We start from the raw sequence: 55350 nt of genomic DNA on the forward strand, positions 1-55350 counted from the left end.
GGGGTGAAGCCCCGCGAGGGGTGCAGGGGACGTAGTCCCCGCCGGGGTCTGGGGCGGAGCCCCAGGGGGTGGGGTACCTTCCAGCGCACCGAGTCGGGTGGGTGGGTGGGCAAGGACGGGGGCCGGGGCGGAGCCCCGGGGCGGTCGCTCTCGGCCCACCGAGTCGGGTGGGTGGGTGGGCAAGGCAGCTCACGACGCGAACAACCGCACAGCCCAAGCGGCATGCGCCTCCGCCCCGATCTCCAACAACGGCGCAGCCCCCGCAGGCAACGCATCGACCCCGCCCTCGACCACTCCCCGCCCCGCCTCAACAGCCGCGTCCACCACCCGATCCACCTCCGGCGCCAGCCGAGCCAACACCCCCGTGGCATCGAACGGATCCAGACTCAGCAACCGCACGGCAGCCGTGGCCGCCCCGCTCACACTCTCGTACGCCGCGCAGTACGCCGCGTCGTCCGCCCCGAGCCCGGCCGCCCGCGCCACGACACCGAGCACCACCGGCTGATGCGCCCCCTTGGGAAACTCCCGCGCGAGCGCATCGAGCTCGCCGGACGGCCACGTCGCCCGCCCCGCCCGCGTCAACTGCCGCCCGAGCCGTCGCGCGGCGACCCGCAGCGCGACCGAGGGCGTCCGCGCATCGGCCGCCGCGTCCAACTCCCCGGGATCCACACCGAGCACGGCCGCCGCGGCCAGCGCACCGGCCACCAGCCCCACCGTGTGCAACCGCCCCCGGCAGAATTCCTCCAGGCTCGCCGCCCCGGTGATCCGCCCGGCCTTGACGGCCGCCTCCGCCCCGCCGGAGTGCGCATGCCCCCCGGCGGGAAACCGGCCGTCGGCCAGTACGAGTAGCGCTGCCCTGGACATCAGAACAGGAAGTAGCGCTGGGCCATGGGCAGTTCCGCGGCCGGAGTCGCCTCGACCAGCTCCCCGTCGATGTGCACGGCGAAGCTGTCGGGATCGACCCGCACCCGGGGCCGCGCGTCGTTCTCCCTCATGTCCGCCTTGGTCACCCCACGCGTGGAGTCGATGGCGACGAACCGCTTCCCCAGCTGCAACCGCTCCGGCAGCCCGTCCTCGACGGCGAGCGGCGCCACGAAGTTGACCGAGTTGGTGGCCGGCGCCCGCCCGATCGCCCCGTACATCGGACGCGGAAGGATCGGCTGCGGTGTCGGGATCGAGGCGTTCGCGTCGCCCATCTGCGCGTACGCGATCTGCCCGCCCTTGATGACGAGATGCGGCTTGACCCCGAAGAACGCGGGCTCCCACAGCACCAGATCGGCAAGTTTGCCGGTCTCCACCGAGCCGACCTCCCGGGCCAGGCCCTGCGCGAGTGCCGGGTTGATCGTGTACTTGGCGACGTACCGCCGTACCCGCCGGTTGTCCGCCCGCCCGTCACCGGGCAGCGCACCCCGCCGCCGCTTCATCACATGGGCCGTCTGCCAGGTCCGGATGATGACCTCGCCGACCCGCCCCATCGCCTGCGAGTCCGACGAGATGATCGAAATCGCGCCGAGGTCGTGGAGGATGTCCTCCGCGCCGATCGTCGACGGCCGGATCCGGGACTCCGCGAACGCCAGGTCCTCCGGCACCGCCGGGTTCAGGTGGTGGCACACCATCAGCATGTCGAGGTGTTCCTCGGCGGTGTTGACGGTGAACGGCCGCGTCGGGTTGGTCGAGCTCGGCAGCACGTGCGGCTCGGACACCACGGTCATGATGTCCGGCGCATGCCCGCCGCCCGCACCCTCGGTGTGGTACGCGTGGATACCGCGCCCGCCGATCGCGGCGAGCGTGTCACCCACGAACCCGGCCTCGTTCAGCGTGTCCGTATGGATCGCGACCTGGATCCCGGTCCGTTCGGCGACGGTGAGGGCGGCGTCGATGACGGCGGGCGTCGACCCCCAGTCCTCGTGCAGCTTGAGACCGAGCGCTCCCCCACGGATCTGCGACAGCATCGCCTCGTGCGAGACGGTGTTGCCCTTGCCGAGCAGACCGATGTTGAGCGGGTAGGCCTCCATCGACTCCAGCATCCGGGCCAGGTGCCAGGGCCCGGGGGTCACCGTCGTCGCCTTCGAACCCTCGGCCGGCCCGGTGCCGCCGCCGACCAGGGTGGTGATTCCCGCGGAGAGCGCCTCGTCGGCGATCTGCGGGCAGATGAAGTGGACGTGCGCGTCGATCGCACCCGCCGTCAGGATGCGGCCGTTGCCGGCGATCACCTCGGTCTCCGGGCCGATGACCAGATCGCGGTGCACCCCGTCCATCGTGTCCGGGTTGCCCGCCTTGCCGATCCCGGTGATACGGCCGTCGCGGATGCCGACGTCGGCCTTGACGATCCCCCAGTGGTCGACGACGACGGCACCGGTGATGACGGTGTCGGGGGTGCCCTCCGCACGGGTGGCACGCGACTGACCCATGGATTCGCGGATGACCTTGCCGCCGCCGAAGACCGCCTCGTCACCGGCGAGTCCGGGCCCGCCGCAGCGGTCCTCCTCGATCTCGATCAGCAGGTCGGTGTCGGCGAGCCGGATCCGGTCACCGGTGGTCGGCCCGAACAGGTCCGCATAGGCGGCGCGGGAGATCTCAGGCATCGAGGGCACCTCCGGTCTCCCCGCGCAGTCCGGGCACGACCCGGGCGCCGGCGAGCGGAACGAGTTCGACGTCGACGGGGATCCCGGGCTCGAAGCGCACGGCGGTGCCGGCGGCGACGTTCAGCCGCTTGCCGCGCGCCGCCCCGCGGTCGAACTCCAGGCCCGGGTTGGCCTCGGCGAAGTGGTAGTGGGAGCCGACCTGGACGGGCCGGTCGGCGGTGTTGAGGACGGTGAGGCGTGTGACCTCGCGGCCCTCGTTGCAGACGATCGGGTCCTCGGCGAAGAGGATCTCTCCGGGAATCGCTCCGGGAATCACGGCGGCCTCCCCCGTCAGACGATCGGGTCGTGGACGGTGACGAGTTTGGTGCCGTCCGGGAAGGTCGCCTCCACCTGGACGTCGTGGATCATCTCGGGCACACCCTCCATGACGTCGTCCCGGGTGAGCAGCTTGCGCCCCGAGGCCATCAGTTCGGCGACGGTGCGGCCGTCACGCGCGCCTTCGAGGATGTGCGACGTGATGAGCGCGATCGTCTCGGGGTGGTTGAGCCTCAGCCCACGGGCCCGGCGCTTCTCGGCGACGTCGGCCGCCACATGGATCAGCAGCCTCTCTTGCTCGTGCGGGGTCAGTTGCACGTCCCACCTCACAGTCCTCGCTCCGGACCGTGCGGGGTCCGGTTGCCGCGGCCACGGGGCAAAGGGCCTGGTGGCGTGGAGGGGCAGGCTAGTTGGACCGGATTTCGGGCACGTTAAACACACTGTGATCGTCACCCGGCCGAACGCGGGTCCCGCATGCTCATCAGCGCCCGCAGTCCTTCCGCCAGGGTCCCGGGCGGCAGGTCGCCGATGACGGCGAGCTGTGCGGCGTATCCCTGCGCGAGCGCGATCATCACCCGGGCCATGGCGTCGGCGTCGGCGTCCGCCGAAATCAGGCCGGCGCACTTGTAGCTCTCCACGACCCTCGCCCAGGCGGCGCGGACCTGGTCGTAGCCGGCCTGGACGATCTGCGCGAGCTCCGCGTTGCGCAGGATCTCGCCCCACACCTGGATCATCAGCCGCGGGAAGACCCACTCCCCGCTCTCCAGCAACCCCGGCCTGACCTCGCGCAGTTGCCGCAGGGCCCGGGGGACCAGCACGTCGGGCAGCGGCGGCGGGGTCTCCACGGCCGCCCCCTCGTAGGTCTCGCGCAGCACGTCGAGAACCTCTCCGACGATCGCGCCGATCAGCTCGTCCTTACTGCTGAAGTAGCGGTAGACGGCACCGGCGGAGAGATCGGTCTCCTTCAGTACGTCCTGCATGGACGTGGCGTGGAAACCGTTGCGGGCGAAGCAGAGGGCGGCGCCGTCGAGGATCTGACGGCGGCGGGCGTCCAGGTGCGCCTGAGATACGCGGGCCATGGTCCACAACTTAAAACGAACGTTCCTTCTTGACAAGCCACACCACCCGGTGGATGGTGAGGGCACCGTAGAACGAACAATCATTCTTTTTGGCGGGGGCGCGACAGGACCACCCCCGACCCGGCATCCGCACCATCCCTCCCCCCGACCCGAGGAGAAGCCATGTCCACCGCCTCCGCGACCCCCACCAGGGCACCCGCCCGGCGCCTGATCGCGGTGATCGTCCTCGTTCCCGCCCTGGCCGCGCTCGCCCTGTGGGCCTTCGCCTGGCCCGCCGCCAGGACCGCCCCGCGCGACCTGCCGCTCGGCGTGGCCGGCCCGGCGGCCGCGACGGCCCAGGTGGAGCAGCAACTGGCGGCGCACGACGGTGCGTTCGAGGTCCATCGCTACGCCGACGAGGCGGCCGCGCGCGGCGCGATCGAGGACCGGACCGTATACGGCGCGGTGGTCGTGACCGACCGGGGCCCCGAGCTCCTCACCGCCTCCGCCGCGAGCCCGGTCGTCGCCCAGTTCCTCCAGCAGGCGGTCGCCGGGCAGGCCTCGGCCACCGGTACGCCGATGAAGACCGTCGACGTCGTCGCCGCCTCCCCGAAGGACCCGCGCGGCGCGGCCCTGACCGCGAGTGTGCTGCCGCTGGCGCTGGCCGGCATAGCGGCGGGCGCGGTGGTGACCCTGCTCGGGCTGCGCGGCGTCCGCGCGGTGACCGCGCTGGTGGGGGCCGCCGCCCTGGTGGGCGTGGCCGCCGCCAGCATCGCGGACAGCTGGCTCGGGGTGATCACGGGCGACTGGTGGGCGGAGGCGGCGACGTTCGGGCTGTCGACGCTGGCCGTGAGCGGTGCCGTCGCCGGACTGGCCGCGCTCGTCGGCACCGCCGGGACCGGGATCGCCGCCGGCGTGGTGATGCTGTTCGGCAACCCGTTCTCCGGCGCCTCCTCGGCCCCGCAGATGCTTCCCGAGCCGGTCGGGACGATCGGTCAGTGGCTGCCGCCGGGCGCCGGGACGACGCTGCTGCGCTCGGTGTCGTACTTCGACGGCGCGGCGGCGACCGTCCCCGCCCTCACCCTGGGCTGGTGGGCGGCGCTGGGCCTGGGCGCGGTGCTGCTGGGCAGCGCGCTCAAGTCACGTGCCCGCAGCGGCGAACCGGTGCCCGAGCGTGAGCTCGCGCCCATCGGCTGACCGGCGCTCGCACAAGCGACCGTGCATCCCCGCCGTAGCGGACGGGGGTGCACGGTCATTTCGGTCGGCTCATCGCGGCCTTCGCCCCCTCCGTCACACCGACGACGGCCCGACACGGACCGACGACGGAGCGACGACGGACCGACGACGGACGAACCGGCCCCGATCACCGCACGGCCAGGGCCCGTCCAGCCGATCCCGGCGAAGACGGACCGGAGGTCCTATGCGCCGCCGGCCCCCCGGTGCTCCGCCGCGATGCCGAATCGCCGGCGGTCGTGGGCCGCGGGCGCGGGCGCGGACTCGTGGACGCCGGCGACCGAGGTGATCACCTGGTCCTCCGCGGACTCCTGGAGCTCCTCCAGCCGTTCGAGGTCGGCGGCGGAGACGAGGGCGACGAGAGGCTTTCCGTGCCGCGTCACGACGACGCGCTCACCGCCGTACACCACCCGGTTGATCAGGTCGGCGAGCTCAGCCCTGGCTTGCGTCACCGGAATCTCGTAGGCCATACCCCCAGCTTAAGGGGACCCCTCCGGCGGTCCGCAGGTTCTGCGTCGCGGTCGGACCCTTGCACCCGCACTCTGTACGTCCTGTACATTTTCTACAGAGAGCTCTGCCGGAGTCGGCTCTGCCGCGAGGAGGGGTACGCCATGTCCCGACCGTCCGCCCGTTATGTCCTGCCCGAGTTCACCGAGCGCACCAGCACGGGTCACCGCACGCTGGATCCGTACTCCAAGCTGCTTGAGGAGCGCATCATCTTCCTGGGCACGCCGATCGACGACACATCGGCGAACGACGTGATGGCGCAGTTCATGCACCTCGAACACCACAACCCGGACCGGGACATCTCGCTGTACGTGAACTCGCCCGGCGGCTCGTTCAGCGCGATGGCGGCGATCTACGACACGATGCGGTACGTCGGCTGCGACGTGGAGACGATCTGTCTGGGGCAGGCCGGCTCGTCCGCCGCGGTGCTGCTCGCCGCCGGCACACCGGGCAAGCGGTTCGCGCTGCCCGGCGCGCGTGTGCTGATCCGGCAGCCCTCGCTGCCCGAGCCCGTGCAGGGCCAACCGAGTGACCTCGTCATCCAGGCCGAGGAGTTGACCCGGACCCGGGACCTGCTCGAAGGAATGCTCGTTCGGCACACGGGACGCGGCCCCGAGCAGGTCCACGAGGACCTGGAGCGGGACCTGATCCTCGACGCGCCGGGCGCACTGGAATACGGGCTGGTGGACGGCATCATCCCCAGCCGCAAGGCCTCCCGCACCGCTCGGGACGCGGGGTGAGCCGGCGGATGCTGCCTCCGGAGTTGCCACCGCTGCCCGCCCTGACGCGGGCCGAGGGTGAGTTGATCGACCGTTACCTCGATGTGGTCGACCTGCTGGGCCGCATCAATCCGGCCCAACACTCGGACACCTACCGCGGACTGCGGGCCGCCCAGGCGCTGGTCCGTGCGGCGGCGGAGTTGCGCGACGCGCTGACCCTCATGCACCAGCGCGGCGAGGCGGAGTTGCACGCGGCCACGCTGGCGCGCGCACTGCGGGTGCTGGACGGCGAGCGCCGGACCGCGAGGGTCACCGTCCCACCCCCCGCCGTCGATTGACGCACTGCCGTCCGCGACGGAGTTGAAACGACCCAAAAGGCGTACCGCTGTTCGGAGTAGTCGCGGGTCCCTTTCCGAGGCCGTGGAGGTTGCGCAACACGCTTGCCCGGAGGGGACGGTGAGGTGCTTCCGCGCTGGTCCGGGGGTACCTGACCCCCTCGACCATGACTCGAACACAGCGATGTCCACCCGAACGGGTGAGTGGTGAGTAACACCACAAATCCCCGATTCCATTGGGATTTTCGGACACCTGTGAGTGAAGATCCCTGTCTGACGACAAGCCCCCGCCACAGCGGCGGGGCGGTCCGGGCGGACGCCGAGTCCTGCCGCCGCCCGGATGACCGGTCGACAGGAGTGGATCGGCAGGAGTGGAGGACCCAAGCAAGACGGGTCGCCGGAACGGATGTTCGTTCGTCTGTTTGTTCGTTCTGAGCAGCCCTTGGGGTGAAGCCGCGGCAACGCGGCCGGGCAACTTCGCCAGCCCGAATCCGACAGGTCATCCTTCACAGGCGGCTGACGAAGGGTTGCGCATGACTGCGCTCAATCGTGTCCCGTCGCTCATGGCCCGGGCCGGTACGGCCTCGGCCCTCACCATCGCCGCCGTGGGCGGCTCGATCGTGGTTCCGGGTGTCGCCGCCGACGCATCGGCCGCGACGATGGCGACGAAGGCACTCCAGGTCGCGGCTTCCAAGAAGGGGGCCCCCTACAAGTGGGGCGCCACCGGGCCGCGGAGGTTCGACTGCTCCGGGCTGACGCTGTACTCGTACAAGAAGGCGGGCAAGACCCTGCCTCGTACGGCCGCCCAGCAGTACAACAAGACCCACCACATCTCGGCCAAGAACCGCAAGGCCGGTGACCTCGTCTTCTTCCACTCGGGCTCCAGCGTGTACCACGTGGGGATCTACGCCGGGAAGGGGAAGATCTGGCACGCCCCGAAGACCGGGGACGTGGTGAAGCTGCAGAAGATCTGGACGAGGAGCGTCTGGTACGGTCGGGTCAGCTGACCCGCCCGAGGGGGTGGCGGGCCTTGTCGCACCGTCACCCCCTCGGGTCCGCTCCGGCCTGACCCGGTGTCACGCCAGGAGCGGTTCGAGGAGCAGGGCGGTACCGAGAACCGTCAGCGCCGCACCGGTCGCCGACCGGAGGGCCATGGCGGCCCGCGGCCGGCGCAGCCATCGGCCGAGCCGGTCCACCAGCAGGGCCACCGTGGGGAACCACACCAGGGTCAGCCCGATCACGATCAGCGCGAGCAGCAGGGTCCTGGGCAGCGCTGCGCTGCCCGCCGGTACGAACTGGGGCAGGAGGCTGAGAAAGGTCAGCGAGGCCTTGGGGTTGAGGGCGTTGGTCATGAACCCCTGACGCAGCGGGTGTGCGGCCGAGGGCGTGCCGCTGTCCGTGTCGCCGCCTTGCGGCTGCCGCAGCGACGACAGCGTCCGTCCGCCCAGATACAGCACATACGCGCCGCCGAGCAGTTGCAGGGCGCGGAACAGCGGGGGCACGGCGACCAGGACCGTGGCGACGCCCGCGGCCACCAGAACCGTGTGGACGAGCAGTCCGCCCGCGATGCCGAGGGCACAGGCGATGCCCGCCCGGCGGGAGACCAGTGCGTTGCGTACGACGACGGTGAAGTCGGCGCCGGGCATGGCGACCATGCCGGCGGCGATCCCGGTGAAGGCGATGAGCTGTCCGTCCATGGCCGCCAGCCTGCCGTGGAGGAGGCGGGGTCCATCACGCGTGCCGCCGAGCGGCTCGGCTACACGCCTCCCGCGCTCTCCCAGCAGTTGGCCAAGCTGGAGCGGGAGGCGGGGTCGGCGCTGCTGGTCAGGCACCACCGCGGGGCGCGGCTGACGGACGCGGGCGAGCTGCTGGTGGCCCGGGCCCGCCGGGTGCTGGACGAGTTGGAGCGGGCCCGGCACGAACTGGCCCTGCTGGCCGGTCTGTCGGGCGGCGCACTCCGGCTCGGTACGTTTCCGACGGCCGGGATCCATCTGCTGCCGCCTGTGCTGAGCGCGTTCCGCCGGGCGCATCCGGATGTGGAGCTGTCGGTGGCGGACTACGATCCGCCGGCCGGCGTGGCCGCGGTGGCGGCCGGGGCGGTGGACCTGGCGCTGACGCACGCGTATCACCCGGCGGAGCCGGTTACGGTGCCGTCCTCGGTGGGTCTGGAGCCGGTGCTGGTGGAGGAGTTGGTCCTGGTGACCGCCCCGGGGCACGCCCTGAGCAGTGGCTCCTCCCGGCTGCCGCTGTCGGGGCTTGCGGGGCAGCCGCTGGTCAGCATGGCTCCGCAACTGCCCGCCCGGCAGGGCGTGGAGGCGCTCCTGGCGCAGGCGGGGGCCACTCCGTCCGTGCTGGTGCCGACCCCCGGCTACGCCGTGGTGTGCGCGCTGGTGAGTGCCGGGCTCGGCGTGGCCGTCGTACCGGAGATGGTGGCGCGGACGGCGGTCACTCCGGTCGGGGTGCGTCCGGTGGGTGCGGGAGAACTGCGTCGTACGATCTCGGTCGCGTACCGGGCCGAGGAGCGGGCTCCGGCCGCCGACGCCTTCCGGGCCCTGCTGCGCGGGGCGTTCGGGCGTGCGCATCGGGTTCCGGGGGCCTGAGTGTCACGGCTCCTGCTGTCCGGCCGCCGTGACCGGCTGGACGGGTACCGTCCAGGGAAGTTCGATGGAGACGGTCTTGCCGCCCTCGCGGGTGGGCCGGACCCGTAGCTTGCCGCCGCATTCGGCGGTGAGCCAGCGGATGATCACCATGCCGCGGCCGTTGTCCTGCTGGACGGCGGCGGGGAGTCTCTTCGGGAAGCGTGGATGGCTGTCGGTGACGCCGATACGCAGGTTTTCGTCACGGTCGAGCACGAGGTCGACCGTGAAGGTGGGTGACTGACCGAAGGTGTGCTGTACAGCGTTGGTGGCGAGTTCGGAGACGATGAGCCGGACCGTGTCGGCCACTTCCGTGTCCGGTGGCAGACCCCATTCCGCCAGAGTGGCCAGCACATAGGAACGGGCCGCGGCGACCGAGGCGGGATCGCTCGGCAGAGTGACGGATGCTTCCAGATGGTCTGCCATGACGACGTCGTCCCTTTCCCACGGGACCGCAGTCCGGCACGGAGCCGGATGGTTCGAGTACGGTCCCGGACTGGTGCTTCGTCGTCAGACTGCCATTGCGGCACGTGTCACGGGGGCGATCCACCAAGATATGCATATATCTGTCGCTCGAAGCGGTGAACTCTGCGACGGCAGACCGTATTTGGGCGGCTCGAAGGGAGTAGGGAGTAGCCCATGCAGAACGGTCCCGCGGTGCGCCGCCGGAAACTGGGCGCCGAGCTGCGCGCACTGCGCACCGGGGCGAGCCTCACGAGCGGTGAGGCGGCTCGGCTGGTGGGCTGGCACCAGTCGAAGGTGAGCCGCATCGAGACGGGCGCCAGTGGGGTGAAACCGGCCGATGTGCGGTTACTCCTCGACGCGTACGGCGTGGTGGACGGTCAGCTGCGCGAGCTGCTGATGGTGCTGGCCGGCTCGGACGACGTCGGCGGCCGGCACCACTGGTGGCACGCGTACCGCGGGGTGCTGCCGCCCGCCTACCGGGACTTCATCAGCCTGGAGTCGCAGGCGCGCGGGATGCGCACGCTGGAGACGTCGGTGGTCCCGGGGCTGCTGCAGACGCCGGAGTACGCCCGCGCGGTGACCCAGGCGGCCGTGAGCGGCTTCGACGACGCCGAGGAGCGGCTGGACGCGCTGGTCAAGGTGCGGCTGGCCCGGCAGGACGTGCTGCGGTCACAGCCGCCGCTGGAGCTGCGTGCCGTCCTGGACGAGGCGGTGCTGCGGCGGGAGGTGGGCGGCCCGGACGTCATGGCACGGCAGCTGGAACGGCTGGTGGAGGCCGCGCGCCTGCCCCAGGTGAGGCTTCAGGTGCTGCCGTTCGCGGCCGGTGCTCACATCGGCATCACAGGCCCTTTCGTTATCTTCTCATTTCCGAGCACATCTGATCTGGATGTGGTTGTTCTCGACCACTTGACGAGTAGCCTCTATCTCGAACGGAAAGAAGACCTCCAGGCCTACTCCGAGGCCTTCAACACCCTTCGGATCCACGCCCTTTCGCCCGAGGAATCGTTGGATTACATCGCCGGGATAGCTGACGGCGCGTAAGGAGGAGGCACCATGTCTGCACTGCCTCGGAACGTACCTTCCAGTACCGATCTGCACGACGTGCGATGGCTGCGCAGCAGCTACAGCACGGGAGCGAACAACTGCGTGGAGACGGCACGGCCGCGCTCCGGTCCGCTGACCGGACTGCTCGCCGTGCGCGACTCCAAGGCACCGGCCGGACCCGCGCTGCTCCTCTCCCCCGAGAGCTGGGCGGGGTTCCTGGCCGCGTTCCGCTGATCCCCGTACGACCCGATCCGGCCGATCGCTATTGATCGGTTCAGCCCAGGCGACGCACGGCCGTGTCACGCCGACTCATGGTCGCGCCTCGCCGATCACACGTACAGCGCGTTCGATCTCGGCCTCGGAGAGGTCCGCGCGGGCGGTCAGCCTGAGCCGTGAGATGCCGTCGGGCACGGAAGGAGGACGGAAACAGCCCACGGCCAGGCCTGCCGTACGGCAGTCGGCCGCCCAGCGCACCGCCGCCTCGGGCGACGGCGCCCGCACGGAGACGACCGCGGCGTCCGGGCGCACCGCCTCCAGACCCATGGCGGTCAGGCGTGCGTGCAGTTCGGCGGCCACCTCGCGGGCCCGCTCGGCCCGCGCCGGCTCGCGGCGCAGCAGCCGCAGCGCGGCCAGGGCCGCGCCGGCCGCGGCGGGGGCCAGGCCCGTGTCGAAGATGAACGTCCGTGCCGCGTTGACCAGGTGGTCGATCACCCGGGCGGGGCCGAGCACGGCACCGCCCTGGCTGCCCAGCGACTTGGACAGGGTGACGGTCACGACCACGTCCTCGGCGCCCGCGAGTCCGGCCGCGTGCGCGGTGCCCCGCCCGCCGTCGCCCAGGACGCCCAGCCCATGCGCGTCGTCGACGACCAGCCCGGCGCCGTGTTCCCGGCTCGCCCGCGCGAGCGCGGCCAGCGGCGCGGCGTCGCCGTCGACCGAGAACACCGTGTCGGAGACGACGATCGCCGGTCCCTCGTGCAGGCCGAGCGCCTTGCGCACCGCGTCCGGGTCGGCGTGCCCCACGACCTGCGTGGCGCCGCGGGCGAGCCGGCAGCCGTCGATCAGGGAGGCGTGGTTGCCCGCGTCGGAGACGATCAGGGAGCCGTGTGGGCCCAGTGCCGTGACGGCGGCGAGGTTGGCGGCGTAACCGGAGGAGAAGACCAGGGCCGCCTCGAAGCCGCAGAACCCGGCCAGCTCGCGCTCCAGCTCGGTGTGCAGTTCGGTCGTGCCGGTGACCAGCCGGGACCCGGTGGCACCGCCGCCCCAGGTGCGCGCGGCGGCCGCGGCCGCCTCGGTGACCTCGGGGTGGTGGGCCAGCCCCAGGTAGTCGTTGCTGGCCAGATCCAACAGGGGCGAGTCGGCGTGGCGGGGGCGCAGCGTCCGTACGAGTCCGGCGCGGCGGCGCTGCTCCGCCTGGTCGTCGATCCAGCCGAACGCCATGGGTCCTCCGGGGCTTTTGTAGGTAGCGGACAGACACTAGCCGGACGCCCAGCCGCCCAGGGTGTGGCAATACCCACACGGTGATCGGTCTCCGTTGTACAAACTCTCCTTGGCCCGGGGCGGTCCCGTAGGACAGGATCGGACCTTATGGACCTGCTGAACACGCTGGTGGACAAGGGGCTTCGGCGCGAGCTGCCGACCCGCGACGAAGCACTCGCCGTGCTCGCCACCTCCGACGACGACCTGCTCGATGTGGTGGCCGCGGCCGGCAAGGTGCGCCGGCACTGGTTCGGCCGGCGCGTAAAACTTAACTATCTGGTCAACCTCAAGTCCGGCTTGTGCCCGGAGGACTGCTCCTACTGCTCGCAGCGGCTCGGCTCCACCGCGGGCATCCTGAAGTACACCTGGCTCAAGCCCGACGAGGCCTCCCAGGCCGCCGCGGCGGGCCTGGCCGGGGGTGCCAAGCGGGTGTGTCTGGTGGCCAGCGGACGCGGCCCGACGGACCGGGACGTGGACCGGGTGTCGGACACCATCAAGGCGATCAAGGAGCAGAACGAGGGCGTCGAGGTGTGCGCCTGTCTCGGTCTGCTCTCCGACGGCCAGGCCGAGCGGCTGCGCGACGCGGGCGCGGACGCGTACAACCACAACCTCAACACGTCCGAGGGAACATACGCGGACATCACGACCACGCACACGTACGCCGACCGGGTGGACACGGTGCAGAAGGCGCACTCGGCCGGTCTGTCCGCGTGCTCCGGTCTGATCGCGGGCATGGGCGAGAGCGACGAGGACCTGGTGGACGTGGTCTTCTCGCTGCGCGAGCTCGACCCGGACTCGGTGCCGGTGAACTTCCTGATCCCGTTCGAGGGGACCCCGCTCGGCAAGGAGTGGAACCTCACCCCGCAGCGGTGTCTGCGCATCCTGGCGATGGTCCGGTTCGTCTGCCCGGACGTCGAGGTGCGGATCGCGGGCGGCCGCGAGGTGCATCTGCGCACCATGCAGCCCCTCGCGCTGAACCTGGCCAACTCGATCTTCCTCGGTGACTACCTCACCAGCGAGGGCCAGGCGGGCAAGGCGGACCTGGAGATGATCGCGGACGCCGGGTTCGAGGTGGAGGGCGCCGACCAGGTGACGCTTCCGGAGCACCGCGCGAGTGCCGCGGGCGGCTGCGGGTCGCACGCCGAGGCGGGTTGCGGGTCGCACGAGGGCGGCGGCTGCGGGTCGCACGAGGCCGCCGGCTGCGGCTCCCACGAGGGCGGCGGGGTCTGCGGTTCCGTCGCCGCCGCGCCGGCGGAGGCCACCGCGCGGGCGAACGAGCCGCGCACCGATCTGGTCGCCGTGCGCCGCCGGGGCGCCGGAACGGATCTTGCGCCCAATGCCTGACCTGAGCGTGCCCGAGCTGCTGGAGCTCGACCGGCGGCACGTGTGGCACCCGTACGGCCCGATGCCCGGGCGCGTCGAACCGCTCGTCGTGGAGTCGGCGAGCGGGGTGCGGCTGAGGCTCGCGGACGGCTCGGGCGAACTCGTCGACGGCATGTCGTCCTGGTGGTCGGCGATCCACGGCTACGCCCACCCGGTGCTCGACGAGGCGGCGCGGGGGCAGCTCGGGCGGATGAGCCATGTGATGTTCGGCGGGCTCACGCACGAGCCCGCCGTCCGGCTCGCGAAGCTCCTTGTCGACATGTCGCCGGATGGACTTGAGCATGTCTTCCTGGCCGACTCCGGCTCGGTGTCGGTCGAGGTCGCGGTCAAGATGTGCCTGCAGTACTGGCGTTCGCTGGGCCGTCCGGAGAAGCGGCGCCTGCTGACCTGGCGGGGCGGCTACCACGGGGACACCTGGCAGCCGATGGCCGTGTGCGATCCCGACGGCGGCATGCACCAGCTGTGGTCCGGCATCCTGCCGCGCCAGGTGTTCACGGACGCGCCGCCCGCCGAGTACGAGGAGGCGTACGCCGAGCAGTTGCGCGCGGCGATCGAGCGGCACGCCGGGGAACTGGCCGCCGTGATCGTCGAGCCGGTGGTGCAGGGCGCGGGCGGGATGCGCTTCCACTCCCCCGCCTATCTGCGGGTGCTGCGCGAGGCGTGCGACGCGCACGACGTGCTGCTGGTGTTCGACGAGATCGCGACGGGGTTCGGGCGCACGGGCGCGCTGTTCGCGGCGGACCACGCGGCCGTGACGCCGGACGTGATGTGCGTGGGCAAGGCGCTGACCGGCGGCTATCTGACCATGGCGGCCACCCTGTGCACTTCGCGGGTGGCCGACGGCATCTCGCAGGGCGAGGTGCCGGTGCTGGCCCACGGTCCGACGTTCATGGGCAATCCGCTGGCGGCGGCCGTGGCCTGTGCCTCGATCGGGCTGCTGCTCGGCCAGGACTGGCAGGCCGAGGTCGAGCGGATCGAGACCGGCCTGCGGGACGGGCTCGCCGCGGCCGCCGACCTGCCCGGGGTGAAGGACGTCCGGGTGCTGGGCGCGATCGGGGTCGTACAGCTCGACCACGAGGTGGACATGGCGGCGGCCACCCGGGCCGCCGTGCGGGAGGGCGTGTGGCTGCGGCCGTTCCGCGATCTGATCTACACGATGCCGCCCTATGTGACGGGTGACGCGGACCTCGCTCGGATCACGCGCGCGGTGTGCGCGGCGGCGCGGGAGGGGTGAGATGCCGGTACTGGTGATCACGGGCACGGGCACGGAGGTCGGCAAGACGGTCACGACCGCCGCGGTGGCCGCGGCAGCGCTCGCGGCCGGCCGGTCGGTTGCCGTGCTGAAGGCCGCGCAGACCGGGGTACGGCCGGACGAGCGCGGGGACGCCGACGAGGTCGCGCGTCTCGCGGGCGCGGTGACGGCGACCGAACTGGCCCGCTACCCGGACCCGTTGGCGCCCGGCACGGCAGCGCGGCGGGCGGGTCTCGCACCCGTGCACCCGCACGAGGTGGCCGAGGCGGCCGCCAAGCTGGCCACCGACCACGACCTCGTACTGGTCGAGGGGGCGGGCGGGCTGCTCGTACGGTTCGACGCGGCGGGCGGGACGCTGGCGGACGCGGCGCGGCTGCTGAGCGCGCCCGTGCTGGTCGTCGTCGGCGCCGGGCTCGGCACCCTGAACAGCACCGAGCTGACGGCGCGTGAGCTGCGGTTCCGGGAGATCGGGCTGCTCGGCGTGGTGATCGGCAGCTGGCCCGACGAACCCGACCTCGCCTCGCGCTGCAACCTCGCGGACCTGCCGGAGGTGGCGGCCGCCCCGCTGCTGGGCGCGCTGCCCGCCGGGGCCGGGGCACTGTCACCCGCCGACTTCCGCAGCGCGGCTCCGGGCTGGCTGTCTCCTCGCCTGGACGGCAGCTGGGACGCGGAGGCGTTCCGGGTACGAGAGGCACCGTAAGCAGGCTGGGCGCGGGGTCGTCGCTCCGCGCCCGCGCTCCGGAGCGCGTGAGCCGCTGAGCGCGAGGCGGTCGCTCCTGCCCGGGCCACTTCGCGCCCGGGCTCCGGAGCTCTTCAGTCGTCGCCCCGCGCAAGCAGCCGCACCAGCTCGATCCGTGACCGGATACCCAACCGGGCGAAGACGCCGCGCAGATGGTGGTCGATCGTGCGGGGACTGAGCGCGAGGCGGTCGGCGATCTCGCGGTTGGTGGCACCCTCCGCGGCCATCCGGGCGACCATCAACTGCTGGGCGGTGAGCACGGCGGCCGGATCCGTGGCGGCGGGCGCCGGCACCGGGGTGCCCAGGGCGCGGAGTTCGGCGCGGGCCTGCGTGGCGCAGTGCGGGGCGCCGAAGGACTCGAAGGCTTCCAGGGCGCTGTGCAGCCGGTCGCGTGCCTCGGTGCGGTGGCGCAGTCGGCGCAGGGTGCCCGCGAACAGCAGTTCCGTGCGGGCCCGTTCGAAGTCGCGGGTGCCGCGGGCATGCAGATCAAGGGCCGTGCGGTAGTGCTCCACGGCCTCGGCGCCGGGCGCGAGCAGGGCCTGGCAGCGGGCGCCGAGCGCCAGCTCGTCGGGACTGCGGACGGCGCTCGCCCAGCGCTGGTAGTCGGCGTGGGCGGCGCGCGCGACCCGGGTGTCCCCGGTGCGTGCGGCGGCCTCGACGTAGTGCGGGGTGGCCAGGTGCCGGATGGCACGGTGACCGTGGCCGGGACCGAATCCGGCGAGGGCGCGCAGCCGGGCCGCGGCGGCGGGGTACCGGCCGCTGCCGAGGTCCAGGAAGGCGAGCGCCCACTGGGCCAGCGCGGCGGGCAGGCCCAGACCGCGGGAGAGGGCGTGCGCGCGGGCGTCCGCGGCGCGCTCCCGGCAGGCGTCCTCGTCCCCGGTGACCGCCGCGAACATGGCGAGGGCGGCCCGCAGATGGCAGGCCCCGTTGTCCTGCCCGGTGGCGTACGCCTGGGCCAGCGCGTCCTGTGCGGCGGCCTCGGCGGCGCGGGTCCGTCCGGTCCAGAAGTCGGCGTAGGCACGGAACTCCATGGCCTGTACCGCGGTGACGGGGGTGCCCCGCGCCCGGGCGGAGGCGGCGGCCCGGAGGGTGGCGGTGGCGGCGCGGGTGTGGTCGCCGAGCATCAGGGCGGCGATTCCGGAGTGGATCAGCAGGGTGGGGTCGCCGCCGGGCCCGCACCGGCCCGCTGCCGCTTTCAGTACGGCACGGGCGTCCTCGTAGCGGCCCTCGACGGCTGCGCAGAGCCCGGCGAGGGCGCCGGGCGGTGCGACTCCCAGCCAGTGGGCGGCGACGAACGCCTCACGGCATCTCCTCAGGTCCCCGGTGTAGACGGCGGCCTCGGTGGCCAGTGCCAGCAGTTCGGTGACGTCCTCGGCCCGCGGCCGGCGGACCGCGGCCGCGAGCAGGGCGTCGAAGGCCTCCGGGGCGTTTCCCGCCCGGAGGGCGAGGATGCCGCTCAGCGCGGGGTCGTCCGTGCGGGCGGCGAGCCGGCGCGCCCGGTCGGCGTCTCCCGACGACCAGGCGTCGGCCGCGGCCCTGGCCACCAGCCGGTCCTGCTCGGCCGGTGCGGGGCAGAGGACGGCCGCGCGTTCGGTGAGCGCACCGGCCAGGGCGAGCCGTCCGGCGGCCCGGGAGTGTTCCGCGGCCGTGCGCAGTTCCGCAGCGAGCCGTCCGCTGGGCCCGAGCGACCCCGCTCCGCGGTGCCAGGACCGGTGGGACGTCTCCCCCGCGCCGCTCAGCACCCGGGCCAGCAGCCGGTGGGCGTCACGCCGGTCCGCCGGGGACGCGGTCTCGTAGGCCGCGATCCGCGTCCAGGCGTCCCGGAAGGCCACCCCGCCGACCGTGGCGTGCGCGACGCCGGCGGACTCGGCGGCCTCCAGCGGGCGGAGGTCGAGACGGCCGGCCGCGACCGCGCGCGGGAACGCGTGCGTGGCGAGGGGGTACTGGTCCGCGGCGGCGAGGAGCAACAGCAGCCGGGTCGCGTCCGGCAGCGCGCGGATCTCGCCCCGGTGGGCGCGCAGCAACTCGGGGGCGACGTCGGCGGGTTCGGTGGGCAGCGGGTCGAGGCCCGCGGTCTGCCGTTCGGTCAGCCGGGCGGCGAGTTCGGCGGCGGCGTGCGGATCGCCGTGCGCGACCCGCAGGACCCGGGCGCGGACGCCTTCGGGGAGCGCGGGATCCAGGCGTCGCCCCGCGTCGGTGAGCTGCGGTGGCGAAGTGCGGTCAAGAGGTGGGGGATTCACCGGCGTCACCACGCAATTGACGTTACTGGCGAGTTAGTTGACTCGTAAAGACTGGCGACTTCACCGATGCGGCGCGCGTAGACCCGTCCCGACACTCCTGAACAACCCCACCCGTTTCAGGAGGCATCCATGCAACGCCACAAGCGTCGCATCGCCACGGTATTGTCGGCGATGACCGCATCGCTCCTTGTGTCGCTCCCCCTCACCGCGGCCCCGGCGCACGCGGCGAGCCACGATCCGATCGTGTTCGTGCACGGGATCAGCAGTTCGTCGAGCAGTTGGAACGACTGGGTCGCGGACTTCGAGGCCGACGGCTACGCGTCCTCGGAGCTGTTCGCGTGGTCCTACGACTGGTCCCAGTCGAACGCCACCACGGCCTCGCAGCTGGCCACCGAGGTCAAGAACGTGCTCACGAGGACCGGCGCCTCGAAGGTCGACCTGGTCGTCCACTCCATGGGCGCGCTCAGCGGCCGGTACTACCTCAAGAACCTCGGCGGGACGTGGTACGTCGACGACTTCGTGTCGGTCGCCGGGGTGAACCACGGCACCGACATCGCCTCCCTGTGCGGGTGGCTGTACACGTCCTGCAAGGAGATGCAGACCGGCAGTTCGTTCCTGACCGCGCTGAACTCCGGTGACGAGACCCCGGGCAGTCCGTCGTACGCGGCCTACTGGTCGCACTGCGACGAGGCGATCAACCCGGACTCCTCGGCGCAGCTGAGCGGGGCGGTCAACGTCGACGTCGGCTGCGTCTCGCACACCGACACCAACAACGACCACGGCATATACGAACAGGTGCGCGACTTCATCGCGTGAGCCCGTGGCGGGGGGTGTGACGGGCCCGCACGGGGGACAATCCCCCTACGACCTGGCCGTCCTGTCTGGGAGGTTGCCATGGGGATTCGGCCCGCGGACTCCGGCAAGTTGGCGCGGGATCCCGTCCACCACCCGCTGTTCGCCCGCTGCTACGCCCGCGTCAGTACACGCGCCGAGACCAGACTCGGCATGGCCCGGGTGCGCGAGGGGCTGCTGGCCGGACTGTCCGGGCGCGTGATCGAGATCGGCGCGGGCAACGGACTGAACTTCGCGCACTACCCGGGCACGGTCTCCGAGGTGGTCGCGATCGAACCGGAGCGCCTGCTGCGGCAGTTGGCCGTGCAGGCAGCCCGGCGCTGCGAGGTGCCGGTGGACGTGGTGCCGGGTGCGGCGGAGGCGCTCCCGGTGAAGAGCGAGGCCTACGACGCGGCCGTGCTGTCCCTGGTGCTGTGCAGCGTCCGTGACGTACCGCGCGCTCTTGGGGAGCTGCGGCGCGTGCTGCGGCCCGGCGGCGAGGTGCGGTTCTTCGAGCACGGCCGGGGCGGCGGCCGGGCGATGACCTTCACCCAGCGCGCCCTGGACCGCACGCTGTGGCCCGCGCTGAGCGGTGGCTGCCACCTGTCCCGGGAACCGGTCGCCGCGCTGCGCGAGGCCGGGTTCGAACTCGGCCCGTACCAGCAGGTGCTGATGCCGGAGAAGGGGCCGAGGCTGCCCGCCTCGTACTGCGTACTGGGCTCGGCACGACGCCCCGGCCACGCCGACGAAGCCGCCGATCGCGCGCCGGGCGCGGCGGAGAGCTGATCCAGCGGGGTGAAGGCTGCCCCTTACACGGGTATCAGGGACCCTTCCTGGGGCGGAGACCGCCTCGGCCACAGGGGGGATACCGGCTGTGCCCACCGTCACATTAGGCTCGGCCGCGGCAAGGGAGTGCTGAAGTCCAGGCGAGCGAGGAGGCGGCCTTGTCCACACCTGCTGCGGAGCACCCGCCGGGGCGGTCGGCCGACGGGACCGCCGCCCGCGCGCGCGGTCTGACGAAGGCGTACGGCTCGGGCGAGACCACGGTGCGCGCCCTCGACTCGGTGGACGTGGACATAGCCCGTGGCCGCTTCACCGCGGTCATGGGGCCCTCGGGCTCCGGCAAGTCCACCCTCATGCACTGTCTGGCGGGGCTCGACAGCGTCTCCGCCGGTCAGGTGTGGCTCGGCGACACCGAGATCACGGGTCTGAAGGAGCGGGAGCTGACCCGGCTGCGCCGGGACCGGATCGGCTTCATGTTCCAGTCGTTCAACCTCATCCCGACGCTGAACGCGGCCGAGAACATCACCCTGCCCATGGACATCGCGGGCAAGAAGCCCGACGAGAAGTGGCTGGACCAGGTCATCGACACCCTCGGGCTGCGGGACCGGCTCAAGCACCGGCCCACGCAGCTGTCCGGCGGTCAGCAGCAGCGCGTCGCCTGTGCGCGGGCGCTGGCCTCCCGGCCCGAGCTGATCTTCGCCGACGAGCCGACCGGCAACCTCGACTCGCGCGCCGGTCTCGAAGTGCTGGGGATCCTGCGGGACGCCGTGGACGACCTCGGGCAGACGGTCGTCATGGTGACCCACGACCCGGGCGCGGCCGCCCACTCCGACCTGGTTCTCTTCCTCGCCGACGGGCGGATCGTGGACCGGATGGAGCAGCCTACGGCGGAGGCGGTCCTGGAGCGGATGAAGCGGTTCGACGTGGCGCGCGGCTCGTTCGACGGCGACGGCGCCGCCGAGGAGGACTGACCCGGTGCTGAAGGCAACTCTCAGAAGCTTCCTCGCCCACAAGGGACGGCTGCTGCTGTCCGCGCTGGCCGTCGTCCTGTCCGTGGCGTTCGTCGCGGGCAGCCTGATCTTCTCCGACACGGTCAGCCGCACCTTCGACCGGCTCTTCGCCTCCACCGCCGCCGATGTGACGGTGGGGCCGAAGGAGGACCTCAAGTCGTCCGTGCCGACCGGCGCCGTGCAGACCGTCCCGGCGGCCCTCGCGGACCAGGTCGCGAAGGTGGACGGGGTCGCGGCGACCCATGCGGACGTGTCCGTGCAGAACATCGTGGTGGTCGACAGCAGGAACAAGTCCGTCGGCCCGACCACGGGCGCCCCGACCATCGCCACCGACTGGTACCTCACCGACCGCAGTCCGGTGAAGCTGACCTCCGGCCACGCCCCGCGCGGCGCGGGCGAGGCGCTCCTCGACGCGGACACCGCCGACAAGAAGCACGTACGGATCGGCGACACGCTCACCGTGCAGGCGCAGCCGGGCACCTTCGAGGTGCGGGTCGTCGGCATCGCCACCTTCACCACCACCAACCCGGGCGCGGCGCTCGTCTTCCTCGACCCCGCCGTCGCCGCCCGCGAACTGCTCGGCTCCGCCGACCGGGCCACCGCCATCTCGGTGGACGCGGCCAAGGGCGTCAGCGACGACGTGCTCAAGCAGCGCGTCGGCCAGGCGATCGGCACCGGCGGCTACGACCTGAAGACGGCCGGCGAGCAGGCCAAGTCGGACGCCGCCGACCTCGGCGGATTCCTCGACGTGATCAAGTACGTGATGCTCGGCTTCGCCGGGATCGCGGTCCTGGTCGGCATCTTCCTGATCGTCAACACCTTCTCCATGCTGATCGCCCAGCGCACCCGCGAACTCGGTCTGCTGCGGGCGCTGGGCGCCGACCGGCGCCAGGTGCGTCGGTCCGTGCTGACCGAGGCGGTGCTGCTCGGCGTGGTCGGGTCCTCGCTGGGTCTGGCGGCCGGGATCGGCCTCGCGTTCGGGCTGATCAAGCTGATGAGCGCGTTCGGCATGAACCTCAAGGCCACCGAGATGGTCGTCGGATGGCCGACCCCCGTCGCGGCGTACGTCGTCGGTGTCGGCGTCACCTTCGTCGCGGCGTATCTGCCCGCCCGGCGCGCGGCGACCGTGTCGCCGATGGCGGCGCTCTCGGACGCCGAGATCGCCGGTGTGGGGCGGCCGTTGCGGACGCGGGCGATCGTCGGATCCGTCGTCGGGGCGGCCGGCGCGGCCGCGCTCGCCGGCTGCGCGACGGCGACCAGGACGAGTTCGGCGGCCTCGTTCCTCGGCCTCGGTGTCGTCCTGACGCTCATCGCGACCGTGATCGCCGGACCGCTGCTCGTGCGGCCGGTGATCCGCGTCCTCGGCGGGGCCTTCCCGGCGCTGTTCGGTTCCATCGGCCGGATGAGCCAGCGCAACGCGCTGCGCAACCCGCGCCGCACCGGTGCCACCGCGGCCGCGCTGATGGTCGGACTGGCCCTGGTCGGCGGGATGTCGGTGGCGAGCGCCTCCATGTCCAAGTCCTTCGACCAGCAGATCGACAAGACGCTCGGCGCCGACTTCGTCGTGCAGAACAGCAACTTCCTGCCGTTCACGAAGGAGATCACCGACAAGGTGCGCGGCACGGAGGGGGTGGGCCTGGTCGTACGGCAGCGGTTCGCGCCCGTGGCGGTGCGGCTGCCGGACGGCAAGCGGATCGAGACGACCGCCGCCGGTTACGACTCCCGGGTCGACGACGTCGCCCACGTCACCTACGCGAGCGGCAACACCGCGGCCGCGCTGGCGGACGGCAGCCTCGGCATGGACTCCGACTTCGCCAAGGACCACAAGGTGCGCCTCGGCAGTGTGATCCCGGTCGAGTTCCCGGGCGGCCGGACGACCGGGATGAAGGTCGGCGCGCTCACCGAGCAGGCCGGCTCCGGCGGGTTCGGCATGCAGGGCGGGCTGTTCTTCGGCATCGGCACGGCCGAGAAGTACGTGCCCGGCGGGCAGGACGCGTCCCTGTACGTCAACAAGTCCTCCGGCACCTCCGCCGACCAGCTGCGCTCGCGCCTGGAGAAGACGCTCGCCGCGTACCCGCAGGTGCAGGTGCGCGACCAGGCCGACTACAAGAAGCTGGTCCACGACCAGATCGCGGTGCTGCTCTACCTGGTGTACGCGCTGCTCGGCCTCGCGATCGTCATCGCGGTACTGGGTGTCGTCAACACCCTCGCCCTGTCGGTGGTGGAACGCACGCGGGAGATCGGCCTGCTGCGCGCTATCGGGCTCGCCCGGCGGCAGCTGCGCCGGATGATCCGGCTGGAGTCGGTGGTGATCGCGGTGTTCGGCGCGGTCCTGGGGCTGGCGCTGGGACTGGTGTGGGGCGTGTGCACCCAGCAGGTGCTGGCGCTGCAGGGCATGACGGCGCTCGCGATCCCCTGGGGCACGATCGTCGCGGTCGTCATCGGCTCCGCGGTCGTGGGCATCGTGGCGGCACTGCTGCCGGCGTTGCGCGCCTCCCGCATGAATGTGCTGGCGGCCATCGCACACGAGTGATGGAGGCGCGGGCGGCCGCCGCGCAGCCGTGATGAAGGTGCCGGCGGCCGCCGCGCACGCGTGAGGAACGTGCCGGCGGCCCTCGCCCTCGGGTGATGGAATCGCGGTGGAATCTCAAGTCACGTGCCGTCGGGGAGGGTTCATGCCGCGTCCGTTCCGTTTCGGGGTCAACCTGCTCGCTCCCGCGCCGACCGCACAGTGGCGTGCCAAGTGCCGGCGTGCCGAGGAGCTCGGGTACGACGTGATCCTCGTCCCCGACCACCTCGGCATGCCCGCGCCGTTCCCGGCGCTGGTGGCGGCCGCCGAGGCGACCGAGCGGCCGCGTCTGGGCACGTTCGTGCTCAACGCGGGCTTCTGGAACCCGGCGCTGCTGGCCCGTGAGGTGGCGACGACCGACGCGCTGACCGGCGGCCGCCTGGAACTCGGCCTCGGCACCGGCTACGTACAGGCTGAGCACGACACGGCCGGCCTGCCCTACGGCTCACCGCGCGAGCGGGTGGACCATCTGCGGCGCACGGTCGAGGAACTGGACCGGCTGCTCGGCTCCGCGGACCACCAGCCCCGCCCGGCTCAGTCACGGGTCCCGCTGCTGATCGGCGGCAACGGCGACCGGGTCCTGCGCCTGACCGCCGAGCACGCCGACATCGCCGGCTTCACCGGGGTCGGGCTGGTGCCGGGGAGCACGACGGGACGGCTGCGGCCCATGACAGCCGGGGAGCTGGACGAACGCGTGGGCCGCTACCAGGAACTGGCGGCCGGACGAGCGGAGCCCGCCGAGCTGAACCTGCTCCTCCAGACGGTGGCCCTCACGGATGACCCCGGAACCGCGCTCAAGCCGCTGCTGGAGCGCCAGCCGCAGCTCACCACCGAACAGGCGCTGGAGCTGCCCGTCGTGCTGGCCGGTCCGCCGGAGCGGCTCGTCGAGCAGGTGCGGGCGCGGCGCGAGCGGTACGGGTTCTCGTATCTGACCGTGCTGGAGCCGTACATGGAGGAGTTCGCGCCGGTGATCGCGGAGTTGCGCGGCGAGTAGCCGTCCGCATGCCGGAATTCCGCGTCGGGTTCCATGGCCCATGGTGTGATCGTCCGCATGACGGAACTGCGCATACGGGCCGCCGGACCCGACGACCTCGACACCGTGCTGGCCTTCTGGAAGTCGGCTGCGGAGGGCACGAGCATCAGCGACGACCGGGACGGTGTGGAGCGGCTGGTCGCCCGCGACCCCGAGGCGCTCATCCTGGCGGAGCTGAGCGGGGAGCTGGTCGGCACGGTGATCGCGGGCTTCGACGGCTGGCGCTGTCATCTGTACCGGCTCGCGGTGCATCCCGGGCGGCGTCGGCAGGGCATCGGCTCGGCGCTGCTGGCCGCCGCCGAGGAGCGGTTCGTACGGCTGGGCGGCCGACGCGGGGACGCCATGGTGCTGGTCCGCAACGAGACCGCTCAGCACGCCTGGCGGGCGGCCGGGTACACGCCTCAGGAGCACTGGCGGCGCTGGGTGAAGCCGCTGACCGACTGAGCCACTTTGCCCGTCCTTTACTATTGAGGGAACGACTCCGGTCACTCGGCCTCCGACGAAAGGTGTGAGCGTCCGCCCATGGGCGAGCCTCCCGGTCAACGACATCGCGCGTTCCCCCCTGCCCTGTCCGACGATGGGACGGAGGTGACCCGATGACCGAAGTGCTCCTCCTGTTCGTGGCGGTGCTGCTCTCGATCGCCTGTGGTGCCTTCGTCGCCGCCGAGTTCTCGCTGACCACGGTCGAGCGCGGCGAGCTGGAGCGGGCCGTCGAACGCGGCGAGCGCGGCGCGGCGGGCGCCCTCAAGGCCGTACGGACCCTGACGTTCCAGCTCTCCGGCGCGCAGCTCGGGATCACCGTCACCAACCTGGTGGTCGGCATGCTCTCCGAGCCGTCGATCGCCAAACTGATCGCGGGGCCGCTGGAGGCGCTCGGGCTCTCCTCGGGCACGGCGGGCTCGGTCGCGCTGGTGCTGGGCACGGCTCTGTCGACCGTGTTCCTGATGGTCGTCGGCGAGCTGGTGCCCAAGAACTGGGCGATCTCCTCGCCGCTGGCCGTGGCGAAGCGGGTGGGCAATCCGCAGCGCCTGTTCAGCGCCGCCTTCCGCCCCTTCATCACCCACCTCAACAACACGGCCAACCATGTGGTGCGCCGTTTCGGCGTCGAGCCCGCCGAGGAGCTGGCCTCCGCGCGCGGGCCCCAGGAGCTGGTGGCGCTGGCCCGGCACTCCGCCAAGCAGGGCGCCCTGGAGGCCGACACCGCCGAACTGTTCGTACGGACCCTGAACCTCGCCGACCTCAGCTCGGAGAACGTGATGACGCCACGCGTCCAGGTCGTCGCCCTGGACGTCCAGGCCACCTGTGAGGACGTGGCGAACGCGACCCGGGCGACCGGGCTGTCCCGGTTCCCGGTGTACCGCGGCAGCCTCGACTCGGTCGTCGGCATCGCGCACATCAAGGACGTCCTGGCCCTGCCCGCCGACGAGCGGCCGCACCGGCCCGTCTCCCAGGTGATGCGCGAGCCCCTGCTGGTCCCCGAGTCGCTCACCGTCGACCGGCTCCTCTACCGGCTCTCCGGCAAGCGCACGATGGCCGTCGTCATCGACGAGTACGGCGGTACGGCGGGCGTCGCGACCCTGGAGGACATCGTCGAGGAGGTCGTCGGCGAGGTGCGGGACGAGCACGACCCGCACGAGACCCCCGATCTCGCCCCCGCCGGGGCCGACGAGGAGGGCCGGGCGCTGTACTCGGCGGACGGCGCCGCCCGCACGGACCAGCTCGCGCGCGTGGGCCTCCGGGCGCCCGAGGGGCCGTACGAGACACTGGCCGGCCTCATCGCGACCGCACTGGGCCGCATACCGCGGACCGGCGACCGCGTCGAGGTGGCCGGCTGGCGGCTGGACGTGGTGGACGCGTCGGGGCGCCGGGCGGCCCGGGTGCTGCTGCACGCGCCGCTCGACGACGAGCACAGTACGCGGGAGGAGGGCGCGAAGTGACCGCCGTACAGTTGCTGATCGGTCTGACGACACTGGTCGCCAACGCCTTCTTCGTCGGGGCCGAGTTCGCGCTGATCTCGGTGCGCCGCAGCCAGATCGAGCCGCACGCCGAGCAGGGCGACCGGCGCGCGAAGGCAGTGCTGTGGGGCCTGGAGCACGTGTCGGCGCTGCTGGCGGCCGCCCAGCTCGGCATCACGCTGTGCACGCTGGTGCTGGGTGTGGTCGCGGAGCCGGCGATCGCGCATCTGCTGGAGCCCGTGTTCCATGCGCTGGGCGTGCCCGAGGGCGCGGGTCACGTCGTGTCCTTCGTGATCGCGCTGACGCTGGCGACGTATCTGCACATGCTGCTCGGCGAGATGGTGCCGAAGAACATCGCGCTCGCCGAACCGGTGCGCAGCGCGCTGCTGCTCGGCCCGCCCCTGGTCGCCCTGTCCCGTGCGCTGCGTCCGGTGATCTTCACGGTCAACGCCTTCGCCAACGGACTGCTCAAGCTGCTCAGGGTGGAGACCAGGGACGAGGTGGCGGCGACCTTCTCGGACGCGGAACTGGCCCAGATCGTCAAGGCCGCCGGTGAGGCGGGCCTGATCGACGACCGGGCGCGGGAGCGGCTGCACGACGCCCTGGAGCTGGGCAGCCGGCCGGTGCGGGACGTGGTGGTCCCACTGGAACGCGTCGTCTACGCGCGCGTGGGTGTCACTCCTGAGCAGCTGGAGCGGCTGTCGGCGGAGTCGGGCTTCTCCCGCTTCCCCGTGGTGGACGAGGGCCGTCGGATCGTGGGCTATCTGCACGTCAAGGACGCCCTGGACGCCTCGCCGCGGGACGAGGGGTTCCGGCTGCGGGACATGCGGCCGATCGCGCGCGTGCGGGAGAACACCCCGCTGGACGACGTGCTCACCGCGATGCGCGGCAGCCGTACGCATGTGGCGGGCGTGCTCGGCGCGGACGGACGGCTCGCGGGGCTGGTGACGATGGAGGACGTGCTGCGGGAGCTCTTCGGGCAGCACGCCTGACCGCCGCCGGGTCGGCGGCCGGGGGCCGACCGACCGCTGGGTATGGAGCCGGGATACCATCGCTGTCGCCATGCAGACGAATCCCACGCACCCCACCCACACCAGCCTGGTCGCGGTCGGCGACTCCTTCACCGAGGGCATGTCGGACCTGCTGCCGGACGGCTCCTACCGGGGCTGGGCCGACCTCCTCGCGGCGCGGATGGCCGCCCGCAGCCCCGGCTTCCGGTACGCCAACCTGGCGGTGCGGGGCAAGCTGATCGGGCAGATCGTCGACGAGCAGATCGACGTCGCGGCGGCCATGAACCCCGATGTGATCACCCTGGTCGGCGGGCTCAACGACACACTGCGGCCCAAGTGCGACATGGGACGGGTGAAGGGTCTGCTGACGGAGGCCGTGGAGCGTCTGGCGCCCGCCTGCGGGCAACTGGTGCTGATGCGCAGCCCCGGCCGAGAGGGCCCGGTCCTGGAGCGGTTCCGGCCGCGCATGGAGGAGCTGTTCGCCTGCGTCGACGAGCTGGCGGTGCGGCACGGCGCCGCGGTGGTGGACCTCTACGGGGCGCCTTCGCTGGCCGACCCGCGGATGTGGGACGTGGACCGGCTGCATCTGACGGCTGAGGGGCACCGGCGGGTCGCCGAGGCGGTCTGGCAGACGCTCGGCTACACGCCCGAGGACACCGAGTGGCGCACCCCGGTGGCGGCCACGCCGCCACCGGGCTGGGTCACCCGGCGGGCCGCGGACGCGCGGTTCGCCAAGCAGCACCTGCTGCCGTGGATAGGCCGCCGGCTGACCGGCCGCTCGTCCGGGGACGGCCGCCCGGCGAAGCGGCCGGAGCTGCTGCCGTACGAGGGTCCGGCGGCGTAGCGGCCGTGACCACGCGGGTGATCAACGTCCGGGGCCGGATCCACGAGTTCGGCCCCCGGCTGGAGCACGCCCCCGAGGACGTCGTCTATGTCGGCCGGCGCTGGACGCTGGGCGGCTGGGACCTGCCCCGGCACCCGCTGTACAACCCCTTCGCCTACGACACCCCGAAGAAGAAGCGTCAGGGCACCCGGGCCGAGGTCATCGCGATGTACCAGGCGTATCTGCTGGAGCGGCCCGACCTGCTCGACCTGGTGCCGGAGCTGCGCGGGAAGAGGCTGGCCTGCTGGTGCGCACCCGAGCCGTGCCATGCGGACGTGCTGGCGGAACTGGCCGAGACGGACGACGTGTCCTAGGCCTCTCGGACGATGTTCCCCGGGCCTCGGAGACGACGTGTCCTGGGCCTCGGGGACGACGTGTCCTGGGCCTCGTCGGCCCCTTGTAGGTTCCGCCGAACGGGCCCGTGGCGCTGGCCTGCATGAATCGCCAGTAGAATCCGTACACGTGACTTCAGCGCCCGCCAAGCCCCGCATCCCGAACGTCCTCGCCGGACGCTACGCCTCCGCCGAGCTCGCCACGCTCTGGTCCCCCGAGCAGAAGGTGAAGCTGGAGCGGCAGCTCTGGCTCGCCGTGCTGCGCGCCCAGAAGGACCTCGACATCGAGGTGCCGGACGAGGCGATCGCCGACTACGAGCGCGTCCTCGACACCGTCGACCTGGCCTCGATCGCCGAGCGCGAGAAGGTCACGCGGCACGACGTGAAGGCCCGTATCGAGGAGTTCAACGACCTCGCCGGGCACGAGCACGTGCACAAGGGCATGACGTCCCGCGACCTGACGGAGAACGTCGAGCAGCTGCAGATCCGGCTCTCGCTGGAGCTGATGCGCGACCGTACGGTGGCCGTCCTGGCGCGGCTGGGCAGGCTGGCCGGCGAGTACGCCGAGCTGGTCATGGCCGGCCGGTCCCACAACGTCGCCGCCCAGGCCACCACCCTCGGCAAGCGCTTCGCGACCGCGGCCGACGAGCTGCTCGTCGCCCACGGCCGCATCGAGGAGCTGCTGTCCCGCTACCCGCTGCGCGGCATCAAGGGCCCGGTCGGTACGGCGCAGGACATGCTGGACCTGCTGGGCGGCGACGCGTCGAAGCTCGCCGAGCTGGAGGACCGGATCGCGGCGCACCTCGGCTTCTCGCGGGCCTTCACCTCGGTCGGCCAGGTCTACCCGCGCTCGCTGGACTACGAGGTGGTGACCGCGCTGGTGCAGCTGGCGGCGGCGCCGTCCTCGCTGGCCAAGACGATCCGGCTGATGGCCGGACACGAGCTGGTGACCGAGGGCTTCAAGCCCGGTCAGGTCGGCTCGTCCGCGATGCCGCACAAGATGAACACCCGCTCCTGCGAGCGCGTCAACGGCCTCATGGTCATCCTGCGCGGCTACGCCTCGATGACGGGCGAGCTGGCGGGCGACCAGTGGAACGAGGGCGACGTGTCCTGCTCGGTGGTGCGCCGGGTCGCCCTGCCGGACGCCTTCTTCGCGCTCGACGGTCTGCTGGAGACCTTCCTGACCGTGCTCGACGAGTTCGGTGCCTTCCCGGCGGTCGTCGCCCGTGAGCTCGACCGCTATCTGCCGTTCCTCGCCACCACCAAGGTGCTGATGGGCGCGGTACGCGCGGGCGTCGGCCGTGAGGTCGCGCACGAGGCGATCAAGGAGAACGCGGTCGCCACCGCGCTCGCGATGCGCGAGCAGGGCGCCGAGCGCAACGACCTGCTCGACAAGCTGGCCGCCGACGAGCGCCTCCCGCTCGACCGCGCACAGCTCGCCGAGCTGATGGCCGACAAGCTGTCCTTCACCGGCGCCGCCGCCGACCAGGTGGGTGTCGTCGTCGGGCGCATCCAGGAGATCGTCAAGCAGCACCCGGAGGCCGCCGGATACACGCCGGGGGCGATCCTCTGACCCGCTTCACCCAGGCGGAACTGGAGGCCGCCCGCGACCGTCTCGTCCCCGACGTGGTCGCGGCCGGTCTCCAGGTGCTGTTCTGCGGGATCAATCCCGGGCTGATGACGGCGGCGACGGGCCACCACTTCGCCCGTCCCGGGAACCGGTTCTGGCCGGTGCTGCATCGGTCCGGGTTCACGCCGAGGCTGATGAAGCCCGCGGAGCAGCAGGAGTTGCCGGCGTACGGACTCGGCATCACCAACGTCGTGGCGCGGGCGACCGCGCGGGCCGACGAGCTGACACCGCGGGAGTACGTGGAGGGCGGGCGGCTGTTGTCGGCGAAGGTGACGCGGCTGCGGCCGACGTGGCTGGCCGTGGTCGGGGTGACCGCCTACCGGGCCGCCTTCGGGGACCGCGGGGCCCAGGTGGGGCCGCAGGAGCGGACGATCGGGGACACGCGTGTGTGGGTGCTGCCCAATCCCAGCGGGTTGAACGCCCATTGGACGGCGGCGACGATGGCGGAGGAGTTCGGGCGGTTGCGGGAGGCCGCGCGGAGCTGATGGGTCAGGGTGGGTCGGTCTCGGTGACCACCGCCAGCAGTTGGAAGGGCAGTTCGGTGTCCCACTGGGACACGCCCAGCGCGAGCCAGCGGCCCGAGTCCGTCCGCCACAGATGCACATCGGGGACGTGGGAGGCGAGCGTGCCCCACGGCTCCGCCGCCTCCTCCCCCTCCAGGCCGCGCCGGAACACGCTGTCCAGGCTGAACACGTCCGCCGGTCCCCACCGCTCGGCGAGCCGCTCCGCCAACGCGTCCCGGTCGGCTTCGTACTGCGCCTCCGTCTCCTCCCGCTCGGTGCCGTCGTCCTCGTGGAAATCGCCGCTGGTCTCTAACTCGGCTATCAGATACCCCGGCCCGCCCGTGCCCACGTCGGTCCTGCCGTCCGCCGCGGGGAACTCCCGGGCGCACAGCCGCTCGATCACAGCAAGGCAGTTCGCGATGTCCATGTGATCCAGTAAAGCGGGCCCCACTGACAATTGGCGGGCTGTCAGGCATCCCTGCGCTGGATGCTCCAAGCGCCCGCGCACAGGGCCGCCGCAGCCCACAGCGCGGTCACCGCGAGCCCGGTCCAGGGGCCGAGGGAGCCGTCCCACGTGCTGTGCAGGGCCACTTGGCCGGCCCGGTCGGGCAGGTAGTCGGCGACACCCGCGGACAGGTCGCCGATGACGAAGGACACGATCAGCAGGAACGGGATCAGGATGGAGAGGGTCGCGACGCCGCTGCGCAGCACGGCCGCGAGTCCGGCGGCGAACAGTGCCATCAGCGTGAGGTGCAGGCCACAGCCGAGCGCGCCGCGCACTCCTTCGGCCCAGGTCGGCCCGGAGGCGCCGAGGACGGCCTTGCCCACCAGCAGGGTCACCACCCCGGTGACCAGCCCGACGGCGAGGACGGGCAGGGCGATCGCCGTGGCCTTCGCGGCGAACCAGCGCCGCCGGTCGGGCACGGCCGCCAGGGTCAGCCGCAGGGCGCCGCCCCGGAACTCCGAGGACAGGGCCGTCGTACCGAAGGCGATCGCGGCGATCTGCCCGAAACTGATGCCGAAGAACACCGAGAACAGCGGGTCCGTGTCGTCGGTGCCCGCGTCCGCGGAGGCGGAGGCCAGCGCGGAGAAGGCGGCGGTGGTGACGAGGATCGCCACCAGACTGCCGACGAGCGAGCGCAGCGTCCGGATCTTGATCCACTCCGCGTGCAGGACGGGTGCGAAGGGCATGGTCAGGCCTCCTGGGGCTGGGTGGTGAACTCGGCCTCGGCCGTGGTCAGATCGAAGTAGGCCTGCTCCAAGGTGGCCTCCTGGGCGGCCAGTTCCAGTACGGGCACGCCCGCCTCGGACATGAGGCGGCCGAGGTCGTCCACGCGCGCGTGCCGTACGGTCCACGTCCCGTCCTCGCCGCGGGAGGCGTCGTGACCGTGCCGGGCAAGCAGGTCGCCGAGCGCGGCGTCGTCGGTGGTACGGATCCTGACCCGGGGCCGTACGCGTGCGTGGATGAAGTCCTGGACGGGGGTGTCGGCGAGGAGGCGGCCGCGGCCGAGGATCACGAGGTGGTCGGCGAAGGCGGCGGTCTCGTGCATCAGATGGCTGGAGACCAGGACGGTCCGGCCGTCCGCCGCCAGTGAGCGCAGCAGGGTACGGATCCAGACGATGCCCTCGGGGTCGAGGCCGTTGGCGGGCTCGTCCAGCAGGATCACCTCCGGGTCGCCGAGCAGGGCGGCGGCGATGCCGAGCCGCTGGCGCATACCGAGGGAGTACGTCTTCACCCGGCGCCGGGCCACGGCGGCGAGTCCGGTCTGTTCCAGCACGGCGTCGATCCTGCGGTCCGGGATGCGGTTGCCGGCCGCGAGGGCCCGCAGATGGTCGCGTGCGGTGCGCGAGCCGTGCGCGGCCCGCGCGTCGAGCAGGGCGCCCACCTTGCGCAGGGGCTCGTGGAGTTCAGCGTAGGCGCGGCCGCCGATCGTGGCGGTGCCTGAGGTCGGCCGGTCCAGGCCGAGGACGAGCCGCATGGTGGTCGACTTTCCGGCGCCGTTGGGGCCGAGGAAGCCCGTGACGCGGCCGGGGCGGACGCGGAAGGTGAGGTGGTCCACGGCCCGTCGGCTGCCGTACTCCTTGGTGAGGTCTCGTACGTCGATGCTGGTCATGGCAACACCCTGACGTCTCACGGGCGTTGGTTCCTCCCCCGTCGGTGGAGATCCTCTCCCCCGCCCGGGGGAGGCCTGTTGTCGGTGCCACCTGCCACGATGGTCCGATGGCCCGCCTTCTGCGCCCGCTGACGCGGGGGACGACGTACACGCGGCTGCTGCATCTGTGGCTGCCGATGCTGATCTTCAGCGTGTGGATGTTCATCGACTCGTCGAAGCCGTGGGTGCCCGCGCTCGTGCTCGTTCCGTTCGGGCTCCTCCCGGTCGTGCGGATGGGCGAGGGCGTGCAGGCGCGGCTGCTGCTCACGCCCGGCGTGGCGGAGCCGGGGATCTCCGTGACGCCGTCGGCGACCTGGTCGGACCGGCTGCGCACGGTGCTGTGGATGGAGGTGCGGCTGGTCCTGGGCGTGGCCACCTCGATGGCCTCGGTGTGGCTGCCGTTGCTCGCGTACGAACTCGGCAGCATGGCGTGGGGACGGGTTCCCGCCGACATTCCGGTGCTGAACCGGGCGGAGCCGCACTGGGCCTACGCCTTGCTGATCCCGCTCCCCCTGGTCGCGCTCTATGGCGCCCTCCTCGGTCTCGGCGAGCTCGTGACCGCCGTCGCGCGGCGGCTGCTCGGTACGTCCGCCGCCGAGCGGCTCGCCGCCCTGGAGGAGCGGACCGAGCAGCTCCTGGAGCGCACCCGTATCGCCCGTGAGCTGCACGACTCCATCGGGCACGCGCTGACGGTGGCGGTGGTACAGGCGGGCGCTGCGCGGACGGCGGGCGACCCGGAGTTCACCGACCGCGCCCTGAGCGCCATCGAGGAGACGGGGCGGGCCGCGCTGGAGGACCTGGAGCGGGTGCTGAGCGTCCTGCGCGAGTCGCAGCGGCCGGTGAGCGGCCGGCCCACCCTGGCCGACGCCGACCGGCTCCTGGATTCCGCGCGCGCCTCCGGCGCCAAGGTCGACGCCGAGGTGACCGGTCCCGTGGAGACGGTGCCGGGACCGGTCTCCCGCGAGGGCTACCGCATCCTCCAGGAGGCGCTGACCAATGTGCTGCGCCATGCGGGGGCCGTGCCGGTGCGGGTGCGTGTCACGGTGGCCGGGGGCACCCTCGCGCTGGAGGTGCGCAATCCGCTCAAGGCCCCGGTACCCGGTCCCGGCCGGGGCAGCGGGCTGCGGGGCATACGCGAGCGCGCGGCCCTGCTCGGCGGCCGCGCACACACCGGACCGCACGAGGGCGACTGGCAGGTGCACGCCCAACTGCCGTTGCGGTGATCTGGGGGGTGTCGTTTGGATCAGGTCGGCCGTGACGAACGGTGCGGGTCGGCCGACCCGAGCGGGGTCTGGTGCGTGCAGCTGCAAGGCGGAGGAGGGAGTCGACGCGGAGCGATGGGGGTCCCCCCTGCTCGAACGAAGCCGAGAGCTTGGGGGAGAGTGACGACAACGCGGCTGGGGGTCCCCCCTGCTCGAAGAGCTTGGGGGAGTGCGTGCCAGACCCCGCGACGCCGGCATGATCCAAACGACATCCCCTAGGCTTGGCGGATGCCGGTCACCGTTCTCCTCGTCGATGACGAACCCCTGGTCCGCGCCGGTCTGCGAGCCGTGCTGGAGGCGCAGTCCGACATCGAGGTGGTCGGCGAGGCGGCCGACGGGGCGGCGGTGATCCCGTTGGTGCGGCAGCTGCGGCCCGATGTGGTCGCCATGGACGTACGGATGCCGCTGCTGGACGGGATCGAGGCCACGCGCGCGGTGCTGCGCACCGTCGCCGATCCGCCGAAGATCCTGGTGGTGACCACGTTCGAGAACGACGAGTACGTGTACGAGGCGCTGCGCGCGGGCGCGGACGGGTTCCTGCTGAAGCGGGCCCGGCCCGCCGAGATCGTGCACGCCGTGCGGCTGGTCGCGGCGGGCGAGTCGCTGCTGTTCCCCGCGTCGGTGCGCCAACTCGCCGCGCAGTACGGCGACGGCAGTGGAAACCGGGCGGCGCGCGCCGTGCTGGAGCGGGCCCGGCTGACCGAGCGGGAGGCCGAGGTGCTGCGGCTGATGACCCGGGGGCTGTCGAACGCGGAGATCGCGGACCGGCTGGTCGTCGGCACCGAGACGGTCAAGTCGCATGTCAGCGCCGTACTGGCGAAGCTCGGCGCCCGGGACCGCACCCAGGCGGTGATCACGGCGTACGAGTCGGGGTTCGTGGCACCCGGCTGATCAAGTGCGCCCACGCGTCCCGGGCGGCCCGGCACTCGCCCGGCTCCGCCGTGCCGAGTACGATCCGCCCAACACGCGCACGAGCTGGGAGGACGGACGTTGGGGCGGCTGACCGGCGGCGATCCCTCGCTGCTCCGAAGGATCAATTCCGCGGTGGTGCTGCACGCGCTGCGTGCCACGGACTGTGCGACGCTCACCGAGATCACCCGGGTCACCGGACTGTCCCGGCCGACCGTCGAGGGCGTCGTCGAGGGGCTCATCGAGGGCGGTCTCGTCGTCGAGAAGGCCGCCGAGGAGGGCGTCACCCGGCGTCAGGGGCGGCCCGCACGGCGCTTCCGGTTCCGGGCCGAGGCCGGACATCTGCTGGGCCTGGAGATCGGGGCGCACCGCGTCGCCGCGCTCCTGGCCGACCTCGACGGCCGGGTGCTGGGCGCGCAGGCCAAGGAGGTCGACGAGACGGCCGACGCGGACGAGCGCCTGGAGCGGTTGCGGACGGCCGTCGCCGAGCTGCTGCGCCGGGCCGGGGTCCCACGGGGCTCACTGCGTGCGGTGGGCGTCGGCGCACCGGGGATCGTCGAGGCCGACGGCACCGTGCGGCTCGGCACCGCGCTTCCCCAGTGGACGGGTCTGCGGCTCGGCGAGCGGCTCAGCCGCTCCTTCAAGTGCCCGGTCCTGGTCGAGAACGACGCCAATGCCGCGGCCGTCGCCGAGCACTGGAAGGGCGCCGCGACCGAGTCGGACGACGTCGTGTTCGTCCTGGCGGGACTGAGCCCGGGCGCCGGTTCGCTGATCGGCGGGCGGCTGCACCGCGGGTACGGAGGGGCGGCCGGAGAGATCGGCGCGCTGCATCTGCTGGGCCGGGAGGCGACCCCGGAGACGCTCCTGTCCACCACGGACGAGCCGCTGCACCCGCTGGACGAGCAGGCGGTGGCGGAGGTGTTCGCGCTCGCGCGCGAGGGCGACAAACGGGCCCGCGCGGCCGTCGACCGTTTCATCCAGCGGCTGGTCCACGACGTGGCGGCACTGGTCCTGGCCCTGGACCCGGAGCTGGTGGTCGTCGGCGGCTGGGCGGCCGGTCTGGACGGCGTGCTGGAGCCGCTGCGCCATGAACTGGCCCGCTACTGTCTGCGGCCCCCCAAGGTGACGCTCTCCCTCCTGGGCGAGGCGGCCGTGGCCACGGGCGCCCTGCGGCTCGCCCTGGACCATGTGGAGGAGCAGTTGTTCGCGGTGGAGGGCACGGTGACCGCGCGCCGCTGAATCCGGGCGCGGCGGGCACGGCGTACGGCCGCTGCGGAGAGTCGGTGCCGCTGCCGGTGAAGCGCGCCGCACGCGAGACCGGCCGGCACCGACCCGAGCGGCGACGAGGCGTCCCCCGTCGGCTTCAGGAGCAACGCGCCAGGCCTGGCGGCTGCCGAGCGGTGCCGGGCCGAGGGCCGACCGACACTGCCGTCGGCTCTGCGTCCGACGCGCCTGGCCGCGACAGCGCCACCGCCGCACTCACCCCCGGGACCGCCGGGACCATCCGCACGGCTGCCGGAACAGCGTGCCGACACGCGGCAGCGGCCAAGCGACGCCTCCCCCGGGCCGATCGTGGACATCGCGCCGACGGCTGGGAAAAGCGCCGCGCCCCGGTGAGGTTCCGGGGCGCGGTCGGTGCGTGTCGGGGCGGCGGTGGCGCTGGGTTACGAGGCCTGCCGCTCGGGGCCGTGGTGGATCTCCACGCCTCCGGAGTCGCCGAAGGTCAGCCGGCAGGTGTCCGCGCGGTAGGTGGCGACGGAGAGTGCGGCGGTGCGTCCCTCGGCGAAGAAGCGGGTGGTGACGACGAGGACGGGCGCGCCGGGAAGGCGGTCGAGTTCCTTGGCGTCGTCGGCGCGGGCCGAGCCGAGTTCCACGGAGCGCTCCTGGCCCTCCAGCTCCAGGCGCTGCAGTTCGCGCAGGACGGCACGCGCGCGTGCCGTGCCGTTCGGTGTGTCGATCGCCGACAGGTCGGGCACCGAGGAGGCCGGGATGTAGAGCAGTTCGGCGGCGACCGGCTGGCCGTGGGAGACACGGGAGCGGCGCACGGTGTGCACGGGCTCCTCGGGGTCGGTCCCCAGGGCGGCGGCGACGGTGGCGGGCGGTGCCGTCCGCGTGCTGTCGGCGGGCTGCCAGGCGTCACCGGCGGCGCCCGGCCAGACGTGCTGCTCGGCGCCGACGGACACGCCGACGCGCGGCGGGGCGACGGTCGTCCCGACTCCGCGGCGGCGCTGCAGCCGGCCTTCCAGCTCAAGCTGTTCGAGGGCCTGGCGGAGCGTGGCGCGGGCGACTCCGAAGCGGGCGGCGAGGTCGCGTTCGTTGGGCAGGATCTCGCCGACCGAGAACTCGGAGTCGAGTGCCTCACTGAGCACGGTCTTCAGGTGCCAGTACTTCGGTTCCGGCACCGATTCCAGCTGCGTGGTCCCCACCCTGTCCTCCGCAATCGCCGTGGTCCGGCGGCGTTTTTGGCGCCCTTGTTTATTAAAGGTTGTTGTACTTATCTGCGACCATAGGACGGCCCCCACCCTTGGTCAAGACCAATCCTCGATCCCTTACGCAACGCACAGGACCGGCGCCGCGGAGCGTTCATGAGGCGTTCTCACAAGGCCGTGTTCGTGACATCGCGGCAAAGCTCCCGTCGCGTGACGGGGCCTCGGGCGGTACGGCTCAGCCTGCGGCCAGGGACCGCAGCTTGTCGGGGTTGCGGATGACGTACACCGCGTGGACGACGCCGTCGGCGGCATCGATCTGCAGCACGCTGTCGGGCTTGTCCCCGGACAGGGCCAGCACCGCGACGCCGCCGTTGACCTCCAGGAGGCAGAAGGACAGCCCGGTTCCGTCCTTGCGCGCGGCGCCGATGACGAACCGGCCCACCTTGTCGGCGGTCTCCAGGATCCGCAGCGGTGCCTTCGCCTTGCCGCCGCTGTCGCCGACCAGGCGGACGTCGGGGGCCAGCAGTGCCATCAGGCCCGCGAGGTCGCCCTCGGCCGCCGCGGCGAGGAACCGCTCCGTCAGGTCCCGGCGCTGGGCCGGGTCGACCTCGTAGCGCGGCCGCCGCTCGTCGACGTGCCGGCGGGCCCGTCCGGCGAGTTGACGCACCGCCGCCTCGCCGCGGTCGAGCATGGCGGCGATGTCCGCGTACGGATAGGCGAACGCCTCCCGCAACACGAACACGGCGCGCTCCAGCGGGGACAGCGACTCCAGCACGACGAGCACGGCGAGGGAGACCGAATCGGCCAGCACGGCGCGCTCCGCCGTGTCCGGGACGGTGTCGCCGAAGTCGGTGACGTACGGCTCCGGGAGCCACGGGCCGACGTAAGCCTCGCCCCGCGCCCGGATCTGGCGGAGCCGGTCGATGGCCAGCCGGGTGGTCACGCGCACCAGATAGCCGCGCGGTTCGCGCACGTCGCCGCGGTCCGCGCCGGACCAGCGCAGCCAGGCGTCCTGGACCACGTCCTCCGCGTCGGCCACCCGCCCGAGCATGCGGTAGGCGACGCCCATGAGAACGGGACGGTGCTCCTCGAAGACGTCGGTCACGGTGTCGGCGCTCACGCCTCCATCCCAGCCGACACAACGCGCGGTGTCCAGGCGGAATCGACCCGTCCAGGGCGCGCCCGGACCACAATGATCGGCGGACCGTCGGCGGTCGGCGGACCGGACGCGGGAGGTGGCCGATGCGGTACGCGGTGCTGGGCACGGGCGAGGTGGGCCGCACACTGGGGGGCAAGCTGGTGCGGTTGGGGCACGAGGTGACCCTGGGCTCGCGCACGAAGGACAATCCGGCCGCTCTGGAATGGGCGCGGGAGGCGGGCGCCGGGGCGAGTGCCGGGACGTTCGCGGAGGCGGCCGCGGCCGCCGAGGTGATCGTGAACGCCGTGGGCGGTCGGGTGGCGCAGTCGGCTCTGGAGGCGGCCGGCACGGCGCATCTCGACGGCAAGGTCGTCATCGACGTCTCCAACCCGCTGGCGTTCGAGGAGGGGCAGCTGCGGCTGGACCCGGTCGAGTCGGACAGTGTGGGCGAACGGCTCCAGCGGGCCTTCCCGCACGCGCGCGTGGTGAAGACGCTGAACACCGTCAACTGCCAGGTGATGGTGGATCCGGCGCGGGTGCCGGGCGAGCACCAGATGTTCCTGTGCGGGGAGGATGCCGACGCCAAGGAGCAGGTGACGGCGATGCTCGGCGAGTTCGGCTGGCCGGCCGAAAGGGTCCTGGACCTGGGCGGTATCCGGGCGGCGCGTTCCCTGGAGATGTATCTGCCGCTGTGGATGAATCTGATGCAGAGCCTCGGCCACGCCGACTTCAACGTGCAGGTCCGCACGGCGCGTTGAAGCCCCTGCCGCGGCACGACACGCCGCAACTGGGGGCTACCCGCCGGTAGCAATTGCTGACAAGCTGTCTACGGCGTCCATCGGCCCGTCCAGACGAGGAGCACCCCATGTCCGCGACCGTCTCCTTCACGGTCCCCTCCGCGCACGGCCAGCGGCCGGTGACCGTCTCCTACGCGCGCGTGGGGGACGGCGAACCACTGGTGCTGCTGCACGGCATCGGCCACCACCGGCAGGCCTGGGACCCCGTGGTGGACATCCTCGCGACCGAGCGCGATGTGATCGCCGTGGATCTGCCCGGCTTCGGCGCGTCCCCGGCGCTGCCGGACGGCCTCGCCTACGACCTGCCCACCACCAACTCCGTGCTCGCCGCCCTGTTCGAGGCACTGGACCTGGACCATCCGCACGTGGCGGGCAACTCGCTGGGCGGCCTGCTGGCCCTGGAGCTGGGCCGCGAGAAGCTCGTACGGTCCGTCACCACCCTCTCCCCGGCCGGGTTCTGGTCGGAGGCCGAGCGGCTGTACGCCTTCGGCGTCCTCATCGCGATGCGGCGGATCTCCCAGCAGCTCCCGGTGCCGCTGGTCGAGCGGCTGGCCCGCACCGCGGCCGGCCGGACGGCCCTGACGAGCACCATCTACGCCCGTCCGGCCCGCCGTTCACCCGAGGCCGTGGTCGCCGAGACGCTCGCGCTGGCCCAGGCCACCGGATTCGACGCGACGCTGCGGGCCGGTGCCGCCGTCCAGTTCACCGACGACCTCCCGGGGATCCCAGTCACCGTGGGCTGGGGCACCAGGGACTGGCTGCTGGTGCGCCGCCAGGGCGTCCGTGCCAAGCAGGTCATCCCCCGGGCCCGGCTGGTGCGGCTGCCCGGCTGCGGGCACTGCCCGATGAACGACGACCCTGCGCTCGTCGCCCGCGTGATCCTCGACGGCAGCCACTGACCGGCTCCGGACCCCGGTCAAGGCCCCCGAGCCCAGGGCGACTCCGGCGCCCACCAGGGCGCTGCCCGCGGCCTGGGCGAGACCGTAGGAGCCGGTTCCGGCGAACGGGGCGGTGCAGGCGGCCGCCACCGGGATGAGCCCGGAGAACAGCGTGGCGCGCTCCGCGCCGGTCCGCTGCATGCCCATGTACCAGCACACGAAGCCGACGACCGTGACGACCGCCGCCTGCCAGAGCAGCGCGGCGGCCTCGGTGGCGTCGGGGCGCCGCAGCCACCCGTCCCCGTCGAGGACGACGCCGGCGAGGGCCGACTCGACGGCGGCAATGGCACTCACCGTGGCGGACAGCAGCCGCGGCCCCAGCGGTCGCAGCACGGGGACCGCGAGGACCGCGAACCCGACCTCACCGGCCAGGGCGCAGACGGAGAAGGCGATCCCGGCCGCGTCGGTACGGCCCCACCCCTGCACCGTGAACGCGCCGACGGCGACCAGCAGCGCGCCGTACAGCACGAGTCGCAGCGGACGGCGGCCGTCGAGGAGCGGGAAGACGACCGCCACCGCCACGGGAGCGCAGCCCACGAAGACGCCCGGTACGGCCGGCTCGGCGGTGCGCTCGGCGGCGATGACGGACAGGTTGAAGCCGACCATGCCTACAGCCGCGAGCAGCGCCAGCCGGGCCCACCGGCGGGGCGTGAGCCCGCGCAGGCGCTGCGTCGACCCGCGGCCGGCGAGCGGGAGGAGCAGCACAGCGGCCAGTCCGTAGCGCAGGAACTGGCCGCCCGCGTACGGGTAGTCGCCGAGCACGCTGTTGGCGGTGAAGGAGCCTCCGACGAGCACGCAGGCGAATGCGGCGAGCAGGGCGCCGCGACGGGTGGCGTTCATGACGGCGACGCTAGGGACCGCGGCGGCCCGGTTTAAGGTCCACTTCCATGACGTCTTCGGAGACCAGTCGGGGCGGGCTGACGGGCACCGCCGCATGGGAACTGCTGCTGCCGGCCGCGTCGGCGCCGGCACGCGCGCGTGGTCGCGCGCTCCAGGCGGCACTGCGTGAGGCGATCCGCTCGGGACGGCTCGCGCCGGGCACCCGGCTGCCGTCGAGCCGGGACCTCGCGGCCGACCTCGGGGTGTCGCGCGGGCTGGTCACCGAGGCGTACGAGCAGCTGACCGCCGAGGGCTATCTGCGCAGCGACAGGGGAGCGGGCACATGGGTGGGCGGCGGCGTACGCACAGCCCCGCCCCGCGCGCGTGACCTGGCGCCACGCTCCCCCGGCGCGCGCGCCGACTTCGTCCCCGGGACACCGGACCTGTCGCTGTTCCCGCGCGCCGCCTGGGCCGCGGCGCAGCGGGCGGTGCTCGCGGACCTGCCGCACCACGACCTCGGCTACCCCGACCCGCGCGGACTGCCCCGGCTGCGCACCGCCCTCGCCGAACTGCTGGGCCGTCGCCGGGGCGTGGCCGCCGACCCGGAGCGGATCGTGGTCGTCTCGGGCGTCGCACAGGCCACGACCCTGCTGGGATTCGTGCTCCACGCGCGCGGGATGCGCACGGTCGGCGTCGAGGACCCGGGGAGCCCGCAGCACGAGGCCCTGTACGCCGCGGCCGGCATGGGCACCGTACCGCTGCCCCTGGACGACGAGGGACTGGCCCTGGACCCGCTGCGCGCCTCGGGAGTCCGCGCCGTGGTGACGACGCCGGCCCACCAGTTCCCCACCGGGATGGCGTACTCGGCGCGGCGGCGCACCGAGTTGCTCGACTGGGCCCGGTCGGTGGACGGGCTCATCCTGGAGGACGACTACGACGGCGACTTCCGGTACGACCGTGCCCCCGTGGGCGCGCTCCAGGGGCTGGACCCGGAGCGGGTCGCCTACACGGGGTCGGTCAGCAAGTCCCTCGCCCCGGGCCTGAGGCTGGGCTGGCTGCTCGTGCCCGAGTGGCTGGCCGACGAGGTGGTCGAACGCAAGCGGACCATGGATCTCGGGCACCCCTCACTGGACCAGGCGCTGTTCGCGCGCTTCCTGGAGCATGGCGACTACGACCGGCAGCTGCGCCGCTGTCAGCGCGCCTACCGCGAGCGGCGCGACGTCCTGGTCGCGGCGCTGGAGGAGCACTTCCCGCAGGCCAGGGTCTCGGGGATCGCCGCGGGTCTGCACGCCATCGCCGAACTGCCACGACGGTACGGGCCCGAGGAGCGCTTCCTGGAGCGGATGGCCGCCGCCGGTGTCGCGGTGCGTCCGCTCAGCGCGTGCGCACACGCGCGTGCCGATGACTCCGGTGTCCGGCTGGTCCTGGGGTACGCGCACCTGTCGCCGGCGCGGATCAGGGCGGGCGTGCAGCTGATGGCCGAGGCGCTGGCCGGGTGAGGGCCGGGGCGCCGGCCGGTTGAGGGCCGGGGCCACCGCGGTGACGGCCGGGGCCTCCGAAACCCTCTAAATCGAACAACAGTTCCCTTCTTGATGGGGTCAGTTGTTCATTTGCGGTTTCCGTGTGCGCTGCGGCGCACCAGTAGTTGTGGCAGTGCACATTGGCCGGAACCCGTTCAGGAGGCCCCTTTCATGTCACAACGTCCGTTCCCCGGCCGCCGCAGCGTCCTGCGCGGCTCCCTGGCCGCGTCGGCGGCCCTGACCCTGCCCACGGCCCTGGGCACGGCACCGGCATTCGCCCTGTCCGGGCGCCCCGAGGCGGGCTGGGGCGTACAGACCGGCGACGTGACCTCCGACTCCGGTCTTGTGTGGGTGCGTTCGGACCGGCCGGCCCGGATGATCGTGGAGACGTCGGCCACCGACTCGTTCCGCAACCCGCACAGATGGCACGGTCCGCTGCTGGGTCCGGACACCGACTTCACCGGCACCACGCGGCTGCGCGGCCTCCCGTCCGGCGAGCAGATCCACTACCGCGTGCTGCTCGCCGACCCGGACGACCCGCGGCGCACCGGCGAGCCGGTGACGGGCACCTTCCGCACCGTGTCCGCGCACCGGCGCGACGGCGTGCGGTTCCTGTGGTCCGGCGACCTGGCCGGCCAGGGCTGGGGCATCAACCCCGACCTCGGCGGCTACCGGATCTACAACGCGATGGCGAGACTCGACCCCGACTTCTTCATCTGCAGCGGCGACAACGTCTACGCCGACGGGCCGATCTCGGCCACCCAGGCCCTGCCGGACGGCAGCGCCTGGCGGAACATCACCACCGAGGAGAAGTCCAAGGTCGCCGAGACCCTCGCCGAGTACCGCGGCAATTTCCGCTACAACCTGCTCGACGCGAACCTCAGGCGATTCAACGCGCAGGTCCCCTCGATCATCCAGTGGGACGACCACGAGGTGCGCAACAACTGGTACCCGGGCGAGGTGATCGCCGCCTCGGACACCCGCTACACCGAGAAGAGCATCGACGTCCTGGCCGCGCGCGCCCGGCGGGCGTTCAGCGAGTACTTCCCCGTCTCGACGCTGCGGCCGGGCGCGAAGGACGGCCGGGTGTACCGCGTCCTGCGGCAGGGGCCGCTGCTCGACGTGTTCGTCCTCGACATGCGGACGTACCGCAACGCCAACTCCCCCGACAACCAGACCGTGGACCCGCATGGCATCCTCGGCCGGGAGCAGCTGGAGTGGCTCAAGCGGGAACTGTCCCGGTCGCGGGCGGTGTGGAAGGTGATCGCCGCCGACATGCCGCTCGGGCTGGTCGTACCCGACTCCACGGAGGGCCTGCCGAACATCGAGGCGGTGGCCCAGGGCGACCCCGGCGTGCCGCTGGGCCGTGAGCTGCAGATCGCCGAGCTCCTGCGGTTCATCAAGCACCGGCGGATCACGGGCACGCTGTGGCTGACGGCGGACGTGCACTACACCTCGGCCCAGCACTACCAGCCGTCGCGGGCCGCCTTCACCGACTTCGAACCGTTCTGGGAGTTCGTCTCGGGTCCGCTGAACGCAGGGGCCTTCCCGGCCAACGCCCTCGACAACACCTTCGGTCCGGAGCGGGTGTTCGTGAAGGCGCCGACCGCCTCGAACGTCTCGCCCGCCGGTGGCTACCAGTTCTTCGGCGAGGTCGACATCGACGGCCACAGCGGGGAACTGACGGTGCGGCTGCGCGAGCAGGACGGCACCGTGCTGTTCACCCAGACGCTCCAGCCGGGCCTGGTCGGCCAGTAACTCCCGTACCCTTCCGGTGTGCCGCGCACCGGCGTCATCCCCCGGCGCGCGGCACCGCACCACCCCTCCCAACTCATCGCCGGGAGGGGTGTTTTCGCAGGTCAGGACAGATTGTCAGTGGTCGCCTCTACGGTTTTTCCATGACGCGATCTGTACAGGCCGTGGCCTATCGCCAACCCTCCGTGCTGGAATCCGCAGCAGACGGACGACGCCTCGGACTCGAGACCTCCCGGGGCGCGACACCCACGGGTGTCGAGGACCATCCGCGTTTCTTCGCGGGCTTTCTGACCTCGCCTCAGGTCGCCGCTGCCGGACTGCTCGCGGTGGCCGACGTGGCGGCCGCGCGCTACTACCAGCCGCAGCTGCGCGCCTCGCTCGACCCGGTGGTGACCGGCAACGGCGACCGGCTGCGCTTCGAGTCCTTCTCCGGCTGCGGCGGGGTGTACGCGCGCCTGGACGTCCTCGGCCCCGGCCTCGACGGCGGCGAGGTGGGCCACGGCACGACGAACGTCGACGTCAACAACCCGCTGCGCGAGGCCCTGTCCCGGATCGGCACGGCCGACCCGCTCCATCTGCGCGTGGGCCCCGAGGAGCTGGCAGTCACCACGCTGGACGGGCCGGTGGTGGAGAAGAAGGTGCCGCTCCCGGACCGCTGGCTGCGCGGATTCGCCGAGGCCCAGGTGATAACGGCCGGGTTCGACCTGCGGGCCGAGCTGCCGGCCGACGAGGCGGTGCGGTTCCTGCGCGGGCTGCCCAGGGCGGGCGGAACGGGGCGTGCCGCGGGCGGTCCGCGCTGGGTGGTGCCGGTGGGCCGCGGGCTGCGGCCGACGACCCGGCCGGTGCCGGGCGCGGTGTGTCTGCCCGGCCCCGAGCGGCTGGCCGCGCTCCAGCGGGTGCTGCGGCACGCCACGGCCCTGCGGGTGTACGGCCCGGCGGTCGCCGGTGCCGGGGCCGGCGCCACCGCGGCCGCCTGGGAGGTGGTCCTGCCGGGCATGCGGCTCACGCTCACGCTGTCGCCCGACGCCTCGCGCGGGTTCTCCGGCGAGGGCGGTGTCCTGGACGCGCTCGCCACCGATGAGGCCGCCGAGGACGCGGAGCTGGTCGCGGTGCTGCTGGCCTGGGAGCCCCGGGTCGACGTCGCCGACCTCGCCGACTCCTGCGGGCTCACCCCGGAGCGGGTGCGCGCGGCCCTGGTCCGGCTCGGCACCTCAGGACGCGTCGGCTACGACACGGCGGAGGCGGCCTACTTCCACCGGGAGCTGCCGTACGACGCCGGGCGCGTCGAGCGCCACAATCCGCGGCTGCGTTCGGCGCGGGCACTGGTGGACGCGGGCGCGGTCGCCCTGGACGGGCCGCTGGGGACCGTGACCGCCGAGGACGGCCATGTGCACCGCGTGCGCGACGAGGCCGGGGTGCTCAGCTGCAGCTGTCTGTGGTGGGCGAAGTACCGCGGCGGGCGCGGTCCGTGCAAGCACGCGCTGGCGGTGCGGATGGTGCGGCGGGGTGCCGTGGTGGGGCAGGAGTTCGCGGGAGTCGACGGGGGTGCGCGATGAGTGCGGTGATGACGGCGGTGCGGGCGGGGCGGACGGCCGAGACGCTGCGTCTGCTCAAGGGGATGACGGACGGCGAACGGCGAGCGCTGCTGCCCGAGTTGAAGGCGCTCCGCAAGGAGCTGCGGACCGATCCCTGGGGCAACGCGGCCAGTAACGCCTACCCGGCGCTGCACGCGGCCGGGGCGGTCTGCCACACGGGCGCGGCGGCCGCCGCGAGCTGGCTCTCGGGCTCGGACATGCGCTGGTGGCAGGCGCCGCCCAAGCTGCTTCTGCAGGCGCTGGAGGGCCGTGACGGCGCATGGCTGGCCGATGTGGCGCACCGGCTCGCACAGCGGCCGTTGTCCGCGGACGTGCCGTACGAGCTGATGTCCGGGCTGGTGCACCGGGCGGGCTGTGACGTCCCGGTGACGGACGCCTATGTGGTCGGCTGGATCCGGCACATCGGCGGCTCCTGGGGGCAGGGCCCGATCCTCGACCGGCTGCGCGGGGAGCCGGATCTGGCCCGGCTCGTGGATGGCCTCTTCGACCTCACGGATCTCAGCGAGGTCCGCTGGCTGTTCGGCGACGGACCGAACTCCTGGCAGAGCGCCCTGGCCGAGCTCACCCGGAAGGGATCACTGGAACGCAAGGCCATGGTCGACGCCTGTGTCGCCCGCCTGCTGCGCGGCGGTGGCCCCACCGACCACCGGGTCTTCCTCCCCCTGCTCGAACTGCTCGACCTCACCCGGGAGGAGGAGCGGGAGCGGACCGCCGACTGGATCGCCCTGGCCCGCGACGCCGCCTCCCCCGTCGCCGCCCACGCCCAGTCGGTCCTGGCCTCCCTCGCGCTGGACGGCGAGCTGACCGCACGCCTGCTGGCCGAGGCCTCCGAAGGGCTGCTGTTCCGCGCCGAGAAGAAGCTGGTGCGGGCCCAGCTCGTGCTGCTCGGCAAGGTGCTGTCCCGCGATCCGTCCGCGGCGGCCGAGCTGCTTCCCGTGGCGGCCCAGGCGTTCGGGCACGAGGACACCCAGGTGCAGGAGCGGGCGCTCAAACTGGTCGAGCGGCATGCGAAGAAGGTCGACTCCGACGCCCTGCGAGACGAACTGGCGCTCGCGGTGGAACAGTTGACGCCCTCCCTGCGGATCCGCGCGGTGGAGAGCCTGGGCCTCACGGGCGTGGACCCGGAACCGGCGGTGTACGAGGAGGTGCTGCCGCCCGCTCCGGAGCCGGTGCGCCTCGGCGCGGCGCCCGGGACGGCGGTCGAACTGGCCGAAGAGGTGAGCGCCCTGCTGGCCGCCGGCGGTGATGTGACCGCGTTCGAGCGGACCCTGGACGGCCTGGTGCGCCAGGCCCACCAGAACCTCGACGCGCTGCTGGAGGCACTCGAACCGGTGATCGTCCGACGCCACTGGCACACCGCGGAACCGGGCCAGTGGCACCACGCGGACTCGTACTTCAACCAGCACAACGACCTGCACAGCGCCCAGGACGCTCTCGACCTCCTCCTCGCGACGCTGCGCGGTGGGGTGAAGACCAGCACGCTCCACCATGCGCTCCGGAACGGCTCGACCGGCCCCGGATGCATACACGGTGGCCTTTCCCAGGTGTTCGACGCCCGGCTGCGGGAGGTGGCGTACCGGCTCCGCACCGACCCGCTGCCGTTGCTGCTGTCGACGCCCACCTGGAGCACGGGACTCCTGGAGCCGGACGAGCTGGTGGACCGCCTCGGCACCTACCGGCGCCTGGGCGCCCGTGTCTCGGCGGCCGACTTCGCACAGGCCCTCCTGCGGGTGCGGCGCACGGACCGGACGGCGGCCGCCGCGGCGGCACAGCGGGCGGCGGAGCTCGGCACGGCGGAGGGAGACCGGCTCGCCCGTTGGCTGTCCGCAAAGGGCCCCATCCTGCCCCGGGCCGCTCGGGAGACCTCGGGGACGCGGATCGTGGTCGAGCTCGGCGAACTGCGGGAACTGCAGGGGGACTTCCCCGTGGAATTCCAGCGGCTCGGGCGTCCGCTCGCCGCCTACGGAGCCCACTGGCACTGCTCCCACTGGAACGACGAGCTGCGGCAGCACTGGCTGGCCGCGCTCCCGGAGCAGCGCGAACTGGTGGCGGCACGGATGGTGCACGACCTCTCCAGGGCGGCCGTGAACGACACCCGGGGCCCCGTCGGCGTCCTCCCGCTGCTGGCCGAGTCCGGTGGTGAGGCGGGCGAGAGCGTGCACCTGTGCGTGGCGTACGGGCTGGGCGCCCGGCAGGCGGAGGACCGGCTCGCCGCGGTGGACGCGCTGCTGGTGCTCGCCGCGCGCGGACAGCTCGACGCACAGCGGCTGGGGACGGATCTCGGCCTGCTCGTGCGGAACGGCACGGTGAAGCCGCTCCGGCTCGGCGAGTCGGCCCGGACGGCGGCGGCCACGGGCGCGAACGCGACGATATGGGAGATGCTCCGTCACACCCTGCGCGTGCTGCTCGCGGACCTGGGATCCGCGTCGCCCCGCGGGCTCGGGGACCTGCTGGCCGTGGCCTCCGAGTGCGCCGAGCGGTCCGGGGCGCGCGGCGAGCTGCCGCACCTCGCCGCGACCGCCGCCCGGCGTGGTTCGTCCCGGCTGGTGACCCAGGCCCGGAGACTCCAGGACGCCCTGGCCGCGCCCGCCCGGCAACAGATCGCTCCCACCCGGTAATAGAAAGAACAACAAAAGGGGCAGAAGCATGCTTTACCCATCGGTCACAAGTCGTTCGTGATCACGCAACACCGTTCCTTCACAGTGGCTGCATGAATCGAGGAATGTCTGATGTGACACGGACGAAGCACGGGCGTCCCGTGCACCACTGGCGACGGGACGTCGTCGAACTCGCCGCCCTGTTCACGGCCGTCGCGGTGGCGGACGTGGTGGCGAACCTGATCGGGCACGGCCCCGACGGCCCGGCGCTGCTGCTGATCTCGGCGGTGGCGCTGGCCGCGACGGCGGGGTTCCACATCTGGTGGTCACGGCGCCACGGTCACGCACCGCCGACGAGCGATACCGGTGCCCGGCCGATCACCCAGGCCGGGCCGTCCGACGAGCGCGGGGCGACGCCCCGGGCGGTGGCCGGGCCGAGCACGCTGTGGCGGATGCGGACGACGGTGAAGGACGAGCCGGGCTCGCTGGCCGCGCTGTGCACGGCTCTCGCCGAGCTGCGGGTCGACATCCTGAGCCTGCAGACGCATCCGCTGGCCGAGGGCACGGTGGACGAGTTCCTGCTGCGCGCCCCGGGTGAGCTCCCGGCTGCCGAGATCAGCCGTGCGGTCTCGCGGGCGGGGGGCACGACCACCTGGATCGAGCGGGCCGACGCGCACGATCTGGTGGACGCGCCGACCCGGGTCCTGGGCCTCGCGGCGCGCACCGCGCTGGACGCGGCGGAACTTCCGCTGGCGCTGCGGCAGTTGCTGGGACGGTGCACCATCCGTTCGCTGCCCGTCACGCCGGTCGGCGGCCGCCGCGCACCGGAGGAGGTGCCGGCCGAGGGAGTACTTGAGGACACCGTGATGCGGTTGCGGGCGCCGGAGGGCGGAGTGATCACGGTGGAGCGGCCGTATCTGCCGTTCACGCCGACCGAGTTCGCCCGGGCGCGGGCGCTGGTGGAGCTGGACGCCCGGCTCGGCCCGCGCATCCCGCGCAGCCAGGACGTGCTGACGCTGCCCGAGGGCAACGCGATCACGGTGCGCCGGGCCGACACGCGTGACGTCGAGGCGGCGAAGGCGATGCACGAGCGGTGCTCGGCGCGGACGCTCGGCATGCGCTACCACGGGCCGATCGGTGACGCGGACCGCTATCTGAACCACCTGCTGAGCCCGCGTTTCGGGCGCACGCTGGCCGTGCAGACGGCGTCGGGTCGCATCGTCGGCCTCGGTCATCTGCTGTGGGACGGCGACGAGACGGAGGTCGCGCTGCTCGTCGAGGACGAGTGGCAGCAGCGCGGCATCGGCGGCGAACTGCTGGGCCGTCTGGTGGCGATGGCGGTCGAGGCCGGCTGCGCGAGCGTGTATGCCGTGACGCAGGCGTCCAACACCGGCATGGTCACCGCGATGCGCGGTCTGGGGCTGCCCCTCGACTACCAGATCGAGGAGGGCACGCTGGTCATCACGGCCCGCCTGGACACCGCCCCGGTCACCTCGCTGCTGTCGTACGACGGCAGGCAGGGGCAGTTCGGCGGGACGGCCCGCCGGGACTGAGAGACCTGAGAGAGAGGGGACCGAGCGTCCGCTCGGCGAACGGCGAGCGGCCCGGCGGAACCCCGCCGGGCCGTTCACCTGTCGACCTGCCCCGTGCCAGGCCTCAGCTCACCGCCGTCTGAAGTTCCGCCGTCGACGACGCCTCGCCGTGCTCGCCCAGCGCGGAGTCCAGATCCGCCCAGAGATCCTCGACGTCCTCCAGTCCCACGGACATCCGCAGCAGCCGGTCGCTCACTCCGGCGCCGCGCCGGTCCTCCGCGTCCACGATGCGGTGGCTGATGGACGCCGGGTGCTGGATGAGGGTGTCGACGCTGCCGAGGCTCACGGCCGGGGTGATCAGGCCGACCCGGGCGATGACCTCGTGCGGGTCACCCTGGACCTCGAAGGCGATCATCGCGCCGCCGATCCGCGGATAGTGGACGCGCGTGACGCGCGGGTCGGCGGCGAGGCGCCGGGCCAGTTCGGCGGCGCTCGCGGAGGCGGCCCGCACCCGCACCGGCAGCGTGGACAGTCCCCGCAGCAGCAGATAGCCGGCCAGCGGATGCAGCACGCCGCCCGTGGCGAACCGTATCTGCCGCAGCTGTCGCGCGAACTCCTCGTCACAGGCCACCACGCCCGCGAGCACGTCGCCGTGCCCGCCGAGGTACTTGGTGGCGCTGTGCAGCACGAGCCGGGCGCCCTGCTCGGCCGGGCGCTGGAGCACGGGTGTGGCGAAGGTGTTGTCGGCGAGCAGCGGCACGGAGCCGCAGGAGTGGGCGACCGCCCGCAGGTCCACCTCGGCCAGCGTCGGATTCGCCGGGGTCTCGACCATGACGAGGCCGGTGTCCGGGCGCAGCGCGTCCGCGATCCCGGCGGGATCGGTCCAGGTCACCTCCGTGCCCAGCAGTCCGGCGGTCAGCAGGTGGTCGCTGCAGCCGTACAGGGGACGTACGGCGACGACATGGCGCAGGCCCGTCGAGGAGCGGGCGAGGAGGACCGCGCTCAGCGCCGCCATCCCGCTGGCGAACGCGACCGCGGACTCGGTGCCCTCCAGCCGGGCCAGCGCGGTCTCGAAGCGGGCCACGGTCGGATTGCCCAGCCGCCCGTAGACCGGCATGCCGTCCAGGGCGGCGCCGGTGGCGGCGAAGGCGTCGATGCGGGCGGCCTCGCCCCGGCTGTCGTACGAGGGGTAGGTGGTGGACAGGTCGATGGGCGGGGCGTGCAGGCCCTGCCGGGCGAGGTCGTCGCGGCCGGCGTGCACGGCCTCGGTGGCCAGTGCTCTCGATGCGGTGCGTACGGCGTCGTAGGCACCCGTGCTCGCTGAGTCCATGGGCAGAGGGTGAACACTGAGCGGCTCACAAGAATCGAACACCGTGCTACGTTCGGCCAATGGCCGAATCTGTCGTACTGGATCCGGTGGACCTCCATCTGCTGCGCCTGCTGCAGAACGACGCCCGGATCACCTATCGCGACCTCGCCACCCAGGTGGGTGTGGCGCCGTCGACGTGTCTGGACCGGGTCGCCCGGCTGCGCCGCTCGGGCGTGATCCTTGGGCATCAGCTGCGGCTCGATCCGGCCAAACTGGGGCGCGGCCTGGAAGCGCTGCTCTCGGTGCAGGTGCGGCCGCACCGCCGGGAGCTGGTGGGACCCTTCGTGGAGCGGATCCGGGCGCTGCCGGAGTCACGGACGGTGTTCCACCTCACCGGGCCCGACGACTACCTCGTGCACGTGGCGGTGGCGGACATGGCGGACCTGCAGCGGCTGGTCCTCGACGAGTTCACGGCGCACCGCGAAGTGGCACGTGTGGAGACCCGGTTGATCTTCCAGCAGTGGGAGTGCGGCCCCCTGCTGCCCCCGGCCACGCCCACAGCTGAATCAGGAATACATGGGTGACGCAGACATCGTCGCCGTATGAGGATGGGCGGCATGTCTGAGACCAAGAGCCCGCTGCCCCGTGAAGTCGCCGACGCCTACGTCGACGAGCTCGTCGCCCTCGACCCGATCACCGGCACGTACCTCGGCGTGAAGGAGAGTGCGGGCAAACTGCCCGACTTCTCTCCCGCGGGCCAGCAGGCCCTGGCGGAACTGGCGCGGACCACCCTCGCGAAGCTGGACGAGGCCGAGCGGCAGCCCGGGGCGGACAGTGACGTGGAGCGCCGCTGCGGGCGTCTGCTGCGCGAGCGGCTCACCGCCGAGCTCGCGGTGCACGAGGCCGAGGAGAGCCTGCGCGCGATCGGCAACCTGCACACGCCCGGACACGCGGTGCGCGACGTGTTCACCGTGATGCCGGCGCAGACGGACGAGGACTGGTCGCTGATCACCGAGCGGCTGCGCGCGGTCCCGGCCGCGCTGGCCGGCTACCGCGAGTCCCTGGCGCTCGGTCTGGAGCGGAAGCTGTACGCGGCTCCGCGTCCGACCACCACCCACGTCGACCAGCTCACGGAGTGGTCGGACACCGACGGCCAGGGACGCGGCTGGTTCGAGGACTTCGTCTCGGCCGGGCCGCAGGCGCTGCGCGCGGAGCTGGACGAGGCCGCCCACGGGGCGACCGCGGCCGTCGTGGAGCTGCGCGACTGGCTGCGGGACGTCTACGTGCCGGCCGTCGAGGGCTCCGCGAACACGGTGGGCCGTGAGCGGTACGCGCGCTGGTCGCGCTACTTCAACGGCACGGACCTGGACCTGGACGAGGCGTACGCGTACGGCTGGTCGGAGTTCCACCGCATCCTCGGCGAGATGAAGCAGGAGGCCGAGAAGATCCTGCCGGGTGCCGAAACGCCGTGGGTGGCGCTCGCGCACCTCGACGAGCACGGTGCGCACATCGAGGGGGTCGAAGAGGTCCGCGAGTGGCTGCAGGGCCTGATGGACCGCGCGATCGCCGACCTGGACGGCACGCACTTCGAACTCGCCGAGCGGGTACGGAAGGTGGAGGCTCGCATCGCACCGCCCGGCGGCGCGGCGGCCCCGTACTACACGGCCCCCTCGGAGGACTTCTCGCGCCCCGGCCGCACCTGGCTGCCGACGATGGGCCAGACCCGGTTCCCGGCGTACGACCTGGTGTCGACCTGGTACCACGAGGGCGTGCCCGGTCATCACCTCCAGCTGGCGCAGTGGGCGCACGTGGCCAAGGACCTCTCCCGCTACCAGGCCACGATCGGCGGGGTGAGCGCCAACGCGGAGGGCTGGGCGCTGTACGCGGAGCGTCTGATGGACGAGCTGGGCTATCTCACGGACCCGGAGCACCGCCTCGGCTACCTCGACGCGCAGATGATGCGCGCGGCCCGCGTGATCGTCGACATCGGCATGCACCTGGAGCTGGAGATCCCCGCGGACTCGCCGTTCCACCCGGGTGAGCGCTGGACGCCGGAGCTGGCCCAGGAGTTCTTCGGCGCGCACAGCAGCCGCCCGGCGGACTTCGTGGAGAGCGAGCTGACCCGCTATCTGACCATCCCGGGCCAGGCGATCGGCTACAAGCTCGGCGAGCGGGCCTGGCTGCTGGGCCGGGAGAACGCACGCGAGCGGCACGGCGACGCCTTCGACCTGAAGGCCTGGCACATGGCGGCCCTCTCCCAGGGTTCGCTGGGCCTGGACGACCTGGTGGACGAGCTGTCCCGGCTCTGAGCGAGCGCGTGACCGGCGGCACCCGCGTGGGCGCCGCCGGTCACCGGCTGCCGCTTCAGTGCGGAAGCCGTCGCAGCTGTACGAGCCCGACCCAGGTCTCCGGTCCCGGCTGGGCGTAGGCGGCACGCACCGCGTACCGGCCCGGTTCCAGCGGCACCCTCAGATGCTCCTGTTGGGCGGTGTCCGTGCCGGACCAGGCCGAGTCGAACAGGACGACGGGGCCGGGTATGTCCCAGCCGACCTCGTCCTCCCACACCGCCGCGTCGAGGGCGTCGGGTACGCCGGCCAGCAGTTCGTCCTCGGAGTTCGCGGCGCTCCACCGTACGAAGGTGCCGTGGTCGGGCAGGAAGGAGGTGGAGGCCGGTTCGTCGCCGAGGACCAGGGCCGCGCTGTCGCCGACGGGGAGCAGACCGACGTACCCGTCGACCTCGCACGCCCGGTCGTAGTCGGTGTCCATCTCCTCGCCGTCGGCCCCGGACCAGAACGGCAGCACCGCCTCCGGGACGGCTATGAGCGGTCCGCCTCCCGACTCCACCCACTCCAGAACGCCTGGTTCCGCGTATCGAGCCATGCGCAGAACCTACACGGGTGGGCGTCAGCAGCCGCACTCGCCCGCCACGGGTGCCGTCAGCGGGTCGGCGTCCCGGCGCTGCGGCCCCTGCCAGGTCTCGTAGCCGAAGCCTTCCCGCGCCCAGTACTCGAATCCGCCGAGCATCTCCTTGACCTGGTAGCCGAGTTCGGCCAGGGCGAGGGCGGCCCGGGTGGCGCCGTTGCAGCCGGGGCCCCAGCAGTACGTCACCACCGGCACGGACTTGTCGAGGAGCTGCTCGGCCTGCTCGGGAATGAGCGCGGTCGGCAGGTGGACGGCGCCGGGGATGTGGCCCTGGTCCCAGGACTCGGTGGAGCGGGAGTCGAGGACGACGAAGCCGGGATCGCCGTCCCCCGCGAGCGCGGCGGCCACGTCGGAGACGTCGGCGTGGAAGGCGAGGCTCGCACGGAAGTGGGCGGCGGCCTCGGCGGGGGCGGCGGGGGCGACCCGCAGGACGGGGTTCACGATGTCGGTGATCATGGCAAGGAATCTATGACCGCCGACCCGCTCCCAGAAGTGGCGATACCCGGCATTCCCCTTGATCGGCCGGGGATTCCCCTGCTATTTCTCGGTGATGACCGCTTATTCCCCGGACGCCACCGACTGGCGCATCCTCGACATCCTGCAACGCGAGGGCCGCGCCGGCTTCGCGGAACTCGCCCGTGCCGTCTCGATGTCCTCCAGTGCCGTCACCGAGCGGGTCCGCCGGCTGGAGGAGGCCGGAGTCATCCAGGGGTACGCGGCGGTCGTCGACCCCGAACGTCTGGGCCTGCCGATCCTCGCGTTCGTGCGGCTGAGGTACCCGAACGGCAACTACAAGCCCTTTCACGACCTGGTGGCCGCGACGCCCGAGATCCTGGAGGCGCACCATGTGACGGGCGACGACTGCTTCGTCATCAAGGTCGCCGCGCGGTCCATGTCCCATCTGGAGGCGATCTCGGGGAAGATCGGCGCGCTCGGCTCGGTGACCACGAGCGTCGTGTACTCCTCGCCCCTGCCCCGGCGCCCGCTGGGGCACTGACCTCAGCCGGCGCCCCGCTGCCGCAGCACCGATCCCGTTCTCCCCTTCACGGCCTCCAGCTGCGCGTGGATCCGGCGCCGCAGATCGGCGACATGGCTGACGATGCCGACGCTGCGGTCCCGTTCGCGCAGGGAGTCGAGCACGTCGAGTAC

Annotated in this window: 54 protein-coding genes, 1 pseudogene and 1 riboswitch (1 of these 56 only partly in view); of the genes and pseudogenes, 35 read left to right on the top strand and 20 right to left on the bottom strand. The window is 72.6% G+C overall.

Annotated features, from left to right (window positions below; translation table 11 throughout):
- Window positions 1-189: 189 nt before the first annotated feature.
- The 5 genes from AB0I54_RS32885 to AB0I54_RS32905 form a co-directional block, all read right to left on the bottom strand.
- Entirely contained in the window at window positions 190-864 is a 675-nt protein-coding gene (locus AB0I54_RS32885; RefSeq protein ID WP_363299877.1) for an urease accessory UreF family protein, read from the bottom strand.
- On the bottom strand, window positions 864-2585 hold the full coding sequence (locus AB0I54_RS32890) for an urease subunit alpha (RefSeq protein ID WP_363299878.1): 1722 nt from the start codon (window positions 2583-2585) through the stop codon (window positions 864-866). The genes AB0I54_RS32885 and AB0I54_RS32890 overlap by 1 nt, the downstream gene beginning before the upstream one ends.
- Window positions 2578-2898, bottom strand: a complete 321-nt coding sequence (locus tag AB0I54_RS32895) for an urease subunit beta (protein WP_363300038.1) — start codon at window positions 2896-2898, stop codon at window positions 2578-2580. The genes AB0I54_RS32890 and AB0I54_RS32895 overlap by 8 nt, the downstream gene beginning before the upstream one ends.
- A 17-nt stretch (window positions 2899-2915) precedes the next feature.
- Entirely contained in the window at window positions 2916-3218 is a 303-nt protein-coding gene (locus AB0I54_RS32900; RefSeq protein WP_363299879.1) for an urease subunit gamma, read from the bottom strand.
- 131 nt (window positions 3219-3349) lie between these two features.
- Complete coding sequence (locus AB0I54_RS32905; RefSeq protein WP_363299881.1) at window positions 3350-3979, bottom strand: helix-turn-helix domain-containing protein; 630 nt, start codon at window positions 3977-3979, stop codon at window positions 3350-3352.
- 162 nt (window positions 3980-4141) lie between these two features.
- Between AB0I54_RS32905 and AB0I54_RS32910 the strand changes: the two genes are divergently transcribed.
- Complete coding sequence (locus AB0I54_RS32910) at window positions 4142-5155, top strand: ABC transporter permease (RefSeq protein WP_363299883.1); 1014 nt, start codon at window positions 4142-4144, stop codon at window positions 5153-5155.
- Between the two features lie 221 nt (window positions 5156-5376).
- On the opposite strand, the gene AB0I54_RS32915 is transcribed toward AB0I54_RS32910, so the two are convergent.
- Entirely contained in the window at window positions 5377-5661 is a 285-nt protein-coding gene (locus AB0I54_RS32915; RefSeq protein WP_363299884.1) for a type II toxin-antitoxin system Phd/YefM family antitoxin, read from the bottom strand.
- Window positions 5662-5802: 141 nt separating this feature from the next.
- On the opposite strand from AB0I54_RS32915, the gene AB0I54_RS32920 reads away from it, so the two are divergent.
- From AB0I54_RS32920 to AB0I54_RS32930, 3 genes are all read left to right on the top strand, one after another.
- Window positions 5803-6438, top strand: coding sequence for an ATP-dependent Clp protease proteolytic subunit (locus AB0I54_RS32920; RefSeq protein ID WP_363299886.1), 636 nt, complete (start codon window positions 5803-5805; stop codon window positions 6436-6438).
- Between the two features lie 8 nt (window positions 6439-6446).
- Window positions 6447-6755: a hypothetical protein gene (locus tag AB0I54_RS32925; protein ID WP_363299887.1), complete on the top strand. Its 309-nt coding sequence runs from the start codon at window positions 6447-6449 to the stop codon at window positions 6753-6755.
- A 304-nt stretch (window positions 6756-7059) separates the two neighbouring features.
- A riboswitch (cyclic di-AMP (ydaO/yuaA leader) is annotated at window positions 7060-7282 on the top strand.
- A gap of 3 nt (window positions 7283-7285) precedes the next feature.
- Entirely contained in the window at window positions 7286-7759 is a 474-nt protein-coding gene (locus tag AB0I54_RS32930) for a C40 family peptidase (protein ID WP_363299888.1), read from the top strand.
- A gap of 69 nt (window positions 7760-7828) precedes the next feature.
- Here AB0I54_RS32930 and AB0I54_RS32935 read toward each other — a convergent pair whose 3' ends face one another.
- Window positions 7829-8449, bottom strand: coding sequence for a LysE family translocator (locus AB0I54_RS32935; RefSeq protein ID WP_363299889.1), 621 nt, complete (start codon window positions 8447-8449; stop codon window positions 7829-7831).
- A gap of 15 nt (window positions 8450-8464) precedes the next feature.
- On the opposite strand from AB0I54_RS32935, the gene AB0I54_RS32940 reads away from it, so the two are divergent.
- A complete protein-coding gene (locus tag AB0I54_RS32940; RefSeq protein WP_363299890.1) occupies window positions 8465-9352 on the top strand; it encodes a LysR family transcriptional regulator in 888 nt (295 codons plus the stop codon).
- A gap of 3 nt (window positions 9353-9355) precedes the next feature.
- Here AB0I54_RS32940 and AB0I54_RS32945 read toward each other — a convergent pair whose 3' ends face one another.
- Entirely contained in the window at window positions 9356-9814 is a 459-nt protein-coding gene (locus AB0I54_RS32945) for an ATP-binding protein (RefSeq protein ID WP_363299891.1), read from the bottom strand.
- Between the two features lie 213 nt (window positions 9815-10027).
- Between AB0I54_RS32945 and AB0I54_RS32950 the strand changes: the two genes are divergently transcribed.
- Both AB0I54_RS32950 and AB0I54_RS32955 read left to right on the top strand, forming a co-directional pair.
- On the top strand, window positions 10028-10894 hold the full coding sequence (locus tag AB0I54_RS32950) for a helix-turn-helix transcriptional regulator (RefSeq protein ID WP_363299893.1): 867 nt from the start codon (window positions 10028-10030) through the stop codon (window positions 10892-10894).
- A 12-nt stretch (window positions 10895-10906) separates the two neighbouring features.
- Window positions 10907-11131, top strand: coding sequence for a DUF397 domain-containing protein (locus AB0I54_RS32955; protein WP_363299894.1), 225 nt, complete (start codon window positions 10907-10909; stop codon window positions 11129-11131).
- A gap of 75 nt (window positions 11132-11206) precedes the next feature.
- On the opposite strand, the gene AB0I54_RS32960 is transcribed toward AB0I54_RS32955, so the two are convergent.
- A complete protein-coding gene (locus AB0I54_RS32960; protein ID WP_363299895.1) occupies window positions 11207-12334 on the bottom strand; it encodes an 8-amino-7-oxononanoate synthase in 1128 nt (375 codons plus the stop codon).
- A gap of 147 nt (window positions 12335-12481) precedes the next feature.
- Here AB0I54_RS32960 and bioB point away from each other — a divergent pair, with 147 nt between their 5' ends.
- From bioB to bioD, 3 genes are read left to right on the top strand one after another with little or no spacing between them, the layout of a single operon-like run.
- On the top strand, window positions 12482-13717 hold the full coding sequence (gene bioB, locus AB0I54_RS32965) for a biotin synthase BioB (protein WP_363299897.1): 1236 nt from the start codon (window positions 12482-12484) through the stop codon (window positions 13715-13717).
- The gene (locus tag AB0I54_RS32970; protein WP_363299898.1) at window positions 13710-14990 is read left to right on the top strand and encodes an adenosylmethionine--8-amino-7-oxononanoate transaminase; all 1281 of its coding nucleotides are present in this window, start codon (window positions 13710-13712) and stop codon (window positions 14988-14990) included. Before bioB ends, AB0I54_RS32970 begins: the two co-directional genes overlap by 8 nt.
- Before the next feature lies 1 nt (window position 14991).
- On the top strand, window positions 14992-15708 hold the full coding sequence (gene bioD / locus AB0I54_RS32975) for a dethiobiotin synthase (protein WP_363299899.1): 717 nt from the start codon (window positions 14992-14994) through the stop codon (window positions 15706-15708).
- Between the two features lie 113 nt (window positions 15709-15821).
- Here bioD and AB0I54_RS32980 read toward each other — a convergent pair whose 3' ends face one another.
- Window positions 15822-17999 carry a helix-turn-helix transcriptional regulator gene (locus AB0I54_RS32980; protein WP_363299900.1) on the bottom strand — a complete coding sequence of 726 codons (2178 nt, stop codon included), beginning with the start codon at window positions 17997-17999 and terminating at the stop codon, window positions 15822-15824.
- 117 nt (window positions 18000-18116) lie between these two features.
- Here AB0I54_RS32980 and AB0I54_RS32985 point away from each other — a divergent pair, with 117 nt between their 5' ends.
- The 12 genes from AB0I54_RS32985 to mug all read left to right on the top strand — a co-directional run bounded on the left by AB0I54_RS32985 (window position 18117) and on the right by mug (window position 30508).
- Window positions 18117-18803 carry an alpha/beta fold hydrolase gene (locus AB0I54_RS32985; protein ID WP_363299901.1) on the top strand — a complete coding sequence of 229 codons (687 nt, stop codon included), beginning with the start codon at window positions 18117-18119 and terminating at the stop codon, window positions 18801-18803.
- Between the two features lie 78 nt (window positions 18804-18881).
- On the top strand, window positions 18882-19604 hold the full coding sequence (locus AB0I54_RS32990) for a class I SAM-dependent methyltransferase (protein ID WP_363299902.1): 723 nt from the start codon (window positions 18882-18884) through the stop codon (window positions 19602-19604).
- Window positions 19605-19762: 158 nt separating this feature from the next.
- Window positions 19763-20572, top strand: coding sequence for an ABC transporter ATP-binding protein (locus AB0I54_RS32995; RefSeq protein ID WP_363299903.1), 810 nt, complete (start codon window positions 19763-19765; stop codon window positions 20570-20572).
- Between the two features lie 4 nt (window positions 20573-20576).
- Window positions 20577-23144 (top strand): ABC transporter permease, encoded by a 2568-nt coding sequence (locus AB0I54_RS33000; RefSeq protein WP_363299904.1) that lies wholly within the window; start codon window positions 20577-20579, stop codon window positions 23142-23144.
- 142 nt (window positions 23145-23286) lie between these two features.
- Window positions 23287-24174 carry an LLM class F420-dependent oxidoreductase gene (locus AB0I54_RS33005; protein ID WP_363299905.1) on the top strand — a complete coding sequence of 296 codons (888 nt, stop codon included), beginning with the start codon at window positions 23287-23289 and terminating at the stop codon, window positions 24172-24174.
- A 57-nt stretch (window positions 24175-24231) separates the two neighbouring features.
- Window positions 24232-24657 (top strand): GNAT family N-acetyltransferase, encoded by a 426-nt coding sequence (locus tag AB0I54_RS33010; protein WP_363299906.1) that lies wholly within the window; start codon window positions 24232-24234, stop codon window positions 24655-24657.
- Between the two features lie 152 nt (window positions 24658-24809).
- Entirely contained in the window at window positions 24810-26150 is a 1341-nt protein-coding gene (locus AB0I54_RS33015; protein WP_363299907.1) for a hemolysin family protein, read from the top strand.
- Window positions 26147-27160 carry a hemolysin family protein gene (locus AB0I54_RS33020; RefSeq protein ID WP_363299908.1) on the top strand — a complete coding sequence of 338 codons (1014 nt, stop codon included), beginning with the start codon at window positions 26147-26149 and terminating at the stop codon, window positions 27158-27160. Before AB0I54_RS33015 ends, AB0I54_RS33020 begins: the two co-directional genes overlap by 4 nt.
- A 70-nt stretch (window positions 27161-27230) precedes the next feature.
- On the top strand, window positions 27231-28022 hold the full coding sequence (locus tag AB0I54_RS33025; RefSeq protein WP_363299909.1) for an SGNH/GDSL hydrolase family protein: 792 nt from the start codon (window positions 27231-27233) through the stop codon (window positions 28020-28022).
- Between the two features lie 5 nt (window positions 28023-28027).
- Window positions 28028-28375: a DUF4326 domain-containing protein gene (locus AB0I54_RS33030; RefSeq protein ID WP_363299910.1), complete on the top strand. Its 348-nt coding sequence runs from the start codon at window positions 28028-28030 to the stop codon at window positions 28373-28375.
- 148 nt (window positions 28376-28523) lie between these two features.
- Window positions 28524-29966, top strand: a complete 1443-nt coding sequence (purB, locus tag AB0I54_RS33035; protein ID WP_363299911.1) for an adenylosuccinate lyase — start codon at window positions 28524-28526, stop codon at window positions 29964-29966.
- Window positions 29963-30508 carry a G/U mismatch-specific DNA glycosylase gene (gene mug / locus AB0I54_RS33040; protein ID WP_363300039.1) on the top strand — a complete coding sequence of 182 codons (546 nt, stop codon included), beginning with the start codon at window positions 29963-29965 and terminating at the stop codon, window positions 30506-30508. Before purB ends, mug begins: the two co-directional genes overlap by 4 nt.
- Before the next feature lie 4 nt (window positions 30509-30512).
- Here mug and AB0I54_RS33045 read toward each other — a convergent pair whose 3' ends face one another.
- Genes AB0I54_RS33045 through AB0I54_RS33055 form a run of 3 tightly spaced genes read right to left on the bottom strand, consistent with a single transcriptional unit; the run spans window position 30513 to window position 32640 of the window.
- Window positions 30513-30953, bottom strand: a complete 441-nt coding sequence (locus tag AB0I54_RS33045) for a hypothetical protein (RefSeq protein WP_363299912.1) — start codon at window positions 30951-30953, stop codon at window positions 30513-30515.
- A gap of 41 nt (window positions 30954-30994) precedes the next feature.
- Entirely contained in the window at window positions 30995-31717 is a 723-nt protein-coding gene (locus AB0I54_RS33050; protein ID WP_363299913.1) for an ABC transporter permease, read from the bottom strand.
- A gap of 2 nt (window positions 31718-31719) precedes the next feature.
- Window positions 31720-32640 (bottom strand): ABC transporter ATP-binding protein, encoded by a 921-nt coding sequence (locus AB0I54_RS33055; protein ID WP_363299914.1) that lies wholly within the window; start codon window positions 32638-32640, stop codon window positions 31720-31722.
- Window positions 32641-32747: 107 nt separating this feature from the next.
- Between AB0I54_RS33055 and AB0I54_RS33060 the strand changes: the two genes are divergently transcribed.
- From AB0I54_RS33060 to AB0I54_RS33070, 3 genes are all read left to right on the top strand, one after another.
- On the top strand, window positions 32748-33902 hold the full coding sequence (locus AB0I54_RS33060) for a histidine kinase (RefSeq protein WP_363299915.1): 1155 nt from the start codon (window positions 32748-32750) through the stop codon (window positions 33900-33902).
- A 267-nt stretch (window positions 33903-34169) separates the two neighbouring features.
- Window positions 34170-34832, top strand: a complete 663-nt coding sequence (locus AB0I54_RS33065) for a response regulator transcription factor (protein ID WP_363299916.1) — start codon at window positions 34170-34172, stop codon at window positions 34830-34832.
- Window positions 34833-34931: 99 nt separating this feature from the next.
- Window positions 34932-36089, top strand: a complete 1158-nt coding sequence (locus AB0I54_RS33070) for an ROK family transcriptional regulator (RefSeq protein ID WP_363299917.1) — start codon at window positions 34932-34934, stop codon at window positions 36087-36089.
- Between the two features lie 425 nt (window positions 36090-36514).
- Here AB0I54_RS33070 and AB0I54_RS33075 read toward each other — a convergent pair whose 3' ends face one another.
- Window positions 36515-37276, bottom strand: a complete 762-nt coding sequence (locus tag AB0I54_RS33075; RefSeq protein WP_363299918.1) for a GntR family transcriptional regulator — start codon at window positions 37274-37276, stop codon at window positions 36515-36517.
- Window positions 37277-37514: 238 nt separating this feature from the next.
- Window positions 37515-38399, bottom strand: coding sequence for an RNA polymerase sigma-70 factor (locus AB0I54_RS33080; RefSeq protein ID WP_363299919.1), 885 nt, complete (start codon window positions 38397-38399; stop codon window positions 37515-37517).
- Window positions 38400-38521: 122 nt separating this feature from the next.
- Here AB0I54_RS33080 and AB0I54_RS33085 point away from each other — a divergent pair, with 122 nt between their 5' ends.
- On the top strand, window positions 38522-39175 hold the full coding sequence (locus AB0I54_RS33085) for an NAD(P)-binding domain-containing protein (RefSeq protein ID WP_363299920.1): 654 nt from the start codon (window positions 38522-38524) through the stop codon (window positions 39173-39175).
- 107 nt (window positions 39176-39282) lie between these two features.
- Window positions 39283-40113 (top strand): alpha/beta fold hydrolase, encoded by an 831-nt coding sequence (locus AB0I54_RS33090; protein WP_363299921.1) that lies wholly within the window; start codon window positions 39283-39285, stop codon window positions 40111-40113.
- A 93-nt stretch (window positions 40114-40206) separates the two neighbouring features.
- Here the strand turns inward: AB0I54_RS33090 and AB0I54_RS33095 are convergent.
- A pseudogene (locus tag AB0I54_RS33095) lies at window positions 40207-41088 on the bottom strand (DMT family transporter); the annotation flags it as partial.
- Here AB0I54_RS33095 and AB0I54_RS33100 point away from each other — a divergent pair.
- From AB0I54_RS33100 to AB0I54_RS33120, 5 genes are all read left to right on the top strand, one after another.
- Window positions 41040-42470, top strand: coding sequence for a PLP-dependent aminotransferase family protein (locus AB0I54_RS33100; protein WP_363299922.1), 1431 nt, complete (start codon window positions 41040-41042; stop codon window positions 42468-42470). The pseudogene AB0I54_RS33095 and the gene AB0I54_RS33100 sit on opposite strands and share 49 nt — an antisense overlap.
- A gap of 192 nt (window positions 42471-42662) precedes the next feature.
- Window positions 42663-44249: an alkaline phosphatase D family protein gene (locus AB0I54_RS33105; RefSeq protein ID WP_363299923.1), complete on the top strand. Its 1587-nt coding sequence runs from the start codon at window positions 42663-42665 to the stop codon at window positions 44247-44249.
- A gap of 140 nt (window positions 44250-44389) precedes the next feature.
- A complete protein-coding gene (locus tag AB0I54_RS33110) occupies window positions 44390-45802 on the top strand; it encodes an SWIM zinc finger domain-containing protein (RefSeq protein ID WP_363299924.1) in 1413 nt (470 codons plus the stop codon).
- Window positions 45799-48459: a DUF6493 family protein gene (locus tag AB0I54_RS33115; RefSeq protein ID WP_363299925.1), complete on the top strand. Its 2661-nt coding sequence runs from the start codon at window positions 45799-45801 to the stop codon at window positions 48457-48459. Before AB0I54_RS33110 ends, AB0I54_RS33115 begins: the two co-directional genes overlap by 4 nt.
- 104 nt (window positions 48460-48563) lie before the next feature.
- Window positions 48564-49991: a GNAT family N-acetyltransferase gene (locus AB0I54_RS33120; protein WP_363299926.1), complete on the top strand. Its 1428-nt coding sequence runs from the start codon at window positions 48564-48566 to the stop codon at window positions 49989-49991.
- 103 nt (window positions 49992-50094) lie between these two features.
- Here the strand turns inward: AB0I54_RS33120 and AB0I54_RS33125 are convergent, their stop codons facing one another.
- The gene (locus tag AB0I54_RS33125) at window positions 50095-51300 is read right to left on the bottom strand and encodes a PLP-dependent transferase (protein WP_363299927.1); all 1206 of its coding nucleotides are present in this window, start codon (window positions 51298-51300) and stop codon (window positions 50095-50097) included.
- Window positions 51301-51359: 59 nt separating this feature from the next.
- Here AB0I54_RS33125 and AB0I54_RS33130 point away from each other — a divergent pair, with 59 nt between their 5' ends.
- Together AB0I54_RS33130 and AB0I54_RS33135 are read left to right on the top strand one after the other, a co-directional pair.
- Window positions 51360-51863 carry an Lrp/AsnC family transcriptional regulator gene (locus AB0I54_RS33130; RefSeq protein ID WP_363299928.1) on the top strand — a complete coding sequence of 168 codons (504 nt, stop codon included), beginning with the start codon at window positions 51360-51362 and terminating at the stop codon, window positions 51861-51863.
- A 33-nt stretch (window positions 51864-51896) separates the two neighbouring features.
- Complete coding sequence (locus AB0I54_RS33135) at window positions 51897-53588, top strand: DUF885 domain-containing protein (RefSeq protein WP_363299930.1); 1692 nt, start codon at window positions 51897-51899, stop codon at window positions 53586-53588.
- Between the two features lie 55 nt (window positions 53589-53643).
- On the opposite strand, the gene AB0I54_RS33140 is transcribed toward AB0I54_RS33135, so the two are convergent.
- Together AB0I54_RS33140 and AB0I54_RS33145 are read right to left on the bottom strand one after the other, a co-directional pair.
- Entirely contained in the window at window positions 53644-54159 is a 516-nt protein-coding gene (locus tag AB0I54_RS33140; protein ID WP_363299932.1) for an immunity 21 family protein, read from the bottom strand.
- A 24-nt stretch (window positions 54160-54183) separates the two neighbouring features.
- Entirely contained in the window at window positions 54184-54657 is a 474-nt protein-coding gene (locus AB0I54_RS33145; protein WP_363299933.1) for a rhodanese-like domain-containing protein, read from the bottom strand.
- A 94-nt stretch (window positions 54658-54751) separates the two neighbouring features.
- On the opposite strand from AB0I54_RS33145, the gene AB0I54_RS33150 reads away from it, so the two are divergent.
- A complete protein-coding gene (locus AB0I54_RS33150) occupies window positions 54752-55198 on the top strand; it encodes an Lrp/AsnC family transcriptional regulator (protein WP_363299934.1) in 447 nt (148 codons plus the stop codon).
- 2 nt (window positions 55199-55200) lie between these two features.
- Here AB0I54_RS33150 and AB0I54_RS33155 read toward each other — a convergent pair whose 3' ends face one another.
- Window positions 55201-55350: the final stretch of an SMC family ATPase gene (locus AB0I54_RS33155; RefSeq protein WP_363299935.1), read on the bottom strand. The gene runs 2844 nt beyond the window's last position; the window shows 150 of its 2994 coding nt (coding positions 2845-2994); the start codon falls outside the window, past its right edge; its stop codon occupies window positions 55201-55203.

Origin of the sequence: Streptomyces sp. NPDC050625 (assembly GCF_040654755.1) — a bacterium.
Classification (GTDB): Bacteria; Actinomycetota; Actinomycetes; order Streptomycetales; family Streptomycetaceae; genus Streptomyces.

Excerpts from the sequence above, each read along its gene's own strand:
- AB0I54_RS33015 (WP_363299907.1), top strand. The coding sequence starts at position 24,810 with ATGACCGAAGTGCTCCTCCTGTTCGTGGCGGTGCTGCTCTCGATCGCC.
- AB0I54_RS33045 (WP_363299912.1), bottom strand. The coding sequence starts at position 30,953 with ATGGACATCGCGAACTGCCTTGCTGTGATCGAGCGGCTGTGCGCCCGG.
- AB0I54_RS33105 (WP_363299923.1), top strand. The coding sequence starts at position 42,663 with ATGTCACAACGTCCGTTCCCCGGCCGCCGCAGCGTCCTGCGCGGCTCC.
- AB0I54_RS33060 (WP_363299915.1), top strand. The coding sequence starts at position 32,748 with ATGGCCCGCCTTCTGCGCCCGCTGACGCGGGGGACGACGTACACGCGG.
- AB0I54_RS32990 (WP_363299902.1), top strand. The coding sequence starts at position 18,882 with ATGGGGATTCGGCCCGCGGACTCCGGCAAGTTGGCGCGGGATCCCGTC.
- AB0I54_RS33145 (WP_363299933.1), bottom strand. The coding sequence starts at position 54,657 with ATGATCACCGACATCGTGAACCCCGTCCTGCGGGTCGCCCCCGCCGCC.
- AB0I54_RS32915 (WP_363299884.1), bottom strand. The coding sequence starts at position 5,661 with ATGGCCTACGAGATTCCGGTGACGCAAGCCAGGGCTGAGCTCGCCGAC.
- AB0I54_RS32985 (WP_363299901.1), top strand. The coding sequence starts at position 18,117 with ATGCAACGCCACAAGCGTCGCATCGCCACGGTATTGTCGGCGATGACC.
- AB0I54_RS33050 (WP_363299913.1), bottom strand. The coding sequence starts at position 31,717 with ATGCCCTTCGCACCCGTCCTGCACGCGGAGTGGATCAAGATCCGGACG.
- AB0I54_RS33010 (WP_363299906.1), top strand. The coding sequence starts at position 24,232 with ATGACGGAACTGCGCATACGGGCCGCCGGACCCGACGACCTCGACACC.
- AB0I54_RS33085 (WP_363299920.1), top strand. The coding sequence starts at position 38,522 with ATGCGGTACGCGGTGCTGGGCACGGGCGAGGTGGGCCGCACACTGGGG.
- AB0I54_RS32955 (WP_363299894.1), top strand. The coding sequence starts at position 10,907 with ATGTCTGCACTGCCTCGGAACGTACCTTCCAGTACCGATCTGCACGAC.
- AB0I54_RS33120 (WP_363299926.1), top strand. The coding sequence starts at position 48,564 with ATGTCTGATGTGACACGGACGAAGCACGGGCGTCCCGTGCACCACTGG.
- AB0I54_RS33125 (WP_363299927.1), bottom strand. The coding sequence starts at position 51,300 with ATGGACTCAGCGAGCACGGGTGCCTACGACGCCGTACGCACCGCATCG.
- AB0I54_RS32925 (WP_363299887.1), top strand. The coding sequence starts at position 6,447 with ATGCTGCCTCCGGAGTTGCCACCGCTGCCCGCCCTGACGCGGGCCGAG.
- AB0I54_RS33100 (WP_363299922.1), top strand. The coding sequence starts at position 41,040 with ATGACGTCTTCGGAGACCAGTCGGGGCGGGCTGACGGGCACCGCCGCA.
- AB0I54_RS32970 (WP_363299898.1), top strand. The coding sequence starts at position 13,710 with ATGCCTGACCTGAGCGTGCCCGAGCTGCTGGAGCTCGACCGGCGGCAC.
- AB0I54_RS32910 (WP_363299883.1), top strand. The coding sequence starts at position 4,142 with ATGTCCACCGCCTCCGCGACCCCCACCAGGGCACCCGCCCGGCGCCTG.
- bioD (WP_363299899.1), top strand. The coding sequence starts at position 14,992 with ATGCCGGTACTGGTGATCACGGGCACGGGCACGGAGGTCGGCAAGACG.
- AB0I54_RS33025 (WP_363299909.1), top strand. The coding sequence starts at position 27,231 with ATGCAGACGAATCCCACGCACCCCACCCACACCAGCCTGGTCGCGGTC.
- AB0I54_RS32885 (WP_363299877.1), bottom strand. The coding sequence starts at position 864 with ATGTCCAGGGCAGCGCTACTCGTACTGGCCGACGGCCGGTTTCCCGCC.
- AB0I54_RS32945 (WP_363299891.1), bottom strand. The coding sequence starts at position 9,814 with ATGGCAGACCATCTGGAAGCATCCGTCACTCTGCCGAGCGATCCCGCC.
- AB0I54_RS32905 (WP_363299881.1), bottom strand. The coding sequence starts at position 3,979 with ATGGCCCGCGTATCTCAGGCGCACCTGGACGCCCGCCGCCGTCAGATC.
- AB0I54_RS33065 (WP_363299916.1), top strand. The coding sequence starts at position 34,170 with ATGCCGGTCACCGTTCTCCTCGTCGATGACGAACCCCTGGTCCGCGCC.
- AB0I54_RS33115 (WP_363299925.1), top strand. The coding sequence starts at position 45,799 with ATGAGTGCGGTGATGACGGCGGTGCGGGCGGGGCGGACGGCCGAGACG.
- AB0I54_RS33005 (WP_363299905.1), top strand. The coding sequence starts at position 23,287 with ATGCCGCGTCCGTTCCGTTTCGGGGTCAACCTGCTCGCTCCCGCGCCG.
- bioB (WP_363299897.1), top strand. The coding sequence starts at position 12,482 with ATGGACCTGCTGAACACGCTGGTGGACAAGGGGCTTCGGCGCGAGCTG.
- AB0I54_RS33090 (WP_363299921.1), top strand. The coding sequence starts at position 39,283 with ATGTCCGCGACCGTCTCCTTCACGGTCCCCTCCGCGCACGGCCAGCGG.
- AB0I54_RS33150 (WP_363299934.1), top strand. The coding sequence starts at position 54,752 with ATGACCGCTTATTCCCCGGACGCCACCGACTGGCGCATCCTCGACATC.
- AB0I54_RS33110 (WP_363299924.1), top strand. The coding sequence starts at position 44,390 with ATGACGCGATCTGTACAGGCCGTGGCCTATCGCCAACCCTCCGTGCTG.
- AB0I54_RS33130 (WP_363299928.1), top strand. The coding sequence starts at position 51,360 with ATGGCCGAATCTGTCGTACTGGATCCGGTGGACCTCCATCTGCTGCGC.
- AB0I54_RS32950 (WP_363299893.1), top strand. The coding sequence starts at position 10,028 with ATGCAGAACGGTCCCGCGGTGCGCCGCCGGAAACTGGGCGCCGAGCTG.
- AB0I54_RS32930 (WP_363299888.1), top strand. The coding sequence starts at position 7,286 with ATGACTGCGCTCAATCGTGTCCCGTCGCTCATGGCCCGGGCCGGTACG.
- AB0I54_RS33140 (WP_363299932.1), bottom strand. The coding sequence starts at position 54,159 with ATGGCTCGATACGCGGAACCAGGCGTTCTGGAGTGGGTGGAGTCGGGA.
- AB0I54_RS32920 (WP_363299886.1), top strand. The coding sequence starts at position 5,803 with ATGTCCCGACCGTCCGCCCGTTATGTCCTGCCCGAGTTCACCGAGCGC.
- AB0I54_RS33055 (WP_363299914.1), bottom strand. The coding sequence starts at position 32,640 with ATGACCAGCATCGACGTACGAGACCTCACCAAGGAGTACGGCAGCCGA.
- AB0I54_RS32890 (WP_363299878.1), bottom strand. The coding sequence starts at position 2,585 with ATGCCTGAGATCTCCCGCGCCGCCTATGCGGACCTGTTCGGGCCGACC.
- AB0I54_RS33135 (WP_363299930.1), top strand. The coding sequence starts at position 51,897 with ATGTCTGAGACCAAGAGCCCGCTGCCCCGTGAAGTCGCCGACGCCTAC.
- AB0I54_RS32935 (WP_363299889.1), bottom strand. The coding sequence starts at position 8,449 with ATGGACGGACAGCTCATCGCCTTCACCGGGATCGCCGCCGGCATGGTC.
- AB0I54_RS32960 (WP_363299895.1), bottom strand. The coding sequence starts at position 12,334 with ATGGCGTTCGGCTGGATCGACGACCAGGCGGAGCAGCGCCGCCGCGCC.